Origin of the sequence: Sphaerochaeta sp. (assembly GCA_022482495.1) — a bacterium.
Lineage (GTDB): Bacteria > Spirochaetota > Spirochaetia > Sphaerochaetales > Sphaerochaetaceae > RUG023.
The window spans coordinates 1-57671 of sequence record JAKVPA010000006.1 but is presented as its reverse complement, the minus strand read 5'-3'; the positions used below and the strand labels follow the sequence as shown (position 1 = coordinate 57671).

General features: G+C 55.2%; 52 protein-coding genes and 2 pseudogenes (1 of these 54 running past the window's edge). 24 read left to right on the top strand and 30 right to left on the bottom strand.

Going from position 1 to position 57671, the window contains the following annotated elements; all coding sequences use genetic code 11:
• The 5 genes and pseudogenes from LKE28_07880 to LKE28_07860 all read left to right on the top strand — a co-directional run.
• A pseudogene (locus tag LKE28_07880) lies at positions 1-17 on the top strand (DUF362 domain-containing protein) (it extends 625 nt beyond the left edge of the window).
• Positions 18-174: 157 nt separating this feature from the next.
• Positions 175-483, top strand: a complete 309-nt coding sequence (locus tag LKE28_07875; protein MCH3908145.1) for a 4Fe-4S binding protein — start codon at positions 175-177, stop codon at positions 481-483.
• Between the two features lie 2 nt (positions 484-485).
• Positions 486-965, top strand: coding sequence for a small multi-drug export protein (locus LKE28_07870; protein MCH3908144.1), 480 nt, complete (start codon positions 486-488; stop codon positions 963-965).
• 1 nt (position 966) lies between these two features.
• Entirely contained in the window at positions 967-2958 is a 1992-nt protein-coding gene (locus LKE28_07865; protein ID MCH3908143.1) for a UvrD-helicase domain-containing protein, read from the top strand.
• Positions 2959-3046: 88 nt separating this feature from the next.
• Entirely contained in the window at positions 3047-5164 is a 2118-nt protein-coding gene (locus tag LKE28_07860) for a glutamine synthetase III (GenBank protein MCH3908142.1), read from the top strand.
• Here LKE28_07860 and LKE28_07855 read toward each other — a convergent pair.
• The 6 genes and pseudogenes from LKE28_07855 to LKE28_07830 all read right to left on the bottom strand — a co-directional run bounded on the left by LKE28_07855 (position 5154) and on the right by LKE28_07830 (position 12117).
• Entirely contained in the window at positions 5154-6569 is a 1416-nt protein-coding gene (locus tag LKE28_07855; protein ID MCH3908141.1) for an alpha-amylase family glycosyl hydrolase, read from the bottom strand. The two genes, LKE28_07860 and LKE28_07855, sit on opposite strands and share 11 nt — an antisense overlap.
• 212 nt (positions 6570-6781) lie before the next feature.
• Complete coding sequence (locus LKE28_07850; GenBank protein ID MCH3908140.1) at positions 6782-7783, bottom strand: hypothetical protein; 1002 nt, start codon at positions 7781-7783, stop codon at positions 6782-6784.
• A 344-nt stretch (positions 7784-8127) separates the two neighbouring features.
• A complete protein-coding gene (locus tag LKE28_07845) occupies positions 8128-8364 on the bottom strand; it encodes a hypothetical protein (protein ID MCH3908139.1) in 237 nt (78 codons plus the stop codon).
• Between the two features lie 11 nt (positions 8365-8375).
• Positions 8376-9111 (bottom strand): annotated as a pseudogene (locus LKE28_07840) (ParA family protein).
• A 994-nt stretch (positions 9112-10105) separates the two neighbouring features.
• Positions 10106-11425 (bottom strand): GH1 family beta-glucosidase, encoded by a 1320-nt coding sequence (locus LKE28_07835; GenBank protein MCH3908138.1) that lies wholly within the window; start codon positions 11423-11425, stop codon positions 10106-10108.
• A gap of 32 nt (positions 11426-11457) precedes the next feature.
• On the bottom strand, positions 11458-12117 hold the full coding sequence (locus LKE28_07830) for an HAD-IA family hydrolase (GenBank protein ID MCH3908137.1): 660 nt from the start codon (positions 12115-12117) through the stop codon (positions 11458-11460).
• Positions 12118-12189: 72 nt separating this feature from the next.
• On the opposite strand from LKE28_07830, the gene asnA reads away from it, so the two are divergent.
• Positions 12190-13224, top strand: a complete 1035-nt coding sequence (gene asnA / locus LKE28_07825; GenBank protein MCH3908136.1) for an aspartate--ammonia ligase — start codon at positions 12190-12192, stop codon at positions 13222-13224.
• Positions 13224-13973 carry an exodeoxyribonuclease III gene (locus LKE28_07820; protein MCH3908135.1) on the top strand — a complete coding sequence of 250 codons (750 nt, stop codon included), beginning with the start codon at positions 13224-13226 and terminating at the stop codon, positions 13971-13973. Before asnA ends, LKE28_07820 begins: the two co-directional genes overlap by 1 nt.
• Positions 13974-14983: 1010 nt before the next feature.
• On the opposite strand, the gene typA is transcribed toward LKE28_07820, so the two are convergent.
• The gene (gene typA / locus LKE28_07815; GenBank protein ID MCH3908134.1) at positions 14984-16831 is read right to left on the bottom strand and encodes a translational GTPase TypA; all 1848 of its coding nucleotides are present in this window, start codon (positions 16829-16831) and stop codon (positions 14984-14986) included.
• A gap of 97 nt (positions 16832-16928) precedes the next feature.
• Here typA and LKE28_07810 point away from each other — a divergent pair, with 97 nt between their 5' ends.
• Positions 16929-18290, top strand: coding sequence for an HD-GYP domain-containing protein (locus LKE28_07810; GenBank protein ID MCH3908133.1), 1362 nt, complete (start codon positions 16929-16931; stop codon positions 18288-18290).
• Here the strand turns inward: LKE28_07810 and LKE28_07805 are convergent.
• From LKE28_07805 to recO, 8 genes are all read right to left on the bottom strand, one after another.
• On the bottom strand, positions 18269-18892 hold the full coding sequence (locus tag LKE28_07805; GenBank protein MCH3908132.1) for an NAD(P)H-dependent oxidoreductase: 624 nt from the start codon (positions 18890-18892) through the stop codon (positions 18269-18271). The genes LKE28_07810 and LKE28_07805 overlap by 22 nt on opposite strands.
• Before the next feature lie 112 nt (positions 18893-19004).
• Positions 19005-19211 carry a hypothetical protein gene (locus tag LKE28_07800; protein MCH3908131.1) on the bottom strand — a complete coding sequence of 69 codons (207 nt, stop codon included), beginning with the start codon at positions 19209-19211 and terminating at the stop codon, positions 19005-19007.
• A 232-nt stretch (positions 19212-19443) separates the two neighbouring features.
• Entirely contained in the window at positions 19444-19902 is a 459-nt protein-coding gene (locus tag LKE28_07795; GenBank protein ID MCH3908130.1) for an Lrp/AsnC family transcriptional regulator, read from the bottom strand.
• Between the two features lie 101 nt (positions 19903-20003).
• On the bottom strand, positions 20004-21092 hold the full coding sequence (gene serC, locus LKE28_07790; GenBank protein ID MCH3908129.1) for a 3-phosphoserine/phosphohydroxythreonine transaminase: 1089 nt from the start codon (positions 21090-21092) through the stop codon (positions 20004-20006).
• The gene (locus LKE28_07785) at positions 21092-21979 is read right to left on the bottom strand and encodes an NAD(P)-binding domain-containing protein (protein MCH3908128.1); all 888 of its coding nucleotides are present in this window, start codon (positions 21977-21979) and stop codon (positions 21092-21094) included. The genes serC and LKE28_07785 overlap by 1 nt, the downstream gene beginning before the upstream one ends.
• Positions 21980-22173: 194 nt before the next feature.
• Positions 22174-22383, bottom strand: a complete 210-nt coding sequence (rpsU, locus tag LKE28_07780) for a 30S ribosomal protein S21 (GenBank protein MCH3908127.1) — start codon at positions 22381-22383, stop codon at positions 22174-22176.
• Positions 22384-22459: 76 nt separating this feature from the next.
• Positions 22460-24613 (bottom strand): single-stranded-DNA-specific exonuclease RecJ, encoded by a 2154-nt coding sequence (recJ, locus tag LKE28_07775; GenBank protein MCH3908126.1) that lies wholly within the window; start codon positions 24611-24613, stop codon positions 22460-22462.
• Between the two features lie 26 nt (positions 24614-24639).
• Entirely contained in the window at positions 24640-25386 is a 747-nt protein-coding gene (gene recO / locus LKE28_07770; GenBank protein MCH3908125.1) for a DNA repair protein RecO, read from the bottom strand.
• A gap of 47 nt (positions 25387-25433) precedes the next feature.
• Between recO and LKE28_07765 the strand changes: the two genes are divergently transcribed.
• A complete protein-coding gene (locus tag LKE28_07765) occupies positions 25434-26714 on the top strand; it encodes a DUF4105 domain-containing protein (GenBank protein MCH3908124.1) in 1281 nt (426 codons plus the stop codon).
• Here LKE28_07765 and LKE28_07760 read toward each other — a convergent pair.
• The gene (locus LKE28_07760) at positions 26662-27228 is read right to left on the bottom strand and encodes a hypothetical protein (protein ID MCH3908123.1); all 567 of its coding nucleotides are present in this window, start codon (positions 27226-27228) and stop codon (positions 26662-26664) included. The genes LKE28_07765 and LKE28_07760 overlap by 53 nt on opposite strands.
• The gene (gene arcC / locus LKE28_07755; GenBank protein ID MCH3908122.1) at positions 27218-28162 is read right to left on the bottom strand and encodes a carbamate kinase; all 945 of its coding nucleotides are present in this window, start codon (positions 28160-28162) and stop codon (positions 27218-27220) included. The genes LKE28_07760 and arcC overlap by 11 nt, the downstream gene beginning before the upstream one ends.
• 147 nt (positions 28163-28309) lie before the next feature.
• Here arcC and LKE28_07750 point away from each other — a divergent pair, with 147 nt between their 5' ends.
• The 5 genes from LKE28_07750 (at position 28310) to LKE28_07730 (ending at position 34081) form a co-directional block, all read left to right on the top strand.
• Positions 28310-28954: a queuosine precursor transporter gene (locus LKE28_07750; GenBank protein ID MCH3908121.1), complete on the top strand. Its 645-nt coding sequence runs from the start codon at positions 28310-28312 to the stop codon at positions 28952-28954.
• Between the two features lie 27 nt (positions 28955-28981).
• The gene (lon, locus tag LKE28_07745; GenBank protein MCH3908120.1) at positions 28982-31447 is read left to right on the top strand and encodes an endopeptidase La; all 2466 of its coding nucleotides are present in this window, start codon (positions 28982-28984) and stop codon (positions 31445-31447) included.
• Positions 31440-32654 carry a U32 family peptidase gene (locus tag LKE28_07740; protein MCH3908119.1) on the top strand — a complete coding sequence of 405 codons (1215 nt, stop codon included), beginning with the start codon at positions 31440-31442 and terminating at the stop codon, positions 32652-32654. The genes lon and LKE28_07740 overlap by 8 nt, the downstream gene beginning before the upstream one ends.
• Complete coding sequence (locus tag LKE28_07735) at positions 32654-33787, top strand: glycosyltransferase (protein MCH3908118.1); 1134 nt, start codon at positions 32654-32656, stop codon at positions 33785-33787. The genes LKE28_07740 and LKE28_07735 overlap by 1 nt, the downstream gene beginning before the upstream one ends.
• 114 nt (positions 33788-33901) lie before the next feature.
• Positions 33902-34081 carry a hypothetical protein gene (locus LKE28_07730; GenBank protein MCH3908117.1) on the top strand — a complete coding sequence of 60 codons (180 nt, stop codon included), beginning with the start codon at positions 33902-33904 and terminating at the stop codon, positions 34079-34081.
• Positions 34082-34131: 50 nt separating this feature from the next.
• Here the strand turns inward: LKE28_07730 and LKE28_07725 are convergent, their stop codons facing one another.
• The 7 genes from LKE28_07725 to cysS form a co-directional block, all read right to left on the bottom strand.
• The gene (locus LKE28_07725) at positions 34132-34905 is read right to left on the bottom strand and encodes a DUF72 domain-containing protein (protein MCH3908116.1); all 774 of its coding nucleotides are present in this window, start codon (positions 34903-34905) and stop codon (positions 34132-34134) included.
• Between the two features lie 13 nt (positions 34906-34918).
• Entirely contained in the window at positions 34919-37576 is a 2658-nt protein-coding gene (locus LKE28_07720) for a valine--tRNA ligase (protein ID MCH3908115.1), read from the bottom strand.
• A 55-nt stretch (positions 37577-37631) separates the two neighbouring features.
• Positions 37632-38504, bottom strand: a complete 873-nt coding sequence (gene mtnA, locus LKE28_07715) for an S-methyl-5-thioribose-1-phosphate isomerase (GenBank protein MCH3908114.1) — start codon at positions 38502-38504, stop codon at positions 37632-37634.
• Positions 38423-38695 (bottom strand): hypothetical protein, encoded by a 273-nt coding sequence (locus tag LKE28_07710; GenBank protein MCH3908113.1) that lies wholly within the window; start codon positions 38693-38695, stop codon positions 38423-38425. The genes mtnA and LKE28_07710 overlap by 82 nt, the downstream gene beginning before the upstream one ends.
• A gap of 82 nt (positions 38696-38777) precedes the next feature.
• Positions 38778-39311, bottom strand: coding sequence for a zf-HC2 domain-containing protein (locus LKE28_07705; protein ID MCH3908112.1), 534 nt, complete (start codon positions 39309-39311; stop codon positions 38778-38780).
• 4 nt (positions 39312-39315) lie between these two features.
• Positions 39316-39777, bottom strand: coding sequence for an RNA polymerase sigma factor (locus LKE28_07700; GenBank protein ID MCH3908111.1), 462 nt, complete (start codon positions 39775-39777; stop codon positions 39316-39318).
• Positions 39778-39865: 88 nt separating this feature from the next.
• A complete protein-coding gene (cysS, locus tag LKE28_07695; protein ID MCH3908110.1) occupies positions 39866-41290 on the bottom strand; it encodes a cysteine--tRNA ligase in 1425 nt (474 codons plus the stop codon).
• Between the two features lie 53 nt (positions 41291-41343).
• Between cysS and murB the strand changes: the two genes are divergently transcribed.
• Positions 41344-42261 (top strand): UDP-N-acetylmuramate dehydrogenase, encoded by a 918-nt coding sequence (murB, locus tag LKE28_07690; protein MCH3908109.1) that lies wholly within the window; start codon positions 41344-41346, stop codon positions 42259-42261.
• Here the strand turns inward: murB and LKE28_07685 are convergent.
• Positions 42239-43312 (bottom strand): hypothetical protein, encoded by a 1074-nt coding sequence (locus tag LKE28_07685; protein ID MCH3908108.1) that lies wholly within the window; start codon positions 43310-43312, stop codon positions 42239-42241. The two genes, murB and LKE28_07685, sit on opposite strands and share 23 nt — an antisense overlap.
• A 174-nt stretch (positions 43313-43486) precedes the next feature.
• Between LKE28_07685 and LKE28_07680 the strand changes: the two genes are divergently transcribed.
• Entirely contained in the window at positions 43487-44851 is a 1365-nt protein-coding gene (locus LKE28_07680; protein ID MCH3908107.1) for an acetate kinase, read from the top strand.
• Between the two features lie 72 nt (positions 44852-44923).
• Positions 44924-46156, top strand: coding sequence for an EF2563 family selenium-dependent molybdenum hydroxylase system protein (locus tag LKE28_07675; protein ID MCH3908106.1), 1233 nt, complete (start codon positions 44924-44926; stop codon positions 46154-46156).
• On the opposite strand, the gene LKE28_07670 is transcribed toward LKE28_07675, so the two are convergent.
• A complete protein-coding gene (locus tag LKE28_07670) occupies positions 46144-47217 on the bottom strand; it encodes a peptidoglycan bridge formation glycyltransferase FemA/FemB family protein (GenBank protein ID MCH3908105.1) in 1074 nt (357 codons plus the stop codon). The genes LKE28_07675 and LKE28_07670 overlap by 13 nt on opposite strands.
• A gap of 116 nt (positions 47218-47333) precedes the next feature.
• On the opposite strand from LKE28_07670, the gene LKE28_07665 reads away from it, so the two are divergent.
• From LKE28_07665 to LKE28_07640, 6 genes are read left to right on the top strand one after another with little or no spacing between them, the layout of a single operon-like run.
• On the top strand, positions 47334-47711 hold the full coding sequence (locus tag LKE28_07665) for a desulfoferrodoxin (protein ID MCH3908104.1): 378 nt from the start codon (positions 47334-47336) through the stop codon (positions 47709-47711).
• Positions 47668-48216, top strand: a complete 549-nt coding sequence (locus LKE28_07660) for a cysteine hydrolase (GenBank protein MCH3908103.1) — start codon at positions 47668-47670, stop codon at positions 48214-48216. Before LKE28_07665 ends, LKE28_07660 begins: the two co-directional genes overlap by 44 nt.
• Positions 48217-48249: 33 nt before the next feature.
• Positions 48250-49761 carry a RecQ family ATP-dependent DNA helicase gene (locus LKE28_07655; GenBank protein ID MCH3908102.1) on the top strand — a complete coding sequence of 504 codons (1512 nt, stop codon included), beginning with the start codon at positions 48250-48252 and terminating at the stop codon, positions 49759-49761.
• Positions 49646-50446 carry a hypothetical protein gene (locus LKE28_07650; GenBank protein ID MCH3908101.1) on the top strand — a complete coding sequence of 267 codons (801 nt, stop codon included), beginning with the start codon at positions 49646-49648 and terminating at the stop codon, positions 50444-50446. The genes LKE28_07655 and LKE28_07650 overlap by 116 nt, the downstream gene beginning before the upstream one ends.
• Positions 50430-51704: a galactokinase gene (locus LKE28_07645; protein ID MCH3908100.1), complete on the top strand. Its 1275-nt coding sequence runs from the start codon at positions 50430-50432 to the stop codon at positions 51702-51704. The genes LKE28_07650 and LKE28_07645 overlap by 17 nt, the downstream gene beginning before the upstream one ends.
• A gap of 1 nt (position 51705) precedes the next feature.
• Positions 51706-52365: a class II aldolase/adducin family protein gene (locus tag LKE28_07640; protein MCH3908099.1), complete on the top strand. Its 660-nt coding sequence runs from the start codon at positions 51706-51708 to the stop codon at positions 52363-52365.
• Here the strand turns inward: LKE28_07640 and thrC are convergent, their stop codons facing one another.
• From thrC to rpmB, 3 genes are read right to left on the bottom strand one after another with little or no spacing between them, the layout of a single operon-like run.
• Positions 52366-53631 (bottom strand): threonine synthase, encoded by a 1266-nt coding sequence (gene thrC, locus LKE28_07635; GenBank protein ID MCH3908098.1) that lies wholly within the window; start codon positions 53629-53631, stop codon positions 52366-52368.
• 10 nt (positions 53632-53641) lie between these two features.
• Entirely contained in the window at positions 53642-56068 is a 2427-nt protein-coding gene (thrA, locus tag LKE28_07630; GenBank protein ID MCH3908097.1) for a bifunctional aspartate kinase/homoserine dehydrogenase I, read from the bottom strand.
• A gap of 33 nt (positions 56069-56101) precedes the next feature.
• Positions 56102-56332, bottom strand: a complete 231-nt coding sequence (rpmB, locus tag LKE28_07625) for a 50S ribosomal protein L28 (GenBank protein MCH3908096.1) — start codon at positions 56330-56332, stop codon at positions 56102-56104.
• A 185-nt stretch (positions 56333-56517) separates the two neighbouring features.
• Between rpmB and LKE28_07620 the strand changes: the two genes are divergently transcribed.
• The gene (locus LKE28_07620) at positions 56518-56958 is read left to right on the top strand and encodes a hypothetical protein (GenBank protein MCH3908095.1); all 441 of its coding nucleotides are present in this window, start codon (positions 56518-56520) and stop codon (positions 56956-56958) included.
• Here the strand turns inward: LKE28_07620 and LKE28_07615 are convergent.
• Positions 56909-57544 (bottom strand): endonuclease III, encoded by a 636-nt coding sequence (locus LKE28_07615; protein MCH3908094.1) that lies wholly within the window; start codon positions 57542-57544, stop codon positions 56909-56911. The genes LKE28_07620 and LKE28_07615 overlap by 50 nt on opposite strands.
• Positions 57545-57671 lie beyond the last annotated feature (127 nt).

Here is a 57671-nt window from a genome sequence, read left to right as displayed (position 1 = left end):
AAGGTCCGGCCAACGGAAATCCCCGGCATGTCGGGCTTCTGTTGGGCTCTTCGGATGTCATCGCCCTGGATTGGGCGGAAGCGACGATCATGGGCTATGACCCCCTTACCATCCCGATCATCGCCTCGGGTCTGGAACATCATCTGGGGGAAAAGCCCACCTACCCCGCGCTGGATGCAAAGGATCTGGTCATCACGGATTTTGAATGTGTCCCTCAACAGGACGGAAGCCATCTGTTCCGTAATCTGCTCATTCCGTTCCTCACCCGACCGTTCCACCGCCACGCCATTCGTGTGGAACGCCCCGGCCCCACAATTCGGTTCCCCCAATTGTATTCTCTGCAAGAAATGCATCCGTATCTGTCCCGCACACGCCTTGACAACCGACGGCAAACGGATTGTAATCGACACGCGAGTCTGCGTCCGTTGTTACTGTTGCCACGAGGTGTGCCCGGCGAACGCGATCACCATCAAGGAATCATAAGGATGGATACGCGAACATTGTTCTGGAGCGTCTTGTTGTCTTTTATCCCGATCAGCGAACTGCGCGGCGGGATACCCTATGGATATTTCAACGGGATCGATTGGTACGTCATCACCCCGGTATGCGTGCTGGCCAACGCGTTGGTCACGCTCCTGGCATGGTGGTTCCTGGAAACCGTCAACAACACCCTGTGCAAGATTCCCGCCTACCATCGTTGGTTCGATCGGTTCTTGGTCAAAGCCCAGCTGAAAGTCGCGCCCAAGGTGACGAAATACGGATACCTGGGATTGCTGTTCTTCGTCGCCATTCCTCTTCCGATTACCGGCGCGTGGACGGGTACCGTCGCCGCGTGGGTCTTGGGACTGGAAAAGCGCAAAGCGCAGAAATACATCGCGTTGGGCGTCTGCATCGCCGGCGCCGTCGTCATCGCCATCTGTCTGGGTGGCCGGAGCGTCGGCTCCATCTTCATCAAGCGCGTCTGACATGCGAACCTTTGATCTCTCCACAGAACTGAACGGCGAGCAGTGCAAGGCCGCATCCCAGATCGATGGCCCGCTCCTCGTCATTGCAGGAGCCGGCAGCGGCAAAACCCGGATGCTCACCTATCGGATCGCAAACCTCCTGCAGCACGGCATCCCGGAATCCGCCATTCTGGCGTTGACCTTCACCAACAAGGCCGCGCGGGAGATGGGGGAACGGGTGCGATCGCTTACGGAAAGCCCGCTCCAGCACCTGACCACCACCACGTTCCACAGCTTCGGCATGGGCGTACTGAAACAGTACATCCAGTTTTTGGGATACAAGAACAATTTCACCATCTACGACACCAGTGACAAGCTCGCGTTGATCCGCGAGATGATCGTCGAGGCGGATGATGATCCGGACACGTACGATCTGTACGACCTTTCCCATCTGTTCTCCGACATCAAGACCAAGCGGACTGCCCCCGCCCAAGGGAAAACCGGGGCGTTGTACCAGGAGTACGGCAAACTGCTCAAAGCGTACAACGCCGTGGACTTCGATGATTTGATCACCCTGCCGTTGGTTCTGTTCGAGCGTCGTCCGGACGTTCTGAAAGCCCTCAGGGAACGATTCCGCTACATTCTTGTGGATGAGTTCCAGGACACTTCCCTCTGCCAGTACCGGATGGTTTCCGCCCTGGCCAAAGAGAGCAGGAACCTCTGCGTCGTGGGGGATGACGACCAGAGCATCTACAGCTGGAGAGGCGCCAACTACCAGAACCTTCTGTTGTTCGAGCAGGAATTTCCCGAACGGAAAGAGATCAAGCTGGAGGAGAACTACCGCTCCAGCGGCATCATCCTGGAAGCCGCCAATGATTTGATCGTCCACAACAAGGATCGCAAGGACAAGAAACTCTGGACAGACAACGAACGAGGCTCGACCATTCGGATCGTCCATCCATTGGATGGGGACTTCGAGGCTCAGGAGATCTGTGACACCATCCGGGACGAAATGGCGAAGGACCCCCGTCTGACCTACGATGATTTCGCCATTCTGGTGCGGACCAACCGGCTGCTCTCCCCCATCGGGGACAAACTGGAGACGGAGAACATCCCGGTCAACGTGACCGGCGGGCCCAACCTGCTGGACCGCAAGGAAGTGCGGGACGTCCTCTCCTACCTGAAATGCGCCGCAAATCCGGAAGATGACATCAACCTGCTGAGGATCATCAACACGCCGCCACGGGGCATTGGACGGGTGACGCTCGAAAAAATCCGTACCGTCGCCGACACGTTTGATTGCCCGTTGATCGACGCCATCCGTCGATGCGCCGTCACGGAAGACGTTTCCATCTCCCCGTCGGTGAAAAAAACGCTTTCCCGCTTCACCGAACTCTTGGACGCCTATACGGGAACGTTCGCTGAACCACGCGGCAAAGGGGAGGCGCTCCGGATGCTGGTCGATGAGATCGGGTACAAGGAATATCTGATGGACCAGCATCCGGAAAACGAAAAGCTGGTCTCCTACCAGATGAACGGCATTTTGATCTTCATCAAAAAGCTGACCCGTTTCGAACAGCAACACCCGGGAGCCCCCATCGGCATGTTCCTGTCTCAAATTTCCCTGGATAGCGGCGATGATGACGAACAGACGATGGGAAAGGTTTCGTTGATGACGATGCACGCCGCCAAGGGGCTTGAGTTCCATACCGTGTTTCTCGCCGCCGTGGAAGAGCCGTACGTTCCCAGCGGAAAAGCGCTGGAGGAGGATCCCCGGAACATCGACGAGGAACGCCGCCTGTTCTATGTAGCCATCACCCGGGCGAAACGCAACCTGATCATCTCCTCCTGCCAGAAGCGGGACAAGAACGGCAAGGAAGTGGATTGCGTACCCTCCCGGTTTCTTCAGGAAATCCCCCAGAGCCTGTTTGATGAGGAAGATCCTGACCGGCAGCTCTCTGGTGATGAATTTGACGAAAAACTGAAGAAAATGCTTGCAATGTTCGGGGGATGAGCCCCACCCTCCTCGCTTGCAAAGTGTCGGTCAACAGGGTATGTTCTCCTCATACCCAGGTTCATCATGTGCGAAAAGGAGAAGCCTCATGTTCGAAGTCGATTACGCGAAGACAGCCGTATCCGATCTGTACGGCTGTGATTGTTTCACCGAGCCGGAGATGGCCCGTTTCCTTTCGGAAACAACGATCAGGCAACTGAAGGAAGTCCAACGGGGACGCGGGGAACTCACTCCGGAGCTGGCCGACCATGTGGCCGGCGCGATGAAGGAATGGGCCCTGAAGAAAGGCGCCACCCACTACTGCCATTGGTTCCAGCCGTTGACGGGTCTCACGGCGGAGAAGCATGACAGTTTCATCACCCCGACCCGCTCGGGCAAAGTGCTCCTGGAATTTTCCGGAAAAGAGTTGATCCGAGGGGAAAGCGACGCTTCATCGTTCCCCAACGGCGGGCTTCGCACCACCTTTGAGGCGAGAGGATACACCGCCTGGGACACTTCCTCACCGGCGTTCATCAAGGAAACCGGAGGGCAACGGATCCTGTACATCCCGACGGCGTTCTTTTCGTACAACGGTGAAGCATTGGACAAGAAGGTACCGCTCCTCCGTTCCACCGCGGCGCTGGAGAAACAGACACTCAGGGTATTGGGCCTGTTGGGAAAACCAGCCAAACGGGTGACGGTCAACATCGGCCCTGAACAGGAATACTTTCTGGTGAACAAGGATTCCTATGACCAACGTCCCGACCTGAGGCTGACCGGACGGACGGTGCTTGGCTCATTCGCCGCGAAAGGCCAGGAACTGGACGACCATTATTACGGGCAGATCAACGACAAAGTGGGCAATTTCATGGCGGAACTGGACCACGTCCTTTGGAAACTTGGCATTTCCAGCAAGACACAGCACATGGAAGCCGCTCCCAACCAGTTTGAGATCGCCGTGGTGTACGACGCCGCCAACATCGCAACCGATCACAACCAAGTGTTGATGGAAGTGCTGCAAAGCGTGGCGCTCCGCCACGGAATGGTGGCGTTGCTTCATGAAAAACCGTTTTCCGGCGTCAATGGATCGGGCAAGCATGACAATTGGTCCCTGTCCACCGACGATGGGACCAACCTGCTCTCTCCCGGTTCCAAATCGGAAGAGAACATCCTGTTCCTGCTGATGATCACCTCCTTTCTCAAGGCGGTGGACGAATATGCCCCGTTGATCCGCGCTGGCGCGGCCACGGCGGGCAATGATTTCCGTCTGGGCGGTTTGGAAGCGCCGCCTGCGGTGATCAGCGTGTTCCTCGGCCAGCAACTGACCGATATTCTGGAGGGAATCGCCGAAGGCAAACCCTGCAAACAGCAGGATGGACAGTGCGTCAAGCTGGGTATCCCGATGATTCCTCAATTTCCCAAGGATCTCACCGACCGGAACCGCACCAGTCCGATGGCGTTCACCGGCAACAAGTTTGAATTCCGGATGGTCGGTTCCTCCCAGTCGATGAGCAGTCCGAACATCTTCATCAACACCGCCATGGCTGACGTGCTCCAGGAGGTTGCCGATCGTCTGGAGAAGGCTGAAGACAAACTGGCGGAAAGCCATGCCATCATCAGGGACTTCTACCGCGCCCACAAGCGAATCATCTTCAATGGCAACGGATATGGACCGGAATGGGCCAAGGAAGCGGCCAGAAGAGGATTGCCGGAACGCAAAGACACGGTCAGCGCGCTTCCGGAAATGGTCAGCGAAACCTCCATCGCGCTGTTTGAACGGCAAAAGGTATTCACCCGAGAAGAGGTCGTCTCCCGCGAGGAACTGTATCTGGACACGTTCAGCAAACAGGTGAACATTGAAGCATCCGTCATGCTGGAAATGATACGGAAATCAATCATCCCGGCCGTCACCAAGGATATCCGCCAGAGCGCCGTCAGTCTGTCAGCGCAGAAAGCACAGGGTTTGGATGTGACCGCGCAGATGGCGCTGCTGAAACAGAAGAACGAACTGTTGGAACGGGCCATCACCCAAGGTGAGCGGTTGCACATCGGTATCGCGAAAGCCCAAGTGCGGAAGGATGATCCCCTCGCCCAGGCTACAGCGTTCCGTGACGAGGTACGCCCCCGTATGGAAGCGCTTCGTGGTACGGTGGACGCGTTGGAGAACATCACGGACAAACAGCTTTGGCCGTATCCCGGATACGATGATCTCCTGTTCAGGCTTTGAGAATTACGCCTTGGTACGGACCGAGGACCAGCTTTCCCCTCACCCAGGTCGGCATTGATGAGGTGGAAAGCATTATGGTATGGGCGTCGGTACGCACCTCGCTGTGGCGGGAGCGGAAGTTCAGCAGAATGATCCGTTTTTCCTCACCGAGCTGACGGCAGTAGGCAAGAACGCCATGCCGGCCGCTGTCCAGAAAGTGGATCGTGCCAGCCTGCAGCACGGAATCCTCGTTGCGAAGCGCAATCAGACGCCTGTACAACGAAAACAAGGAATCCGCATCCGTTTCCCCATGGGCGACGGACGATGCGGCATTCCCCCAGGGAAGCCATGGCGTTCCCGTGGTGAAGCCATGTCCTTCCTGATCCGTCCAAACCATTGGCCGCCAGGAAACGGTGGGAACCTTTCCTTCCTTTGTTTCCTTGGCTTTGGAGCAAAGTCCGATCTCCTGGCCGTAATACAACAACGGCATCCCTTTCTGGGTAAGCAGGAACATCGCAGCGATGCGCGCCCTGCCATCCTTCCCTTTCCATCGGTCAACGATCCTGCCGTCCTTTCCTGACTCCATTCGCCACGCGGGCCAGCCGTTCTCACCGACGGCCTGGTACCACCGCTGTGCGCACCATCTCCACGCAGAAGCTCGGAACGGAAGACGCATCAAGGCATCATCAAACGTGATGTCCAGCTGGTCTCCCACGTAGGAAGCGGCGATTTCCGGTTCTCCCGCCTTCTCCTGCAGGATGTCGCCTGCCATCAAGCGATTGTCACATTCCCCCACCATGGCATGCAACCGTCTGAGTTCCCGATGGGATTCCGGTCGGTTACGGTCAAAGACGTGCAATTGCCGTTCATACGACCGTGGATGCAACAACATCGACAGAGAGGGGTTGTCACGGAATGTCTCGTCCTTGATGATGGTGTTCACATCATGGAACTCCAGACCATCAACACCCTTCTCCAGCCAGAATCGACACTGGTCGTACATGGCTTTGACCACATGCTCGTCTCTCCAGTTGAGATCCGGCAGATTTTCCCCGTACGTGTGGACAAATGCCGCGTTGCGGGAAGAATCCCATGTCAACGCGCCATCTGATTTGATCGTCACCCAGTTGCACGTGGTGTCCGTCCAGAGATAGAAATCCTGGTATGGATTGGAAGATCCGCCCTTCCTGCTTTCCAGAAACCACGCATGGCGCGCGCTTGTATGCCCGATCGGCATTTCCAGCACTACGTTGATAGAAAGACGATGTGCTTCGGCGATCAAGGCATCAACATCACTCATCGAACCGAGCACAGGATCTACGGCACGATAATCCATCACTTCTTCGCCCAAGAAATCATTTGCAAAGAAAATGGAAGCAATCCACAAGCATCCTACACCGAGTTTCTTCAGGTAGGGAAGCCGCATGATGATGCCAGGTATGTCGCCAATTCCGTTACCGTTCGTATCCTGAAAACTTCTCGGAAAGATTTCATAGGATACGCATCGTTGCCACCATCGTTCTTGATCCATCATCAGTACTATACCTCAGATGAGACGGAAAGGTAATGGTGAAAGCGTACCAGTTGATACAGAATATTTATTCTACAATGGGTACTTGCAAACGAGTGGTGAAAAACTCAATCTGAATGCTTGATTTCAAGAAAATCATCACGAAATCGGAGTATTTGGGCGTGGGTCAATCCCAAATCGAGCAGAACCTTGACCTTTTCCAGCTTTTCCGACGGTGGATTCATCACGAAAGAGAACAGGTCGATGAACCCGCCGATGTATTCCCTCTTGAAACTCGAGTGCGCCATGAAGAACCTTTTCAGGAGAAAGTGTATCCTGTTCACCCGTTCCGGAGGATTGTCCCGGTCATCCAGTTTCTTGATCTCCCTCGCATCGTAGGACATGCTGGTGAGACCAAGGCCGGAAACAAGCGTCTTGTGGGCGTTTTCCTTGTCGTGGATGAGCACGGAACCATTCTCGATATGGTCCTTGAAAGCCGACCACGTCTTTCCCTGTGACGGCTTCCCTTTGCCCTCCAGGACGCAGAACACATGCTCGTTGTCGCAGGCGACGCCGATGCATATCTGGTTGACGGAAAGGCCCCGGAGCTTCTTCCCGTCTTTCCAGACGGTTTCCTCTGACCTTACGGGATAGAAGGTCTCGTCCAGAACCACATCACCCTTCAGCTTGATGCCCTTCTGGTACTCCCCGACGAGGAGGAACACCTTCTCGAGCCAGTATTTCGATGTGGTGAAAGCATTCTTGTTGTTCCAGGAGTCGGCGGTAAGGCTGACGAACGAGAACAGGTTGTAGAGGAACTCAATCCATTCGCTGATGGGAATCTTGTGCGAGTCGAAGATCGTCCCCGTCAGCACCGTGAACCTGCGGCCGCAGGAACGGCAACGATAGACTTGGACACCGCTTGCGTTGTGACCGAAACGGATGAAATCCTTGGACCCGCAGTAACTGCAGCGTTCCGGCTTCCGGCTGTTCAACAGCGACGATTCCATGTCCTCACCCAACGTCTGGTGATGAATCCGGTAGTGTTCCTGATGATGGTCCCTGATGTATTCCTCTGTGGGAGTCAGGTCCGTCATCCCGTCCCAGGGAGTCGCCTTCCTGGACTTCATGTGATTATGCTTCTTCAAGGTGGTGGCCTCTATTGAGCGTTTCCTTGGCAAAACGTATTGGGCCACCACGCTCGCTACATCTTGCCTTGGAAACTCTCGCATCACATTATACGGGTTTCTCACCGATTGTCACCACTCGTTTGCAATCACCCATTTTTATTCTATTTTTTACAATATTGTTCTTATATTTTATTTAAAGCTTTCTTATATTGTTATTATATGTTTATTAATTGTTCTTACATCTCTTTAGACAATTAAAAATAGGAAAGAGATAATCTCTTCCCTATTTTTATATTACTTTAATATAATTTTAATATTTTACTTAATGGGAAATAATATTCTTTTCATGCTTCATCAGCATGCTTTTTATAGAATTCCTTTAATGCGAAACGAATACCTGCCGCCCATCCTAACCCCATATCGGAGAACATTTCTTCCAATTCCGATTTGAAGGATGGTTCTATGGAGAAGGTGGTGAGGATTTTGTTCTCCTTTCGGGAAAACAATTGTTTCGCTTTTTGCCCACTGATACTTTCTGTCGCTGCAGCTTCTTCCGCTTCAATGTTTCGTTTCAACGCCATATGCTCTCCCCCTATCTCCAAATTGCTGAATCCAACGCTTTGATCGCTTCCACCGTCTTTGGCTTCAAACCTTTTCCATGGGACTTGAAGAGTTGCGGTGGCATCGATGCTTCCTGCGCCTTTCGGAACAGTGGATCGACTGGAATTTTGTATACCGTATACGTGCCTTTGCAGGCAGCGTCATAAATATCTCTATGTTGACGGATTCGTTCGTCAAATGAGTTGATGACGATCCGTGAATGCTTGACGTTTGAACGAAGATTCTTTTTGAAACGGTTCAGTTCATTGATGAATATTTCCAAACCATCCAGACTGAACACTTCCGGAGTCATTGGTGTGATGACCTCATCTACCGCGATCAAAGCAGAACGCTCGAGCCTTCCTAATCCAGGGGAGAGATCCAGAATGATATGTTCATATGTTTTCTGTAATTCCGTAATCAAATCCTGAAGAACATATGGTTCCTCGGCTAATTTCGTTTCCGAATAGTTCTTCAACGAACCCCCAATTCCAAATGTGGGCAGAATAAACAAATGCGGAATGATTGCAAGAGGTACGATAGCCTCTTGGGCAAAACATTTGCCTTGTATTACATCCGCAAGTTCATATTTGGGCGCATCCTTCAAAAACCAAGAAGATGCGTTTCCCTTGGGGGTCGACATCAATCAACAGCGTCTCAAACCCATCCAGAGCTGACTGGCAGGCTAATGTTCCAGAGATGGTTGTTTTCCCTACTCCACCTTTTTGGAGGTGAAACGCGATTGATTTGCTCATTTCAAAACACCTATTGCTTTATAGTATAACTCCAGAGACCATTTCACTACAAGTATTATTTTCAAATTGAGTGTTTTCGTCTTAGTCTACGTTGATTACATATCGTTGTTATGTTGTATTACATGTATATGTAATAGTTTTACTATCTATATTATTTGTTACTATATTATTTCAATATTGATTCAATATTGATTCAATATTCCTTTGTATTCTTCACGAAGAGAAACCATCATACTTCACCTTTCTGTATTTCTCACTTTTGGTGTATTGTACGGGAACACCAACATCCTGACTCATTATGTTGGTATATATATTGTTTCAATATCTTTCTAATATTGTACCTATTTTTAATTAATTTGTTACAATTCCTTATTACAATTAATTTGATATTGTTTACATATTGTATTCATAATTAAATACTTATTTTCTTCTGTTATTTTATATACCAATGATTCACAGCACGATCCAAATGAAAACACGTTCCCCAATTTGCATGAACCATCACCCCAACCAAAGCAGCAACATTACTCAACCCTGGTGGAAATATGTATTACATAATATCATGTAATAATGTATACACTTTTATCATTAAAAAATTACAATGACAAGATATGCCGACCATCACTTTGCTTCACTCCCTACGCTTCATATCTTTTGCTTCTTTTGTTCCCGTTGTTTTCGCTCTCCGAACACGAATAAGATTCATTTCCTGAATGTGAGGTCTTGGCACTCCAATACCCCATGCCTTGGTGAGATACACCAAGGCTCATCAGAGTGAACACGTTTCATCGTTCCACGCTACGCGCAGCGCTGTTCAATGTCCCATGTGTTCTTCGCATGGAAATACATTGAAACCGAAGTAAAAAGCAATGGGATCCATATTTATAATTATATAATACTTATATCACAAATATAAATTATATACAAAACCGAAACAGGTTACAGTATCAATAAAATATGAGTATTACTACCATTCTATAGGATTATGCATGCAATCCCGTAGCAAATATCCGCTGTCTTTTACGATCCGTTTCTGTGTCGGATAATCTACGTAGACGATTCCAAAGCGTTGGGAATACCCATACGACCATTCAAAATTGTCCATGAATGACCATACGAAATATCCTTGCAATGGAATGTGCTCCTCGATGGCGAGGTGACACATTTCCAGATGTCGTTTCAGATAATCACACCGCTTCACGTCATGCACCCTGCCATCCTCAGACGGCCCTGTCGCGTAGGAGGCTCCATTTTCCGTGATGTACAGAGGTACTCCTGGAGCCTTTTTCGCAAAATACCGGAGGATATGAAGCAAACCATACGGGGTGACCGGCCATCCAATGTCCGTGACTTCCTGCCAGCTGGGAGCGACGGTGAACAAATACGGCGCGTTCTCGTCATACGAGATGACATGTTCGCTGTAGTAATTGATGCCAAGGAAATCAACCGGCTGGCTGATCACCTCCATATCCCCGTCCTGTACCGGAAAATGCATGCCGAAATGATCGCTGAGCACCTTGGGATAGGTTCCTGTGGTCAATGGATCCAAGAACAGGTCGGTCTGTGTCACCATCTCCATCCACGCGGCGATTCCATCCTGTTCGGAAGAGGTCGCGGGACGGGTGACCGCGGGGTTCAGCGTGATGCCGATCGGACTCTTCAGTCCGGTCTCCCGATACGCTTTCACCGCCAGGCCATGCGCCAGGAGCAAGATGTGCGCAGCGGTGGGATACCCGTGGACTTTCTTGCCAGGAGCATGCACGCCGATCTCATATCCAAGATACGCTGCGCACCATGGCTCGTTCAATGTAATCCAGCCATCAACCAGGTCCCCGAACGACTGGAAGCACACCTGGGCGTACCGCTGGAACGCGTACGCCGTCTCCCTGTTCAGCCAGCCACCGTTGTCCTCCAGGCTCTGGGGAAGATCCCAGTGATACAACGTCACATACGCCTTCATATGGTGCTGGTGGATGCATTCCAATTCCTTCCGGTAATGCTCGATCCCCGCCTGGTTCACCTTGCCATACGAGATGATCCGCGGCCAGGAAAGGGAGAACCGGTACGCCTTGAACCCCAGGGAGGCCATCAAGGCGATGTCCTCCGGATACCGCTCATAGCCCTGGCACGCGACATCCCCGGTATCCCCGTTGAGGATCGTCCCAGGTTGTTTGCAGAAGGTGTCCCAGATGCTTGGTTCCTTCCCCTCACCATCGGGATATCCCTCAATCTGATAGCTTGCCGTCGCGCATCCCCACAAAAAATCCTCAGGCATTGGAAACGTCATATGTTCCTCCATTTGTTTGGATACATTACCATTCAACTCTTTTCATTATATAATGTTGTATGTTCTGTTACCGGTTCATTTTCCAGTACGCCCAGCTTGATAAGCAAAGCTTCCAAAGCAGGTGGATCCGTGTATCGCCACGTGAGGATCCCGAGCCGTGCGGCCGCGTCACAGTTCCGCTGGCTGTCGTCGGTGAACAACGTTTCTTCCGGACGGCTTCCTTCCCTGCGAAGTATTTCCTGGAAGAACCGGAGGTCCGGTTTTACCAGACGCAACCTGCAGGAAGTGTACCGCGTGTCAAATATCCGATAATCCCCGCGTTCCGTATGGATCTTCAGGTGGGCTGGTTCCGTATTGCTGGCAAGCACCACACGCACCCCTCGCGCCTTCGCCCTGATGATCAAACCACGGACCGCCTGGTCAATGACCGGATGGAAAAACATCCCCCACAGGGACCGTCCTTTGAGATCAGGAATGGGAATGCCACTGATACGGGAAAACTCTTTCCAATACGTCGCCTCGTCGATCTCCCGGCAACTCATGCGGTCAAGCAACGAGCCGCTGAGGACCGGGGCGATCGCGTCAAACGATGGATGGCTGTCCCCCAAGAACGAGAGGATTTCCCGTTCCATTTCCTTGTCTTGGTGAAGGGTCAGGACACCCCCCATATCAACCATCCATTCGCGGATCATGACGCCCATGGTATCACACTTCTCAATCAATGGCAAAATGACTACACTTGTTTCACAGCGAGGTTGTTTGGCATGAAGACGTTTTTCCCCAAGGATTACCAACCGGTGCTCGATCCGAAACAGACGGAACGGGCGATCAAATTCGTCAAGGACACGTTCGAGCGTGAACTGTCCGGAGAGCTGAGGCTCTCACGGGTCACCAGCCCGCTGTTCGTCCCCAGCAATTCCGGCATCAATGACGATCTGAACGGTGTGGAGCGTCCGGTACGGTTCGCTGTGGGGAACATGGGGGACAAACAGATGGAGATCGTCCAGAGCCTCGCGAAATGGAAACGCATGGAACTGGCTGATCTTCATTTCCAGCCAAACACGGGAATCTACACCGACATGAACGCCATCCGGCCGGATGACGACATCGACGCGATCCACTCGATTTACGTGGACCAATGGGATTGGGAACGGGTGATGGATGGTTCCCAAAGAAATATCACATTTCTCAAGGAAATTGTCAGAAGAATTTATCAAGCGATCAAGCGTACGGAATTCTTGGTAAGTGAAAATTATCCCGTCTGTTTCCCCACGCTTCCGGAAGAGATCACGTTCATCCATACGGAAGACGCGCTGAAGGAATATCCCAACCTCACGCCGCAGCAACGGGAACACAAGCTTGCACAGGAATATGGTGCCATTTTCTTGATGGGAATCGGAGCGAAACTCTCTGATGGCAAGGAACACGGAGGACGCGCTCCGGATTATGATGATTGGTCAACCCCCACGGATGACGGGTACGTCGGGTTGAACGGTGATATCATCGTCTGGGATACGGTACGTCGTGATTCTCTGGAGCTCTCTTCCATGGGAATCCGTGTTGACCAACAAGCACTGCTTCGCCAACTCGCTTTGAAAGGCTGTGAGGAACGCCAGCATCTCTATTGGCACAAACGACTTCTTCGTGGAGATTTCCCACAAACCATCGGGGGCGGAATCGGACAGAGCAGAGTTTGCATGCTGCTTCTGCACAAAGCGCATATCGGGGAAGTACAGGCTTCCGTATGGCCGGATGCATTGTACGCCGCGGCAGATCAACAAGGTGTGAGGTTGTATTGATGAAACTGTACAGTTGGAATGTCAACGGCCTCAGGGCCGTACGGAAGAAAGGATTTGACGCATATCTCGCCCAAAGCGGCGCCGACGTGTTCTGCATCCAGGAAACAAAACTCCAGGTCGATCAATTGGACATGCTGGACGCATCCTATCATCCGTATTTCCATGACGCGGAGAAAAAAGGCTATTCCGGCACCGCGATTCTCTCCCGAAGCGTCCCGTTGTCCGTCAGCTATGGTATTGGCCATCCACTGGACAATGAAGGAAGGACCGTCACCTGCGAGTATCCGGATTTCTACGTGGTATGCTGCTATACGCCCAACAGCCAACGGGAACTTACCCGTTTGTCCCTGCGCATGGAGTGGGACGCTGCGTTCCGCGGATATGTCTCTCAACTTGACCAACAAAAACCTGTCTTGATCTGTGGGGACCTGAACGTCGCCCACCAGCCGATCGACATCAGGAATCCCAAGAGCAATGAAGGAAACGCGGGATACACCAACGAGGAACGGGAGAGTTTTTCCCGGTTGCTGGACGCGGGGTTCGTCGATTCATTCCGATACCTCCATCCCGATGCCGTCGACCAGTATTCCTGGTGGTCGTTCCGTCCTGGTGTACGCCAGCACAATATCGGTTGGAGGATCGACTACTGGTTGGTCAGCGATCGATACAAAGAACATATCAAGGAAAGCAGCATCGCTATGGATGTCATGGGTTCTGACCATGCACCTGTAATTCTCGTATTAGATTGATATTCCTAATAAGTTGGTTTGATTTACTTTCAGTATGAATATTATATTGGTTTTGTACCTATCATATTTTGATTTTATCATACCTCATACAACTTAGAGGTAATTCCCAATCTGAACCTGTCTGGTTGATCCGTGTATTCGACATCACTTCCCATTGATTCCGATATGAAAGCTTTCTGCCCGCAACAGAGGCAATTCCTTGTTTGCAATAGTCCATTCAGCGATGCGATTCGGAATCAGGCCTTCATCTGTTTCAACGAAAGGAAGTCCTACGCTTCGCTTGTGAGGATTATCGGAGAAGTTTTTGGATCTTTCGTAATCCGATCATACAAACTTCAGAACCTTTTCAGGGTACGGAACCGATGATCTGTCAGACCGCAGAATTGGTGATTCAGGTGATACTTCTGTTCCTGCCGTTTGGACACAATTCATCATTCCCTCGGCAAGTTATTTCTCCTTACGTAAGCATCTCATGTGAAACGATCTTGCAATGGCAATGAACGATGATGACGTTTTTTGGGTACGTAACGCTTCCTATGGCTATCTCCATCCCCTCCCCATATTTTCACCCCAGCGTGGGAGTTTGACGTTTCATTTCAGCCATTCGATTATCTTCGGCAGTCTACGGAAAAGATCTGATACCTTGGTGAAGACTGCATGCGGATACATCCCAGAATGTCTTCCACTCTTTTTGTTCCTTTCCACGAGATACTCATTCCTGTTGCGTTTTACCGGACCTCATCGAATCTGTTCCCCCCTGTGGGTAGAGGAACCATGAGGTATTTTCTGTTTTCGAAATTGATTCCCGTCCTTTTTCTGGCATTTGAGATATCAAACGAAATACCTGTTTGTCTACTCTTATAATATACCTTTATAGGTATTATATAAAGAACGTATCAACACAATTACAAAGATAACAGCGTAGACAACAGGAAAACAGAGCGTTGTTGGGGATAAAAAAGCTCCCGATGGTCAGGCACCGGGAGCGAATAAGCGAGATGGAAACGGAATCAGCTTTTTCCGTTGAGCAGGAATGATGGGATTTCCCCACGGTTCTCAAAAATCTTGCGTTGCTGGCAGTTGAGAATCTTCTTGCACATCCGTATGGACAGCGGCGTCACTTCAACCAACTCATCATCCTTGATGAACTGGATCGCCTGCTCCAACGTAGGACGTTGGATCGGGGTCAACGTGACGGCGTCATCATGCCCGGAGGCACGAAGGTTGGTCAGATGCTTTGTCCGTGTTGGATTAAGGTTCAAGTCAAGGTCACGGTTCCGCTCCCCGACCACTTCCCCTTCATACACGGGATCTCCCGGCAGAATGAACCATCTGCCACGATCCTCCAGCTCCCACATGCCGTACGGCACGGCAACTCCATCACGATCACAGACAAGGCTTCCATTGACCCGTTCCGGGAAATCCCCGCGGTACGGTCCATAGCCTTTGAAATAGCTGTACATGATCCCCAGTCCATGGGTATCCGTAAGGAACTCGTCATGATAGCCGATCAACCCACGGGTCGGAACGTCAAAGGTGATCTTCACCCTTCCTTTCCCGTTATAGGTGATGTCGCTCATCAACGCTTTCCGTTTGGACAGTTTGTCCATGACGATACCGGAGAACTCTTCCGGGCAGTCGATGGTCAGCGTCTCGATCGGCTCGGTCTTTTCTCCTTTCTCATTCTGATGGAACAGGACTTTCGGACGTCCGACACAGAGTTCGTATCCCTGCCTGCGCATCTGTTCCACGATGATGGCCAGCTGGAACTCACCCCGTCCTTTGACGGTGTAGGTTTCATCCTGGTTGTGTTCCACACGGATGGAAACGTTGCGGAGGGCTTCCCTGCGGAGATACTCGCCGATCTTCGCCACGGTGACGTTCTTTCCTTCCTTGCCTGCCAACGGACTGATGTTCTTGCAGAACAACATCGAAACCGTCGGTTCATCCACCTTGATGCGTGGCAACGCCTTCGGATAACTGGCGTTGCAGATCGTGTCTCCGATGTTGACGTTGTCAATGCCGGAAAGCACGATGATGTCTCCCGGTTCAACGTCCGTCGTCTCGTGGAATGTCGGTCCGTCATACGCCTGAAGCCGAGTGACACGCAATGGTTCCCGCGCTCCGCTCTCCACCATGCAGACCAAGGGATCATTGGTATTCGCGCTGCCGTTGATCACTTTGCCAATGGCAAGTCTCCCCAAAAAGTCATTGTAGGAGAGATCGGACACCAACATCTGGAACGGTTCCTGGTCGTCATAGGATGGCGCGGGAATATAGGAAAGGATGGAATCGAACAGCAACTTCATGTTGTCTTCCAGTTTATCCGGTTCCAGCCCGCATTTCCCCGCTTTTCCGATGGCATAGAACACCGGAGCGTCCAGCAGTTTCTCATCGTTGGAGAGCTCCAAGAGCAGGTCGTATACGGCATCCAGCGTCTGTTTCGGCTGCGCGTCCGGACGATCGACCTTATTGATGACGATGATCGGAGGCAGGTGCTTTTCCAGCGCCTTCTCCAGGACGAATCTCGTCTGGGGGAGCGGGCCTTCCGCGGCGTCGACCAACAGGACGACACCATCCACCATGGATAATCCTCGCTCCACCTCCCCGCCGAAATCGGCATGTCCCGGAGTGTCGATGATGTTGATCTTCACCCCTTTGTAATGGATGGCGCAGTTTTTCGCGTTGATGGTGATGCCACGCTCCCGCTCAATATCGCCACTGTCCATGATCCGTTCCTCTCCGGTTTTGGAGATGATGCCGCTCTGGCGGAACAGCGCGTCAACCAACGTGGTTTTGCCGTGGTCGACGTGGGCGATGATGGCGATGTTTCGAATCTTTTCATTTTGTTTGATCATAGGTAATTCCAACCGAGCCATGGTAGCACAGTTGGGGGATTTGGGGAATGGGTACAGGAAAATTGCCGTGACGCATCAATCATGATATGATCAAACCATGCTGACGTTTGTGGGAGACAATCTCCTTTCCACATTGATCGGGCTGCTCGCGACGACCGTGTTCTTCCTGTACAGCAACAATCGTTGTTTTGGCATCAAGGCACCCCAACGGGGGTTTTCCTATTATACGGGGCTCCTTTTCATTTCTCCTTTCATGTACATGCTGGGGTGCGACTTCCTTTTGGTCCTCCTCTCACGCGTCATCCGTTTCTCCGCCATTTCCCCCTCAAAACTTTCCCAAGTGGTCCAGGGTTTGGTGCTTCGGCTGGTGGTGTTCGCCACTCCGATGTACGGGGCGGTCTCTTTGTACGCACGCCTTGTCCGTCAACCCAAGGCACATTGTTTTTTCGTCTATGGCATGCTGTGGGTCATTTATTTCGACGCCCAGTTGGTTTCCACCCGACCGGAAGTGTTTGTTCCTGTGTTCTTCCTCTTTGCGTTGATCTGGTATTTTCTGTTTCGCGACGACATCATCACCCTCAGCGACCATACCAATGATGCTCTGTCGTTCCGTCGGATGGATCTGGCACTCGGCACGGCAATCGGTACGAACGTGGTGCTGAACTGGACGTTGTATCTCCCAGATGATGCCCTGGGGAATGCCGTCGTCCCCCATTGGTTCATCCGGCTCTGGCTTGCCATCATCGGCGTTTCCATGTTCGCCATGATGCTCTTTTTCTTCCGAAGCATGTTTGAAGGAGAAAAGAAACGACGGGAACTCATAGGTACAAACACACGCAACCTCACCCTGGCGAAGTTGGCCACGGATGCGCAGGAGCAAGTGATCTTCTCTCTTGCCCAGATGGTTGAGTCGAAAAGCGGACAGACAGGACAGCATGTACGACGCGTCTCCGAGTATGTACGGGTTCTGGCGCGTACGATGGGATTCCGGAAAGGTGACGTGGAGACGCTCCGCGTGGCTTCCATGATGCATGACATCGGCAAGCTGATGATCCCCTCAGAGATTCTGGACAAGCCAGGCCCTCTTTCTCCGGAAGAATACCGCATCATCCAGCAACATGTGGCGTTCGGGGACCAGTTGCTCTCTGGCGTCCACGGATCCATTCTTGCCTCTGCAAGAACCATCGCTCGGGAACATCATGAGCGTTGGGATGGGACGGGATACCTCCAAGGCAGGAAAGGTAGGGAGGTCGCCCTTTCCGCGCGGATCACCAGCGTGGCGGATGTGTTCGATGCCGTGACGGCCAAACGGAGCTACCATCCGGCACGCCCGTTTGAGACAGGCAGAGAGGTCATTCTCAAGGGATCAGGAACACAGTTTGATCCTGCCGTCGTACAGGTGTTTCTCCAGGCATATCCTTCGTTGGTCGCTGTCGCTCAACGATTCCCGGACCCTTGATACCGCTCCTTCCACCAAGCGGCGTCCACCGGATTCCAATCGTTGTGACGCATCATCAACCCCATCACAAAAAACAGGAAACGGCCCGGTATGTTCTGACGGGCGTGACCCGCCGTTTGGTTGATCCTCCGGGCAAGACGTTCCGTCCGACGCTGGATGCCCAATTTCCGCTTGGATGATATGGCATCCCACTTCTCCGCCTGGATGAGGAAGGGAAGCAAATGGATCTCCCCGACCGACCACCACCGGAACTGACGGGCGATTTCCTTTGCCGCGGCCTTTGCCCCTCCACCCGCAGCGGTGGTGACCGCCACCCCGATCTTCCGCCGCATGTCGGCGGGGCGATGGCTCATCCACCGGTAGACGAAATGGTCACACAACTCTTTCATCTGACCGGTCATGCCGAAACAGTACGTCGGGGAGGCGAAGACCACGACATCGGCTTGCTCGATCGCCTGGATGATCGGTTGGACGAACGCCTGGTTTGGGCAAAGACGCTCATCGTTCGTAATGCAGGAGAGGCATCCCACACACGCCCGGATGCCGGTCAAAGTGAATTCCTGGATTTCAGTGGGATCAAAGACAAGATGAGAGAGAAGCAACTGAGTCAGGCTCCAGGTGTTTCCGTGATGATTCTGTCCGTATACGACGGTGACGCGTATCAGGATTCCTCCGTTTGGAACGATATGGCATCACCACAAGGGATGCGCTTGTCTACACTCGTGACGGACCGGAGATGGAAACCGTCTGGGAACAGAAAGCCGTACGGGCAACCACCGAGGCAAGCTCGGCACGCTTGCCCTTGGTACCGAAATAGACGGCGACAAGCACCAGCACCATCGCCACCGCGATGAGCAGGTACCGGGTGGGTTTCCGGTCAAACCAATTCTTTTCGTCGCGGTTTTCCGTGTTTTCCGTCATATCCGTTTCCGTCCTTCGTCTATCAGCCAAAACAACGGGCGGAGCAAAAAGGTTACGTTTCCTGGCACGACAAGGCAAAAACCGGCAGCGAACAACATCTCCAGTTCCTTTTGAGACGCACTTTTTCCTATACGTTTCTTATATCGTTTATTATAAAAAAAATATAGGAATGATAGTGTTAATTATCACTCCTATTCTAAACTTGTATGGTTATTATTTTTTCGTGGAATTCTTACAGGATATACGGTATCCAGTAATTGTGGGACTGGTACACCACGAACGTCTCCACATCAGCGATCTCCGTGATATTGTCCAGTTCCTTTTTGAAGAAATCCAACAGGGACAGACCTTCCTCTTCGGAAAGCAATACCTGGACGATCAAATCATACCGCCCGGTGACGACAACCACGTTCATCACACCGCGCAGTTTGAAAAACTCCTTCGCCTTCCTTTCCAGATCCAGCGTGGAAAGCTTCACCCCCATGAAAACGACCTGGGAGCCGGGAAGCGCTTCGGGATTCACCAGACTGGTGATCTGCATCGTCTGGTCTGCGACCAGCTTCGAAACCCGGGTGCGTACGGTGTTTTCCGTTATTCCCAGCTCTTCGCTGATTGAGGAAAAGGCTTTCCTTCCATCGGAAGAAAGTTGCTGGATGATCGCCTTGTTGGTATCGTCCATTTTTGTTTTCATGAGCATTCCGCCCACCGCTCTGAGGCGGGCTTTCCTCCTTCACATGTTCTCTCCATCCAGGCTGACAGGTGCGGCGGAAATCCGCCGCACATTTCCCTCTATCAGCCGTTCCGTCGTTCAAAATCCTTCATGAACTCGCAAAGCGCGACGACGTCTTCCTTCGGGCAGGCGTTGTACAGGCTTGCCCTGAGGCCTCCCACGCTTCGATGGCCCTTCAGTCCAAGCATGCCGGCCGCTTTGGATTCCTCGACGAATTTCGCCTCCAGTTCTTCACTGGGAAGACGGAAGACGACGTTCATCCGGCTGCGGACCTTCTTGTCCACCGGGCATCTCCAGAACGGACTGGAATCGATGACCTGGTACACCATCGAGCTCTTCTCAATGGCGCGCTTCTCCATCGCTTCCACGCCGCCGTTCTTCTTGATCCAATCCATCACCAGACTCACCGCCCAGATGGAGAATACCGGTGGCGTGTTGTACAACCCCTTGTCCTTGGCGTGGAGTTTGTAATCCATGTACGCCGTCATGTTGGGGTTCTGCCGCTCCAGCAGTGACTTCTTCATGATGATCAACGTGGCGCCGGCCGGTCCGAGATTCTTCTGGACACCACCGTAGATCATGGAGAAACGCTCCACAGGAACTGGGCGGGAGAAGAAATCGCTGGACATGTCGGCGATCATCGGAACATCCTCCTGATACTCAGGGAACGACTGCCACTCGATGCCTCCGATCGTTTCGTTGGAGCAGAGGTACAGATAACTGGAAGCCGGAGAAGAAGGACGCACCGTCTTGGGATCGGGGAGCGTCGTGTATTTCCCTTCGGTACCATCAAAATACAGGTTGACCTTTCCCAGCTTCTGGGCGTCGGCAACCGCTTTATTGGACCAGGTGCCACTCTTCAGGTAATCAGCCACCGTACCCGGTTTGAGGAAGTTCATCGGAATCATGGTGAACTGCAGCGTCGCGCCGCCTCCCAGGAAGTACACGTCGTAATCCTCAGGAATGTGGTACACGTCGCGGATCGTCGCCAGACACTGGTCGTACATCTCCTCGAACATGCCACCCCGGTGGCTGGCTTCCAGCATGGAAAGGCCTTTGCCCTGGTAATCGACCAGCTGGTCCCTCAGTTGTTCCAATACTTCAACCGGCAACACGGACGGGCCGGCGAAAAAGATTTTCTTGCGTGCCATCAGATTTTTCCCTCCTTCTGAAATTGTTCAAGCAAATCACACGTCTCATTTCCGATCCTCAGCAGGTTCTCCTCGCTGTTCGCTCCCACATGCGGAGTGAACGTCACATGCTCTTCCTTCAACAGCGGGTCATCCGCCGCGGGAGGATCACTCGGCCAGACATCGGTGCAGTACCATGCAACCTGCCCGCTGTGCAGCATCTCGATCATGTCCGCCTCGTTGACCACCAGCGCCCTGCAGGTGTTGATCACCACCGGCTTCTTCTCGCAATGGTCCAGCAATGTCTTGTTGATCATCCCACGGGTCTCATCGGTGAGTGGTATGTGCAGCGAAATATAGTCAGCATCCTTCACCGCGACCTCGGGGCTCGCGACGATGGTCGCATACGGGCTTGTCTTGTTTTTGTTCCTGTCATAGGCGACGACGTTCATCCCGAACGCCTTGGCCCGCAGGGCGACCTCACTGCCGATGTGTCCGATTCCGAACAGGCAGAGCGTCTTCCCGTACAGCTCCGTCCGTTTTTCCTTCTTCAGCCACTGCCCTTCCTTCAGTCCGTTGTGGTAACGCAGAAGATGGTTGGGTACGGAAAGCATCAGGGAGAACGTCAATTCGGCGACGGCGATCGCTGAGGACTTCGGGGTGTTGTGCACGATGATCCCTTTGCTTTCGGCATACGCCTTGTCGATGTTGTCGATCCCGACCCCTCCCCGGATGATCAGCTTGAGCTTCGGAGCCTTGTCGATGAATTCACGGGTACATTTCGTTTTGCTCCGCACCAACACGACCTCGGCTTCCCCGAGACGCGCCATGTCGCTGGTCACTTCCCCGAAACGCTCCAATTTCCTGGGCATTGAAGCGTCGAACGCGTCACACAACAGAATCAGCATGGTTACCTTCCTTTGGAATTTGATTGGTAAGGGGAATTTCCCCACCCATGGAAAGTATAGGACTTTATTGCTGATTTTGTCAATTTTTATTTGTAAAATTTATGAAAACAGAAGTTTTCTAAAAGGTTAAGGAGAAAATCCAATGAAGAGGATGAGAAGAAAAAAACACCAGCCGTTGCAGGCTGGTGGTGGTTTCAATAACTCTTGGAAGAGTGCATTTTGCGCACTTTCTTCAACTGTTTGCGGGCGTTAGCCTTGTTCTTCCGGTTGAGGATGGTGGAGGGCTTTTCGTAGTACTCCCGCTTTTTCCACTCGCGGATGATGCCTTCTTTCTCAACCATGCGCTTGAACCGCTTGATCGACTTTTCCAAAGGCTCCTGTTCGTCTACTTTCACGAATGCCATATTTCTCTCACCCCCTTTCCCGATCACTGGGTCTGAATTCGAACAGCGAAAGCATGCATCAAAACGGCGACGACTGTCAAGAGAGCGCGGCGGCGATGGATGATCCTTCGCTCCGTTTCATGTCCAGTACGGTCAACTGCAGCGAGGACTGCTGGCGGAAGTAGTTGCGCGAAATGCGGAACGCCACGTCCACCGTATCCCCTTTGTCGAACTCCTTGCCTACTTTCGCGGAGGCGAACCAATAGACCGCAGGCCATTTGTACTGCCCGTAACGAAGCGTCACCTTCACATGTTGGTCCTCTCCATGGGAATTCTTCATGTACATCAGGTCTTCCACGTGGGCGCCGTCGATGGAGAAGACGATCTGGGGGTTCTGTTCCCCATACGGCTCGAAGAACTCCACTTCCTTGATGATTTCCGGAGTGAGGTAATTGGCGGGCAGCGAACAATCGATGGACAGGTTCTCCTCTTCTTCCGGCTGGCAGTCCATCTGGTCAACCACGTCTTCCATACGCTTGCGCAGCACGGGAAGATTCTCCTTCACCATGGAGAAACCTCCTGCGCAGGCGTGTCCGCCGAAATCGCTGAACAGGTCGGCGAAATTGGAGAGGAAATCACGGCTGTTGAATCCTTCCGGAGAACGGATCGAGGCGCTGACGCGGTCGCCGACATCGGCGATGACCAGCGACGGAACCCCATACTTTTTGAGCAGGCGGCTGGCCATCAGGCCGGTGATGCCACGGGCCATCTTGGGATCCTCGATGACGACGATCTTCGAACCGCTTTTCTCCATGCTCTCGTTGGCCAGCGGCGTGAGCCGCTCCCACGCGTCCTCCCCCAGTTTCTGGCGCTGCTTGTTCAGGTTCTCCAGTTGCATGGCGTAGGTCTCCGCGGTCGCGACGTCCGGGGCGAGCAGCATGTCTACGGCGACCTTGGGCTGTCCCATCCGGCCTGCGGAATTGAGGACCGGAGCCAACTGCCAGGAAATGTTCTGGCTGGTCAGCTCTCTTCCGTTGAGGTTCTGCATCGTCATCAGCGGCACCAGGGAGGGCCGGCAGGAAGTCTGCAGCATCTTGATGCCACGACGGACAAGAATACGGTTCTCATCGATCATCGGCATCAGGTCGGCCACCGTCCCGATGGCCACAAGATCAAGGATCTTCTCATAGTCTTTGTCCAGCGACGGGCATCGTTTGCGCACGTATGAGGCGAACAGGCTGTACAACGTCTCCATCTCGTCCCGACCATGGTCGGTGTACCGGCTGGTGCGGCTGATCGTCGAAAGGGTGAACAGGCTCTTGCCTTTGATCATGGGAAGCGCCTTCTCCATTTCCCCTCGCATATCCACCAGGGAAATCTCCACTTTCTTTCCAAACGCTTCCCGAAGCTGGTTGGTTTCCATTTGGCTGTCCAGCACCAGCACCGGAACGTTTCCCGTAAGGAACTGGATCGCCTTGCTGGAAGCAAGGTCGACCACCCCGGGGTTGATCTCTTCCCTCACCCGGTCGATCTCCATCAGATTCTCCAGGCGCACCGCCTGGATCAGGACGGTCCCGTTCCCGGGTTGGGCATGCAGCAAAATGCAGTTCTCATGGTAGAACGGCGTCTGTGCGAAACGCAGGGCCCAGATCACCTTGGACACCACCCCGCAGGCGGCCAGGTGCTCGAACGGGTATCCTGAGCCCTGTACCTTGGGGTCGATGATCGCCATGGCGGCAGGCAGTTTGTCGTCGGAAAGGTGGTGGTCCAGCACCAGCGTGTCGATGCCACATTCCGAGGCGTGGGCGATCTCATCAAAATTGGAGATGCCGCAGTCCACCGTGATGATCAGGGTGACCCCGTCCTCCATCGCCTGGTCCACCCCGGCGATGGTCATGCCGTACGGTTCGTCCCCTTCCGGCAATTTATAGGAGACATCCGCCCCCATCGACGAGAGTTCGGAGACAAGCAACGCCGTACTGGTGATGCCGTCCACGTCCCGGTCCCCGAAGACCCGGATCTTCTCCTTCTCGTCAAGCGCCGACTGGATACGATCCACCACCGTTTCCATATCATCAAACAGGAACGGATTGTGGAGGAACGAAAGATCATTTTCCAAAAAGAACTTCACATCATTACGGCCGGAAATCCCCCGTCTGGCCAGAATCGCCGCGCTGAGCAGGGACACGTTGTACCGCTCATGCAGATTCCTGACCTCCTTGGGAGAGACCGGACTCTTTTTCCATTGCATATGTCCAACCTTGCTATCAATAATCCCTACGTCATTGTCTGGAGGACCGGGCCATCCAGCGTCTTCAGTTCGCCCGCCACCAGGACGGCGTACCGCAACATGTACCGTTTGATCCGCTCCCGCGTCCCAGGGTTGAGGTCCACATGCACCGCCGAGCCAAAGGGCATCGGTGCGGTGACGGACAAATACCGGCGGGCGCCGGGAGGAAGCAGCATGTCGTCCTTCACTGTAGCACATTTCAGGCAACAAGGGGCAGTAAGCTGCCAGGAAAACCCGAGGATTTCGTCTTGTCCGTACGGAGAGTCGCAGACCGGACACCGGTCCAGGTCCGGCCGGAGCCCAAGGATGCCGATCATCGCCCAGATGAACTGGATCACGCATTGGACCTTGTTGACGACAGGATCCTCCAGCGCTCCAAGCGCCTGGGAGAGCAACTGGTACGTCGCCCCCCAGTCGCCTCCGTTGGTCTTCAGGATGAATTCGGAGAAGAACAACGCCGTGTATGTCGTTGACAAGTCCTGGCGAAGCGTCTCATGCATGGAACGGATGGCAATATCCGTCAACGTATAGGAATGCTTGACTGGGTTGACGTACAGATAGAATGTCCCCTCGGTGGAGACTTCCGCCTTTACCGCTTTGTTCGCTTTTCTCGCTCCGTAATTGCGCACGTCGATCACCCCGAGATCCTCAGAGAGGATCCGGAGCGTCCGGTCCACCGTGCCGGAACGGACGCTGGAAAGAACAATCCCCTGGGTGATGACATTTCGTTCCATGTTTGCAAGTATAGAACATTCGTCCCTGGGGTGCTATGCTGAGGCGGATGAAACCTCTCCGTCTGCTGGTGCTTCTGTCCATCCTCTCCTTCCCCCTCTCGGCGCTGAGCCTTACCGGCTCTTCCCCCGTCCAGCCATTCGACAGCCAAAAAGAACTTGCCCGGCACGATTTCACTACTCCCTTGACCGGAGAGCTTGAGGATTGGGCGGAGAAAACAGAGATATCCATCATCATCATGGGCCCGGAGAAACCGTTGTATTCCTGGTTCGGACATGCCGCCATCGTGGTATGGCAGCCAGGCGGCCACGGCGTCATGTACGATTACGGGGTGTTCGACACCCAGCAGAAGGGCTTCTACTGGAACTTCATCCGAGGCCGGATGCTGTACAACATCTGGGCGACGGACGCCGACTGGCGGTTGGAACTGGAAATGGAAGGAGGACGGAGCGTCGTCGAGTACCGGCTTGACCTTCCCCCACAGGCGAAGTACCAGATCATGGAATTCCTTAAGCGGAACGCGTTGGAAGAGAACAACACCTACCTGTACCACTTCTACAAGGACAACTGCGCCACCCGGCTGAGGGACATCATCGACGCCGCGACCGGCGGGGATTTCCAACGATGGGCGAAAACGCAGCCGGTGGAAGGGACCTACCGTTCCTGGGCGGAGCGATACCTGGGCCATTCGTTCTTCACCAGCTGGATGCTGAACTATCTCCAAGGGCCGGAAGTCGACCAACCCATCTCATTGTGGGAACAGATGTTCCTGCCAGATCGTCTTGGCGACGCCATCCAAGAATACGCCCCTCTTGGCGCTCAGCGCATCGTCCATCAGGAGCAGGACCGGAGTGTGATCCCCTTCACGCCAAGCCATACCCCGGTATCCAACGACATCTGGTCATTCCTGTTCGGTCTGTTGCTCGCGGCCATCACCTGGCTGTTCTGGCGGAATGGATGGAAGGGTTTGGGGAAAGCCTGGAATTTCCTGCTGTTGCTGGTCTTGGGGGTGTGCGGGACGATCCTCTGCTATGCCGTCTGCTTTTCCGACCTCGACGTCACGTGGTTCAACGAATCACTGTTGGTCGTCAATCCGCTTCTGTTTCTTCCCGCGTTCTGGGTGTTCCACCATCCCAGGCGGTCGGGTGCGTTCCTCCGGGTGATGGCCATCATCACGTTGGGGTTGCTGATCCTCAAAGGCTTGTTCCCTGATTGGCTTTCCCAGGATTCCCTGAAAACCCTGCTTCTCTGCCTTCCTGTCTACACAACCGGATTTTTCAAGGACGGTTCGCCAGCGCGGCGTTCACGGAAAGAAGCTCCAGCGGAGTAAGATTCCGCTGGGCGGCAATACGGGGGGCGAACCCCCGGCCGGTGATGGTGCGGTTGTAGGCTTCCGCCTTACCCTGATAGTCCGCCACCAGTGTATCCAATTCCGTTTCAATTTCCCCAAGTTTCTCAAAATACGGTTGGAATTCCCGGTAATGGTCAGTTCCGAACAATGCTTTCTGCATTTGGGTCAGCGCGGCATCCAGCTGGTTGTAGGCCTTGCTGACCACCAGGGGAGTCCTGGGATCGGAACGATACAATGAGATCGCGGCCAACGCATCGCCGGTCCGCGCCGTGTCATCCACCACACGGCAGAGGTTTTCCGCCCAGGTGAACCGTTCGTCCATTTCCGACCCCAGTTGATCCCACGCGGCGCTTGCTTCCCTGTGGGTTTTCTCCACAGCGTTCTTCCTCATCTCATATTCCGCCCAGGTGAGGGCGGACAGGAGCGCGACGATGACGACGATCGTCACCACCACGCTCTTGCGGTCCTTGAACTTCCAGCCGTCAGGGGACAATCCACGTTCCTTTGGTGCCTTCCACCGCTTCCGCCATGTGCTCCGGATCGGTGATGATGCCTGCATTTCCCGTCTGGGAGACAAAGCTGGTCATCGCCTGGATCTTGGGAAGCATGGAACCGGGAGCGAACTGCCCTTCCCTGGTGTAGGCTTCCGCCTCTTTGAGCGTCATTCGCGCCACAGACCGCTGGGTGGGCTTTCCATAGTCCAGACACACGGCAGGGACGGCCGTGGAGATGATGAACAGGTCGGCGCCCAACTGACGGGCCATCAATGAGGCGGCAAGATCCTTGTCAATGACCGCTTCCCGTCCGCAGAGCAGGCCTGCTTCATCCCGTACGACGGGGATTCCACCGCCACCTGCGGCGATGACGATCACGCCATCCTTCAGCAACGTACGGATCGTCTCGATCTCAATGATCGACAACGGCTTGGGAGAGGGAACCACCCTGCGGTACCCCCTTCCGGCGTCCTCCATCACCGTCCATCCGTCATGCTGGACGTGATAGTCGGCATCCTGTTTGGACAGAAAGCTTCCGATAGGCTTCGAGGGGGTTCGGAATGATGGGTCCGCATCAGAGACTTCCACTTGGGTAACCACCGTGGCTACCGGCGGCTGCATGCCCACTTTGTGGAATTCGTTGTCCAATGCCATCTGCAGGTTGTACCCGATGGCCCCTTGGGTGTCCGCCACACAGGAATCCAAGGGAACGATATGAAGAATGGAGCGGGAATACTCGGCGCGCAGCAGGATGTACCCCACCTGCGGGCCGTTTCCGTGGGCGATGACGACACGGTTTCCCTGTTCGACCAGACGGACGATGTGGCTCGCCGTCTTCCTTGCCGCCTCGTACTGCGCCGAAACGGTAACGTGGTTTGGGTCTTCGATGAGGGAGTTCCCCCCAATGGCGATGACGATCAGTTTCCCATCCATACCTTCCTTCCTTCTACGTGAGATGATCGTACCCGTATCATAGCACGTGTGCAACAAATTGCAACAAAATTCCCGCACCAGACACACAGATTTTTAGGGAAAACCGCACTTCCCTCCCAAGGCGATTTGCGGTAGGCTGTAGGCACTATGAATACCAGTAAGAAAGAATGGTTCCTGTTGTCGCTGTACGTCTCATTCATGGTGATGGCCAACACCCTGGGAGGGAAGATCACCACGCTGGCCGGTGTCAGGGTCTCCGTGGGGATATTCTTCATGCCGGTGATGTTTTTGATCACCGACATCGAGGGGGAGGTATATGGAAAGGAACGGGCCACCCTGTTCGTCCGGTTCGCAGAACTGATGCTGGTCTTCCTGTTCCTGTTCATGGCTTTGTGCATCAAGCTGCCCCCCAACAAGACCTGGGGGATGCAGGAGGCGTACCAATCGGTGTTCGGTTCCTCACTCCGCATGACCTTGGCCAGCCTGATCTCCTTCGTCATCAGCCAAAACCTGGACGTACGGCTGTTCTTCCGCATCCGTTCCTGGAGCCATGGGAAGAAGCTGTGGGTCCGTAACAACGTGGCGACGATCATCAGCCAGTTCGTCGACACCACCGTCTTCATGTTCCTGGCGTTCTGGCGGTACAACGAACGGTACACCGCCGCGTTCGTCTTTTCCCTGGTGCTTCCCTACTGGGCGTTCAAGGTGGTCTTCGCCTTGGCCGACACTCCGTTCTGCTACTGGGGTGTGCGGTGGCTTCGCAAAGGCGCTTCACTTTCCCCGGAAAGTTAAGTACTTTACAGGGCGTAAGAGGAAAACATGCCAGAACAAGAACTGATGCCCGTGGAGCAGATGCTCCCCAATAATTTGTTTATCCTGCCGGTAGTCGGCAATCCAGTGTTTCCGGGGTTGTTCACCCCCCTGATGCTTTCCGACCCCCAGGATATTGATATCATCAACCAGGCCACCAAACACGGCGGCTTCCTTGGGCTGTTGCTGACCCGTTCACCAGAAGCGAAGGAAGGCCAGCTCACCCCGACAGATATGTACGAGGTGGGGACGGTCGCCAAGATCGTCAAACGGATCAAACTGCCCGAAGGCGGCGAATCGGTGTTCATCAGCACGCTGAAACGCTTCAAGGTGACGGAGTACTACCCCTCCGGTCCCTACCTTGTCGCCAGCGTGACGTACCTTGAGGACATTGAGGACGAGCCGGAAGAGCTCCGCGCGTGGACCAGGCTCCTGGTCAGCGAAATGAAACAGCTGACCAAGAACAATCGTCTGTTCAGCGAAGAGATGCGGCTGAACATGGTCAACATCGACCATCCGGGAAAACTGGCCGATTTCATCGCCAGCATCCTGAACGTCGACCGGAAGAAACAGCAGGACGTGCTGGAGACGGTCGTCGTGCGCCGCCGTATCGAAAAAGTCCTGGTGTTCATCAAGGATGAGCAGGACATCGCCGACGTACAGGAAAAAATCCAGGCGAGAGTCAACCAGAAGATCGAGAAGAACCAGCGGGAGTACTTCCTGCGGGAGGAACTGAAGTCCATCCAGCAGGAGCTGGGGCTGACGACCAATCCGAAAACCGATCTGCTCAATCGTCTGAAGAAGAAATTCGCATCCCTCTCGTTGACGGATGAGGCGAAGGAAACGGTTGAGCGGGAGATGAAACGGCTGGAAGGCATGGAGCCGAACAGCCCGGAATACTCCATCAGCCAGACCTATCTGGAGACCATCGCGGATCTTCCGTGGAACGAACCGAAACCGGAGAACTTCTCCATCGAGAGCGCGCGGAAGGTGTTGCAGCGTGACCATTACGGCATGAAGGATGTCAAGGACCGAATCCTTGAGTTCCTCGCCGTACGGAAAAAGAAAGGCGACACCAAAGGCGCCATCATCTGTCTGGTCGGGCCTCCGGGCGTCGGCAAGACGAGTGTCGGCATCTCCATCGCCCACGCGTTGAAGAAGCAGTATTTCCGCTTCTCCGTCGGTGGCATGAACGATGAGGCGGAGATCAAAGGACACCGCAGGACGTACATCGGCGCCATGCCGGGCAAGATCATCCAGGGGATGAAGATCACCAAGGTGAAGAACCCTGTCTTCCTGATCGATGAGATCGACAAGATGGGTGTCTCCTACCAGGGGGATCCCGCGTCCGCGCTGCTGGAAGTGCTTGATCCGGAGCAGAACACCACGTTCCGCGACAACTATCTGGATCTTGCCTTCGATGTGTCGGAGGTGCTGTTCATCTGTACCTGCAACACGCTGGAGACGGTTCCCGCCCCGCTTCTTGACCGTATGGAGATCATCGAGATGAGCGGATACACCAGCGACGAGAAGCTGGCCATCGGCAAGAAGTACCTGATCCCCAAATCGCTGAAGAAAAGCGGTTTGACGGACAAAGAGGTGAAATACTCCAAGGAGACCTTGCTGAAGATCGCCGAGGAGTACTGCAGGGAGGCCGGTGTCCGTCACTTCGAGAAATCGCTGGACAAGATCAACCGGAAGATCGCGTTGAAGATCGAGGAGAACAAGGACGAGAAGCTGCCCATCGTGGTGGATTCGAAGAGCTTGGTGGATTTCCTCGGGCAACCGTTGTTCACCCAGGATGAGATTCTCAGGGCGGACAAGGTGGGTACGGCGCTCGGCCTTGCCTGGACCAGCATGGGTGGCGACACCTTGTTGATCGAGGCGCAGAACACCCCGGGCAAAGGGGATCTGAAACTGACCGGACAGCTGGGCAACGTGATGCAGGAGTCGGTGAACATCGCCTATACGTGGATCAAGGCGCACGCCAAGGAACACAAGATCGATGAGTCGTGGTTCGCCAACAACAACATCCACCTGCACGTGCCGGAAGGCGCCACACCGAAGGATGGACCGTCCGCCGGCGTGACGATGACCGTAGCGCTGTATTCGTTGATCACCGGTCAGACGGAAGCGCCGGATCTGGCGATGACCGGAGAGCTGACGCTGAAAGGCAAAGTGATGCCGATCGGTGGTCTGAAGGAGAAGATCCTTGCGGCAAAGCGCAACCAGGTGAAGACGATCCTCTACCCGAAGTTCAACCAGAGAGATCTGGACAAACTGGACGACGAGGTGAAGAAAGGGGTGACGTTCCATCCGGTGTCCACCATCGAGGAAGTGCTCGCCTACGCTTTCCCCAATGACGCGAAGCGCCCGGCGATGCAGAAGATCGGCCCGAACGAAAGCGAACGGGACGAGATCAAGGATCTGGCGGTCGCTGTCGGAAAGGCGGTGGCAGAGGCGATCCGTGGCTGAGTTGCTCTCCCCGGCGGGCAACCTTGAAAAACTCAAGGTTGCCTTCGCCTACGGAGCGGATGCCGCGTACATGGGTTTGGACCGCTTTTCCCTCCGTGCCAACGCGGACAATTTCTCCGATGGTGACCTGGAGGCCGTCAAGGCTTTGAAGGCCACCACCGGAAAGCGGTTGTACTGCGCGTTGAACATCCTGTTTCACGAAGGGCAGATGGAGGATCTGAAAGCCGCCCTGCCCCGACTGAAGGCGTGGCCGTTCGACGCGTTCATCATCAGCGACCTGGGGTGCGTGAATGTGCTCCGCAAAGCGTTCGGGGATGGGGTGGAACTCCATTTGTCCACCCAGGCTTCCTGCACCAACAGCGAAAGCGCCAAGCTGTACCATTCATTGGGGTTCCGCCGGGTGATCCTCGGCAGGGAAACCCCGCTTTCCGACATCAGGAAAATCAAGGACGCCGTACCGGACCTCCAGCTGGAAGTGTTCGTCCATGGGGCGATGTGCATGGCCTACTCCGGCAGATGCCTGCTTTCCTCAGCGCTTGCCGGTCGGTCCTCAAACCAGGGGGATTGCACCCATACCTGTCGGTGGAACTACGCGTTGACGGAAGAAAAACGCCCAGGGGAATACTACCCCATCGAGGAGCATGACGGGTATTCCACCATCCTCTCCTCCAAAGATCTTTGCATGATCGACCATCTGGATGAGTTGCTGGATGCCGGGGTCGATTCGATGAAGATCGAGGGTCGGATGAAATCCGGCTATTATGTCGGACTGGTGACGCGCGCCTACCGCAAGGCGTTGGATAAGGATCCGGATTGGCGGGAATATCGGAAAGGGTTGTTCGAGTTCAGCCACCGCGAGTACTGCACCGGGTTTTTCTACGGTTCCGGTCCGCTTTCGGCCATCACCGAGGAAGGATACCAGCGGGATTGGGTGTTCCTGGGATATCTCAAAGAAGAGATCAAGCCAAGCGTCTGGAGCCTGGATCTGCGCAACCAGATCAAAAAGGGGCAGACCATCCAGTATGTCAGCCCCGAGTCACCCAACATTCCCGATGATTCATACACGTTACTCGACAGTTCATTCCATTTTGTTGACCAGATCGATCATGGTAAGGTACAATACCTCCAGACAGACAAACCGGTACGCGCGGGTTCTATCCTGAGAAGACGCGCTGTGTCCCACGAAGAACAGTTGGGGAGTAACTGATGTTTTACTACGCGATTCTCATGACCATCATGGCGGTGTACGCCTGGGCGATTTCCCTGATGAATGTCATCACCATGACGGTGATGAACCATCGTTCGCACAAACAGTCCAGGACTCCCAGAGTCTCCGTACTGATCCCCGCGCGCAATGAACACGACCACATCGAGGATTGCGTGCGTTCCTTCATGAAGCAGGACTACCCTGATTATGAAGTCCTGGTGTTGGATGACAACAGCACGGATGACACCGCCGCGATTGTCCAGCGTCTGGAAAAGGAAGATTCCCGGGTCAGGTTGTTCCATGGAGAGCCACTCCCTGCAGGCTGGAAAGGCAAGAACCACGCCATCCAGCAGTTGTTGACCCACGCCCAGGGGGAATACCTGCTGCTTACCGATGCCGACACGATCCACAACCCCAATTCCATCCGTCTGGGCGTTGACCTGGCCATCACCTACCACGCGAAATTCGTCAGCGGTTATCCCAAAGAGATCAGCTCCAAGCCTCTTGTCGGCTGCATCATCGCCACCATGGCGTTGAACACCATGCTGTTCACCCCGATTCCCATCCAATACGTAATCCAGAAACGGGGCTACGCCATGGCCATCGGCCAGTATGTGATGGTGGAACGAAACGCCATGATGGATATCGGCGGCATGGAACAAATCAAGAATGAAATCTGCGACGATGTATCACTTGCACGGCTGTTCGTCGCCACCGGAAACAAGTCGCTGTTCTGCGATCTGAAAAGCGCTGTTTCGTGCCGGATGTATGACACCGTCAAAGGAGCGTTCCACGGTATCGAGCGGAGCGTCATCGGTGCCATCGTCCCGTCAGCGAAGATGTTCTACCTGATCATGATCGCCGTCATCGGGGTCGGAGCCATCTGCGTCGCTCCGTTTGTCGGCATTGCCGCGTGGGTGATCACCGGCTCCTCCCATGCGCTGTTCCTGATGATCTCCAGTCTTTCCTTCTGGGCCGCCTTCACGTTGGTCACCGCGTTCCATGGGTTCAAGTTTCCCATCCCGTTGATGGGTCCGTTCTGTTTCACCAACATCATCCTGATGTTCTTCCATGGATACTATCGCAGAGCCACAGGAAAAGGCTTCATATGGAAAGGGCGAAAAATCGACTGACCCCGCCTTTTTTCGCTAGAAACCTCAAAATTTCGCTTCAAATGCAGGTTTTTTGCTTGCGGATGAAAAAAACAATGCTACAATACTAACAGAACGTTACCATTGGAGGTAGAGATGACAATTCATGAACAGCTTACGCAACAGTACGAGGCGTACCTTGCGGAAAATGCGAAGTTCACAGAGAAAGGCGTAAAAGTTTCTGCGGCAAGGGCGCGCAAGGCCCTGGCGGAAATCGCGAAGCTCTGCAAAGAGCGCAGAAAAGAAATCCAGGACGCGAAGGAAGTTGAGAAGTAACGTTTCGCACCGGGAAGAGAGGAAGGCAACCAGATCGGTTGCCTTTTTCTTTATGCGGGGCCCAACAGCCGCATCATCGTCTCGGCATTGATCGTTGCTTTCCCTTGGGGATGATTGTTGAAAAACAGATGTACTTTCTTCACCTTCCCCCCGATCTCCTGGATGGGAGGAAGCATGGCGGAGAGTTCCGTATCGGAATAGAGGTAATCATACCGTTCACTCCCTGATCCCGCATACCAGGTGGATGCATTACGGCCATGGAAGCGTACGTATCCAACGCCTCCGGTCGCCACAGGGACCAACTGGGGCAAGCCGTCCAATGGGGGGAGATCACTGACGCAGAGGCCTACGTCGCGTTGATTCAGTCCATCATAGACACGCGGCCGCATCCATGCCACATCACGGAATTCCACCACAGCGGGAAAACCGGGAAACTGGGAGAGCAAATTCGCGAGATACACCCGGTTGTCCGGGGTGTAGTGGAACCGTTGGGGAAACTGGAACAGGAGCGCGGATAATTGTCCGGACTGGGCAAGCGGCTCAACCGCCGACCGAAACAACGCGGCATCCCCTTTCCAGTCCCCCACTTGGTGGGTGAATGTCTGGGGCGCCTTCAACGAAAAGAGCAACGAACCGCCGCTCTTATCCCTCAGTGAGGCGCAGAACGAGGAAGTCGGCATCCGGTAAAACGTGCTGTCGACCTCAACGGTGGGGAACTTCGTGGCGTAGTACGCCAGGAAGTCCTCGCTCTTCAGGCGCTCAGGATAGAACACCCCACGCCATTGGGAGTAGGCATACCCGCAGGTACCGACCAGATATCCCATAGGCCGGATCGGTTCAGGCCAGGCTGTTCAGCAGTTTGAGGTGTTCGTCCGCTTTGGCGATCTTTTCCTCAAACTCCGCCTTTTTGCCCTGCTCCTTGTCGATGGCTTCCTGTTTGGCATGTTCCATGAACTGCGGGTTGGAAAGCTTCTTCATCGTCTGGGCGAGCAACTGCTGGTTCTTCTCCCGTTCCGCGGCAAGTTTCTCGATCTCCTTGGGGACGTCGATGGCCTGGCGGACAAACAGATACGAAGCGTAACCGGTTCCGGCGACGGGGAACGTCCCGGACACATCCACCGATCCATCCGTATCAATGACCAACTCGCTGGCATTGACAAACGTTGCGATCAAGGCTTCTTCCTCACGGAAGAAATCGGTAGCGGCGAACCCGGCATCCGGCTTGATCACCACACGCACTTTCTTGTCCACCGGAATGGACAGCTCATTGCGCGCGGCACGGATGGCGGCGACCGCCTCCTGGCCACGGCTGACCAGAAGCGCTTCCTCAGGATGATTACGGTTCTCATCGCAGACGGGATAGCGCTGGGTGATCAGATGCCCGGTGGAACCGGGAAGCTTGTCATAGATTTCCTCCGTGACGAAACTGACGAACGGATGCATCAGCTTGAGGGATTCGGAGAGCAGATCCAACAGGAGCGTGACGGTCCGGTTCTTTTCCTGGGGATCTGCGCTGTACAAACCCTGCTTGCTGTACTCCACGTACCAGTCGCAGAAATCATTCCAGAAGAAATCGTAGCACCCTTGGGCCGCGTCATTGAACCGATACGCGGCGACAGCCTCGGTGACGTTCTTCACCGCCTGGTTGAGTTTGTGGTAGATCCACTTGTCCATGGTGCGGAGCTGGATGGTCTTCACATCAAGCATTTCCGTCCCATCAAGGTTCATCAGCAGGAAACGGGACGCGTTCCAGATCTTGTTGGCGAACCGGGAGCCCAGATTGAAGCTTTCCATATCAATCTTGATGTCCTGTCCCTGGGTCGCCATATAGGCCAAGGTGAACTTCATCGCGTCCGCGCCGAAGCGGTTGACCACTTCGATGGGATCGATGCCGTTGCCCAGGCTCTTGGACATCTTCCGGCCCTGCTTGTCACGCACCAGGCCGGTGACGTAGATGTCATGGAAGGGTACCTGCCCCATGAACTCAAGACTTGCCATGATCATCCGGGATATCCAGAAGAAGATGATGTCGTAGGCGGAGACCAGTGTATCCGTCGGGAAGAACTTCTCCAGATCCGGTGTTTTGTCCGGCCATCCCAGCGTTGAGAACGGCCAGAGCCAGGATGAGAACCAGGTGTCCAGCACTTCGTTGTCCTGCTCGATCTGGTGGGAATGGCACTTCGGGCATTCCGTCGGATCGGTGCGGGAGACGATCATCTCACCGCAATCCTTGCAGTACCAGACCGGGATGCGGTGTCCCCACCACAACTGACGGGAAATGCACCAGTCATGAATATTCTCAAGCCAGTGGCTGTAGGTGTTTTCCCACCGTTTGGGATAGAAGTTGATCTCCCCGCGCTTCCAGGCGTCCAACGCCTTCTGCGCCATGCCGTCCATCTTGACGAACCACTGCTTGGACAGGTACGGCTCCACCACCGTATGGCAACGATAGCAGGTGCCGACATCGTGCTGATGGGGTGTTTCCTTGATCAAAAGTCCAAGCTCCTTCAGGTCCTGCACGACCAGTTTGCGGGCTTCCACCGCCGGAATGTTGCGATACTTCTCCGGGCAGTTGTCGTTCAGCGTGCCGTCCGGATTGAGGACGTTGATCGCATCCAGACCGTGGCGCTTGCCACACTGGTAGTCGTTGGGGTCGTGGGCCGGGGTGATCTTCACCATACCGGTTCCGAAACTCATGTCGACGAACGCGTCGGCGATGATGGGAATCTCACGGTCCGTCAGCGGCAGGCGGAGTTTCTTCCCCACCACAGCCTTGTACCGCTCGTCATCCGGATGCACCGCAACGGCGGTATCACCGAACATCGTCTCCGGACGGGTCGTCGCCACGGTGATGAACCCAGAGCCATCGGCATAAGGATACTTGATGTCCCACATGCTGCCCTGCATCGACTGGTATTCCACCTCGTCGTCAGCCAACGCCGTCTGGCAGTGCGGGCAGTAGTTGATCAAATACTCGCCTTTGTAGATCAGGCCACGCTCATACAATGTGACGAACGCCTCACGCACGGCGCGGGACAGCCCCTCGTCCATGGTAAACCGCTCGCGACTCCAGTCACAGCTGCAACCAATCACCTCCAGCTGGTGGGTGATGATGTCATGGTGCTTTTCCTTGACGGCCCAGGTCCGCTTGAGAAACTCCTCACGGCCGATATCCTGACGCCGAAGGCCTTCCTTGGCCAACATCCGTTCGACGATGTTCTGCGTGGCGATGCCGGCATGGTCCGTTCCCGGCACCCACAGGGTGCTGCGGCCGGTCATCCGGTAGTAACGGATCAGAATGTCCTGGAGTGAGTTGTTCAGCCCATGCCCCATGTGGAGGATTCCGGTGACGTTGGGAGGAGGCATGACGATGGTGTACGGCTTACCGACACTCTCGTCGCTGGGACGGAACAAACCGTCCTGTTTCCAATCCTGATAAATCCTCGACTCAAATTCTTTTGGGTCATAGGCTTTCGCCAATTCAATCGACTTCACTCCAATGCCTCCCCGTGAATGCACTCATCCTATCAAAATCGGGCGGCATCTGCAACTACGGCCGGGAACACAGCCGGGCAAGCGAGGTGGAGAACGGAGCTCTGGCGATTCCTTTTTCCGTGACGAATGCCGTGACCAGGTCATGGTCCGTCACATCAAAACTGGGGTTGTACACTTTGATCCCTTCCGGCGCCATCCGGTGCTGGTACCACATCGTGGTGACCTCCTCCGCCGGCCGTTGCTCAATGGGAATCTTCGTTCCATCCGGTGTGGCCAGGTCAATCGTCGACGTGGGGGCGCAGCAGTAGAACGGGATGCCATAGCGTTTGGCGGCCAACGCCACCATGGAGGTGCCGATCTTGTTGGCGAAATCCCCGTTGGCCGCCACACGGTCACAGCCGACGAACACCGCGTTGATCTTCCCTTCCCGCATGGCACTGGCCGACATGTTGTCGCATTCCAGCGTCACGTCAAGACCGGCGGCGTGAAGTTCAAACGCCGTCAGCCGCGCGCCCTGAAGCAGAGGCCGGGTCTCATCGGCGTAGATGTGCAGGTGCATTCCCCGTTCCGCGCCCAGATACATCGGCGCGGTGGCCGTCCCGTATTTCACCGTGGCCAAGCGGCCGGCGTTGCAGTGGGTCAACAGGCCGTCGCCGTCCTTGATCAACGTCAGACCGTACTCACCGATGGCGTGACAGACGGCGATATCCTCTTGCCTGATGCGCACGCATTCCTGATGGAGGATTTCCTTGATCACCCCCACCGGCTTTTCCTTGTTCGCGAGGCAGACGCGATGCATCCGCTCCAACGCCCAGGAAAGGTTGACCGCCGTCGGCCGGGCGCTTTTCAGATATTCCTTTTCTTTGACGAACAAACGGTAAAAACCTTCAAAATCGTTCCCCTGAATAGTCCTTTGGTGACCACCCACAACCCGATGGCCGCTGCAACTCCGATGGCAGGCGCCCCGCGGACTTGCAGCAGATAAATGGCGTTCCAAATATCCTTGGCGTTGGAAAGCGAGAGGAACGTGACCTCTCCCGGAAGTTTGGTTTGATCGCAGATCAGAAGCGTGCCGGACGCTTCATCCAGCGTGACGGTTTCAAAATTGGTGATGTCCATGCTCCCCATCATAGTCCCGGGAGGATGGAAGATGCAACAAAAAAGACGGCTTCCGCCGCCTACACCAGAACGATCATCTCCCTTACTGCTGGATCGGCTGCACCGCCTTGACTTCCAGCTTCACCGCATATCCTTTGGAATCCAGATACTGGACGATCTGCTCCAATGAATAATCATCCAGCGTTTTCTGCTTTACGTCAGAAACCTGACGGACGTTGGCGCTGTCCACCGGCGCGGCGACGCCGGGGAGAATCTCTTCCGTCTGTTTGCTGTTTGTCCCGAACAGCACGAACGCGCCAATGAACACGATGACGAACGCCGCGGCGCTGGTCAAAAGCGCCGGCACAAGACGTACCTGTACCCGACGGGCGAACAAACGGATCTTTTTGTTGCCAAACCGGTTTTTCTCAAAATAGGAAAGCACCTTTTCCTGGCGCCCCTGGATTTCCTCTTCCGTCAACGACGCGCTCTGCATCGTATGGTCAAGGGCCTTCAGTTGTTCGAGTCTCCCCCTGCAGGCGTTGCAATACCCAAGGTGTTGCTCCACCTGCGTTCTCCATGGCTCCTGCAGTTCCCCATCCAAATAGGTGTTCAACAATTCGTCATCCACGCACATGCTCTCACTCCTGTTTGGGTCTCAAGGCTTCCTCCAGCAGTTTCCGTGCCCGGTACACCCTGACCTTCACATTACTCTCGGAAATATGCAACGTGGCCGCAATCCCCTTGTAATCCATATCAGTGTATTCCTTCATCACGATGACCAGCCGGAACTTTTCCGGCAACCCCGCGATGGCTTCCTGGACCTCTCTGCGGGTCTCCTTCTCCACCAACGCCTGGGCTCCGTCCTTGGAACTGGAAGTATCGGGGAACTTCTTCAGTTTCTCCACCATTCCCAGCTCCCTGGCCTTCCGTTTCACCTGGTTGATCGCCAGGTTCTTCGCGACGCGGATCAGCCAATACTTGGCTTCCTCTTCGCTGGGGAAGGACATCGCCTTGTCGAAATACCTGATGAACGCTTCCTGACAGATTTCCTCGGCGAGATCCTGGTTGTTGGTGATGTGGTACACCACCTTGAGCAACATGGGGAAAACGCGCGTATACACCTGTATGAAATCCGATTCATCGTTGCTTTTAATTTCCATACTATCTAACAATCACCCGTCCCAATGGTTACAACCGCTTGCGAACAAGCACCGGTCCCTGACTGGTGTCCTTGACTTCATACCCCATTTCGTCCAGCTGGGCACGGATGGCGTCCGCCTTTCCCCAGTCCTTTGCTTTCTTTGCCTCGGTACGGGCGGCGAGCAAGGCAAGCGCGTCCTTGTCCTCAACCGGCGCGTCCTCTTGACGCTTCGTCACCTTGTCCAGCTCCAAGCCGAACACCTTGTTGAAATCCATCGCCAAACTGTACCGCTCGTCCACAGAGAGCGTGTCGTTCTTCAACACACCCCACAGGTCCGCCAAGGCGCGCGGACTGTTCAGATCATTGGTGATGTGGTCGGCGAACTCTTTCTGCGCAGCTTTTCCCGCTTCGCTCTGGATGGGAACAAGCTTCGCCCCGGAGGAGAGCAGGTCGCTGATGCGCGAAACGATCCCCAGCCGGGCTTCCCTGGCGCTGTCCAGCGACGGGAAACTGAACTTCAGCTGGGAGCGGTAATGGCCACCCAGGCAGAAATACCGGTAATCCATCGGATCGTACCCTTTGTCCTCAAGCACGCTCAACGTAAGGAACTCACCGTTTGACTTGCTCATCTTGCCGCGGTCATCCAGCAGGAACTCGCCATGCATCCAGTAATCGACCCATTTCTTTCCCGTCGCTGCCTCGCTCTGGGCGATCTCATTGGTGTGGTGCACCGGGATGGCGTCAATGCCGCCGCAGTGGATGTCAAAATGCTCGCCCAAATACTTCATGCTCATCGCCGAGCACTCGATGTGCCAGCCGGGGAAGCCACGGCCCCACGGGGAATCCCACATCATCGCCTGTTCCCCAAACTTGCTCTTGGTGAACCAGAGCACGAAATCCTTGGGATTCTTCTTGTTTCCGTCGACGAACACATCCTCACGGGACGCGTCCTGCAGTTCATCCAGCTTCAGCCTTGCCAGCTTGCCGTAATCGGGGATGGAGGAGATGTCAAAGTAGACATTGCCTCCGGAAACGTAGGTATGTCCGCCCTTCTCCAGCCGTTGGATCAAGGCGATCATGTCCTTGATATGGTCCGTCGCCTTGCAGACGACATCAGGACGGATGATGCTCAGCGCGTCGTAATCCTTGAAAAACGCCTTGGTATAGAAATCAGCGATCTCCCAGACCGTCTTGCCCGTCTTGTGGGCCATCTTCTCGATCTTGTCCTCGCCTTCATCGCCGTCACCGGTCAAGTGTCCGACATCGGTGATGTTCATCACGTGCCGCACCTGGTAACCGGCGTATTCCAAGGTACGCTTCAGCAGGTCCTCGAACAGGAACGTGCGCAAATTTCCGATATGGGCATAGTTGTACACCGTAGGACCACAGGTATACATCCCCACTGAACCTGGGTTGATCGGCTGAAACAGCTCAATGCTGCGACTCATCGTATTATACACATGCACATCCATGGGGGACTCCTTCGATTGCCCAAGCTTCCGCAAGGGAATACAATATGGGCATCATGGCTACCAATGTACCTTCTCAGAATGAAAAAATCAACCTTGAGCGGATGGTGACGGAACATCTGGACCTGACGCGGTATTCCACTATGCACCTGCACACGACGGCCCGCTATGGCGCGTTTCCCACCACGCTGGAGGAGCTCCGCGCCCTGCTTTCCTGGGCTTCCACCGAGCGTCTTCCTGTCACGGTAATCGGAGGCGGGTCCAATTCCCTGTTCAGCGACCGTGGTATTGACGGACTTGTGATCATCACCACCGGCATGAACCACTTCCACATCAACGGGGAGATGTTCTGCGTACGGTGCGGAATGAATTTGGAGAGCGCCATTGACCACGCTTCCGAGGCGGGCCTGGCAGGTCTGGAAATGCTGGGAGGCATCCCCGGTACGGTGGGAGGCGCCATCTGGGGGAACTCCGGGGTGTCCACCATCCGGGTTTCCTCCTGCCTGTACTACGTCGATTATCTGACGATGGATGGCAAACTGCATCGGATGCAGGTGCACAATGACGATTTCTCCTACCGATACAGCCCGTTCATGGAGATGCCCCAGACCATTCTGTTCGAAGCCGCGTTCCGGCTCACGCCCACCCGACAAACCGCCCAACTGAGGATCATCAAAGAAGGGACGAAAGCCCGACGCAGGGAACAGCACCAGTTCGATTGGCCCAGCGTCGGCTGCATCTTCAAGAACCCGCCTGACGTTTCCGCGGGCGCGCTGCTTGACCAGGCGGGAATGAAAGGGAAACGGATCGGAGGCGCGATGGTCAGCCCGTACCACGCCAACTTCATCGTCAATCCCGAAGGGAACGCAACAGGCCAGGACATCTGGGAACTGGCACGGCAAGGACGGGAAGCGGTGGAAAAGAACACCGGCATCCATCTGGAATTCGAAGTCAATTTTCTCGGCCAGTGGTAAACCTGACGGTAAGCTCAGGACGATACCCCCATCGTTTCTTGATGGTTATCCTCCAGAGTCCACGGGAGGCGGAAAGGTTCCATTCCACCCCATCGTCAGACCACGCGGCGGACAGAGAGCCAAGGGAAACGGAACACGTCCACCCGGAGAGTTCCCGCTTGGGTCGGAGCCCGATCTCCAGGCCGAGGCGGGTCGAAAACCGCCCGTTTCGGATGGTCACACGTGGCTGCAAAGAAGCCGAAAGGTTGGAAGCGCTGGTATAGCGGGCGACCGCGTCACTGGACAGACGGACAGACCACGGGTTTTGTTCCCACGTGCCGCTGACGGCGCTCTCCGCCCTCCACGCCCGGGATTGCCCGGCAAATAATGGCACCGGCCCCCAACGCTTGCCGATCCGGGCATCCAGGCGGACCTGTTTTCCCGTTCCGCCCAGCGAGAACGCGTACGCGACCGGCCACTCCTCCTCCCCTAGACGGAAGGAAACGGACAACGGCCCCGCAGAAAGTTCATGAACAAGGCGTACATATCGATGGGACCGGTATCCCCTGGCCATGGTCAGTTTGCTTTCCCCGACCACGGATGAAACCGAGAGGGCAAGCCCCGCGCCCAACGGTTCATCGTCAAGGGAAGGAATGGGGATCAAATCATCAGGGCCGGAGAAGGTTCGGTCCGGCCGATACCACCCGAACATCTCGGTCCCCAAACGGCCTTTCCGACCTCCCAAAGACAGATACAATAGGGAAGAACGGTCAAACAACGGCGTGAACAACGTCCCTTCCCAACCTTGTGAGGAAAGAAACCTCCACCCACGGGAAGTGCCGGTGATGGGGTTTTGGACATCCCTTCCATACCATACGCTGTACTGAGGAGCTACAAAGGAAAGTTCCAATGATGTGAAGGAAACCTGTTCGGGCGTGACGAACACCCCCAGATGACTTCCTTGGCGTGTGGATTCAATCCGGAGCGTCCGTGACCAGGGAGATGCCTCCAGCACCAACGCGCCGAGCGTTGGAACAGCCCAGAACCAAAGGATCACCAGCAATTTCCCCATACGACGGAATACCACCAAACGTTGCGGATTGGTGGATGGAAACCAAAACAAGGAGTGGCGTCGCGGTTCTTTTTTCCATATCTTCCCCCGGTTCCTTTGTTGATTTTAGGAGCAAACCGTGGTTAAATGAAAGCATCCTTCGGAAAATCAAAAACCCTTTGAGGAGTATTACAAATGGTAATTTTGTGCTTGAATTGTGGCAGTTCGTCTGCCAAATACCAAGTCTATGACTGGGACAACAAGGATGTCCTTGCCGTCGGCGTGGTCGAACGTATCGGATTGGATTATTCGACGATCGAGCAGAACGCGACCGGCAAACCTGTCTACCAGGCAAAATTCGTTTCCCCGACCCATAAGGAAGCGATTGAAATGATCATGAAGATGTTGTTGGACCCGACCTATGGGGTCATCAAAAGTCTGGACGAGATCGGAGCCGTCGGGCACCGCGTCCTGCATGGTGGCGAACTGTTCAAGAAATCCACGTTGGTCGATGACGCCGTCATCGAGAAGCTGAAGAGCGTGATCCCTCTCGGACCGCTGCACATGCCGGCCAACATCATGGGTATCGAGGCGGCGCGCAAAGCGATGCCCAACGTTCCCCAGGCGATCGTCATTGATACGGCTTGGCACCAGACCATGCCGCCGGAGTCGTTCATGTACGCCGTTCCGTACGACTGGTACACCAAATACAACGTGCGCCGCTACGGCTTCCATGGTACCAGCCACCTGTACTGCGCGAAGCGCGCCGCCGCGCTGTTGGGCAAGCAGAACAAAGACACCAATGTGATCATCTGCCACATCGGCAACGGAGCGTCCGTCTGCGCGGTGAAGGATGGCGTCTGCTATGATACCTCGATGGGGCTCACCCCGCTGGAAGGCCTGGTGATGGGAACCCGTTCCGGCGACCTTGATCCGGCAATCCTTCCGTACATCATGGAACGGACCGGCATGAGCGCCAAGGATATGGATACGGCGCTGAACAAGAAGAGCGGTTTGTTGGGCATCTGTGGCATGAGTGACCGTCGTGACGTGTTCACCGCCGCGGAGAACGGTGATGAGAAAGCGCAGCTTGCCATCAAGATGGAGTGCCATCGGCTGAAGAAGTACATCGGCGCCTATTTCGCCGAACTGGACGGAAACGTGGACGCCTTGGTGTTCACCGCCGGCGTCGGAGAGAACGCGTCCCACATCCGTCGCGGAGCCTGTGAAGGGCTGGAGAAGCTGGGCTTCAAGATTGACGAGGCGAAGAACGACGTGTGTCATTGCAAGAACGGAGAGTTCTGCATCAGCACGGACGACTCCCCCATCAAAATTTACGTCATTCCCACTGACGAGGAACTGGTGATCACCGAAGACGCCTACGCGTTGATGAAAGGCACCTACGACGTCCACACCAAATTCCACTACAGCTTTGAGGATCCGAATTACGTCAACAAGGGCCGGGCACGGAATCTTCCGGCCAACCTGAAGGCGCATCCCGAACTCAAACCGCTTCTGGTCTATCCTCCCCAAATGAAGGAAGAACTGAAGATCAAATAACGGCAAGCGGCCTTCGGGCCGCTTTTCTTTTCGTCGCTTGTCCTCACTTCCTGCCCGTGGTACGATAGGAACATGGATACGTTGCGTCTGTACCTTGTCGGCGATCACCCTCTTCTGCGGGAAATCGCGTCACTCGCCTTGTCTTGCGGCATGTCGGTCACCGCGGTGATCGCCCCGGGAACGCAGAATCCTTGGCCTTCATCCGTCACGGTGAGGAAGAAGACGGACATCCCGTCGTCCCTTTGTGATCCAGCCGCCCCTTTGGGCGCGTGTTGGGTGTTTTGGGACAATCCATGGGACATTACCACGTGGAACAGCTGGCTCATACGTACCCGTCCATCCTATGTCGGCGTCATCACCCCACCCGTTCCCCTTTGCAGTCTGCCCTGCCGGGTCTGTTGCCCGGCTGGTCTTTCCCTCGGAGCGGAAACAGATGCGTCTCGGACCGTGGCGATCCTCGCTGAAATACAGAAACAGATTCATCACACCTCAGGTCGTTCCCAAAGCCCGCTCTCGCCTCTGGTGATCGTCCGTGGCGCGGGAGACTTGGCCAGTGGCGTGATCATCCGTTTGGTACATGCCGGCTATCCTGTTCTTGCGTTGGAAGTGGCGCGCCCCACCGTCATCCGGCGTACCGTCAGTTTCGCCGAGGCAATGTTCCAGGGAGAGGTGACGATCGAAGGCATCACGGCGCGACGGATCCCGACATTGGATGATGTGACGGAAACCATCATCCGGGGGGAAGTGCCTGTTCTGGAAGACCCGGAAGGGAATGCCATTCGGCTCCTCCAGCCACAGGTGGTGGTGGATGCCATTCTTGCCAAACGCAACCTGGGGACGAAGATCTCCGACGCGCCGTTGGTCATCGCATTGGGGCCGGGGTTCACCGCGGGGGTGGACTGCCACGCCGTGGTCGAGACGATGCGTGGTCACAGTCTGGGACGCATCATCACCAGCGGAGGGGCGATTCCCAACACCGGAGTTCCCGGCATGGTGGGAGGGTTTGCCGAAGAGCGTGTAATCCACAGCCCGGCGGAAGGCATCTTCCAGGCAGTACCGGGTATGGAGATCGGAACATTGGTCTCCAAAGGGCAACCCATCGCCATGGTGGGCGATACGTTCGTGACCGCCACGCTGGACGGGATGGTCCGCGGACTCTTGCACAGCGGGTTGCACGTCCCCAAAGGATTCAAGATCGCAGACATTGATCCGCGCGACGCAAAGGCTGACTTCCATACGGCAAGCGACAAAGCCAAAGCCATCGCCGGCAGCGTGCTGGAACTGGTGGACCATCACCGCTGGTGATAGCCCTTGTCCACCATTTCATAGGCGGCCAGTTCGCGTACCGCTTCTTCGTCATAGGGGTACTCCCAGCACCCCAGCCGATGGATCATCTGGCCGCCGAACCCCCGTTTGAACCGGTACAGCCCATGCATCGGATGCTCGGGATTGTCATCCGGAGCCACGCCGAACAGGTCATAGGAACGGCAGCCAAAGTTCCGAGCAAGCTTCATCGCTTCCCACTGGAGCGCGTAGGTGCTCATGCTTTCCCGGTGGGTATCGGAACTCGCGCCGAACAGATAGGTCGCCCGCCTGTCGCTGTAGGTGAGAAACATCGCTGACAGCGGATTTCCATCCAGACTGGCCACCAGCAAGGTAAAACCGGCGTCATCATCCTTGGGACCGAAGAACGAGCGGAAGAACGAGATGTCATGCAGCGTGATGCCGTTTCTGTGGGCCGTCTCCTGGTACAACCGGTAGAAAACCGTCAAATCGTCCAATCCACCCTTCCGCACCTCAACGCCATGGCGCTCCGCCAGACGGATGTTGTACCGTGTCTTGGGATGCATTCGGGAAAGAATTTCGTCTTCCGAGCCACTCAGGTCGACCACCATCGTATCCGAGGGTAATTGGTCGGCGACGGACTTTCGTATTCGTTTGCCCGCCGTGTCCCAGTTCATGCGGATCTCCCACAGGCGTGGGTCCACCACATCACCATCCCATGGCCGTTGCCAGGGAAGATCATAACGGACAAGCAGGGTGTGGGGATCCAGTTTGTCCCGGAGCGCTTCGGAAAGTTCTTCCAAAAACGGTCCCATCGCCTGTTCGTTTGGCGTGATCAACGGGCCGTACGGCGCGTAGGCGATGGAAGACTCTCGGTTGACCGGAATGGTCAACAGCAGAATATCGTCCAATACATAAGCGGAGGAGTCCCCGCCTTCAATGGCGTCACGCCGCACCTTGATGTCAAAGGAGCGGGTTCCGAATCCTTGGTTCTGTTTGATTTGTGACCAGAAAAAACTCTGATGGACCAATGGGGTGTCATAGAGGAAAACGTCCGGTTTTTCCTCCACCTGCACGTACATGGCAAACCTCTCAAGCCGTTGTGGCACATTCACCATACCACGGAAAGTGGTTCGGGACAACCGAATCCTCTTTTCAAGAAAGGAAAGAATGAGTAGTTTAGGAAATGAGGTGTTACATGGCCAAAAAAGTACGTTTCTATCGTTGCCCGGTCTGCCACTCCGTCGTGGAGTTGATCGATGACGAGGGACAAAGCCTTACCTGCTGCGGACAGCAGATGGAATTGCTGCAACCACGGACGGAAGGGCCGGAAAGCGAGTTCCACCTGCCGGTCATCAAACGGCAGGATGGGGTGCTGTACATCAATGTCGGTCAGAAGATGCATCCGCAATCCCCTGACCATCATATCGCGTTCATCGTCCTGGTGACGAAACGCACGGTACGCAGAAGCGACATCAGCGCCAACGAGGCGCCGGCGACGCTGTTCAACGAAAAAGACCACGGAGATGTATATGTCTACTGTACCTGTGACGGACTGTGGAAAACCAGTTTCTAAACTACTGCTTGTCATCGACATGCAGAACGATTTCGTAACCGGCAGCCTGGGCAGCGCCGAAGCCAGGGCGATCATCCCGGCAATGGTCAAGCGGCTCTCCACTGCGGATTGCCCCGTCTGGTTCACCATGGATACCCATGGGAAGGACTATATGGACGATCCTGAGGCGCGGCACCTGCCCGTCCCCCACTGTGAAAAAGGAACAAACGGCTGGAAGATCATCCCGGAACTGGAATCCTTCGCCGCAAAGGCGCCACGCATTGAAAAACCGACGTTCGGCTCGGAGGAGCTTGCCAAACGGATTCAGGCGATGCCCGACCTCAAGGAAATCGAGATGATGGGCGTGTGCACCGACATCTGCGTGGTGAGCAACGCGTTGCTGCTCAGGGCGGTGCGGCCTGATCTGTACATTACCGTCGACAAAAACCTGTGCGCGGGAAGTTCACCGGCCAATCACCAGGCGGCTCTTGCCGTGATGCAAAGCTGTCACATCGACGTCGTCTGAAGCATTCTTGCGCCATTGGTGGTACGTGGGGGCATGGACCTTTCCGCCCTTGTCACCACCATCGCCCGGAATCAGTTTGGGATTCCTTCGCTTCGGCCGTACCAGCGTCTTGTCGTAGTCGATCTGTTGGAACGGATCCTCACGCCCCAATATCACCAGGGCGCATTGGTCATTCTTCCCACGGGATTCGGAAAAACCCTTTGTTTTTCCATTCCGGCGGTGGTGATGCCGGACCACATGCTGGTCATCTACCCGTTGCTTTCCCTGATGCACGACCAAATCCGCAGGTTTGCGGCGGATGGCATCCGTCACGTCGTCATTCGAGGCGGACAGACCAAAGCCCAGCGGGACTCAGTCTGGAACACATTGGATGAGGGAAAACCGACCGTCATCGTCACCAACGCGGAATGCGTCCAGCAACCAGGAATCCGCCGGCGTCTGTCCCGCTACCGTTTCAGCATGGCGGTCATCGACGAAGCCCATACCGTCTCCCAGTGGGGGACACGTTTTCGTCCCAGTTACGCCGATCTTGGTATCTTCCTGAAATTCCTTGACGTACGCCTTGTGGCGGCGTTCACCGCTACCGCGAGCGAGAGGATCGTAACGGACCTGAAGCAACTGCTGTTTTGCGGCTCCACTCCCCATGTGATCAGGGCAAGCGCCGACCGTGACAATATCAGCTATCACGTGGAACGCACCCTCTCCAAATCCCATACCATCCACCGTATCCTCTCCGTTCCTTTGTGGCGGCCAGCCGTGGTGTTCTGCCCTACCCGCGCGCTCTGTGAACAGTACGCGGCCCGCTTTTCCTCGCGTGAACGGAGCATCCCGGTACGGTACTACCACGCAGGCCTTGGAAGGGAAGGCCGCCAAGCATTGGAGAGATGGTTCGCAACCCGGGACGACGCCGTCCTTTTCTCCACCTGCGCGTTCGGCATGGGGGTGGACAAGAAAAACATCCGTACAGTGATCCATCTCTCTCCTCCCCACGACGTGGAAAGCTACCTGCAGGAAAGCGGGCGCGCAGGCAGGGACGGCCAACCGGCCAAGGCGTTCGTTCTGCTTGACCACACCGATTACCCTTCTCCTTTGGCCATGGTGTTCTCCCAGAAAGAGCGGTGCATCCGTTCCGCTCTTCTTTCCCTCATGGGCGAAGAGATTGATTCCTGCGGAGGATGTGATGTGTGCGACCATCGGCTGTTTCCCCTGCGCGATGGAGAACGTGAAATTCTCAGTGCGGTACGATCTACGCCTTTCTGGTTTACCCAAAGAAAACTGGCCGAAACGCTCACCCGCCCCGAGGCTGTCCTGTCCCAGTGGTCGGAACACGAGGCGTTCCAAGCGATCCATACACTCCTGACGGAAGGCAGGCTTTTCCGCCTGCGGGGACGTCTTGCCCCACGGTGGCGCGGCGCGGTATGGTGGCATCATGAGCGAGATCAGATACAATCCCCTGGACGAAAGCCCGGTGCGCTACCAGGATGGTTCTCCCATCCCTCGGATCCTCCAGGGAACAGCAAATCCCCTGCTGGCGCCGTTCAGTGATGACGATCCTCCATCCACCCGGACGGAGGGTCCGTACGGAATGCTCCATATCGTTCACAAGGCCATGGTGTACACCAAGATTCCAGCTCCCCAGGGATGGGACCAGACGGTGTGCGACCATCTGGCGCTTCTCGGGGATGGAACCGCCTGCTTCGTCCCGGGGTCGGAACTGGTATTGGTGGATGATGAGGGGACCAAGGATACGCTCTCAAGGGAACTTCAGGGAGAAGCGAACTATTTTGCTCTTCACACCACCCCGCTGTTGCTCGATTACGGCAGGTGGGAACGGGGAATGGGAACCAGAGTGGTCGTACAGAATGAAACCGCGACCGCTGTCGTACCGTACTGGGCATCCACCCCGTACGAAATGCTGGTCATTCCTACCCGTCGGACCTTCAGCGCGTTGGATGAGATGAGGCAGCAGGAAGAGGAACAGTTCATCGCCCTCTGCCGTCTCGCCGCCTCCCGGCTGGACGCGCTTGCCGGAGGACCGTCCCTTCGTCTGGAATGCCTGCACCAACACCATACAAATGGGCACATGGTGCATATGCATCTCATTCCCACCATCGAAAACCAGATGCATTTTCCCTTCGAGTATGGCATACTGTCGATGCACAGTTGCGTCATCTCGCCGGAAGCGGCGGCACGGGCGCTTCGGGAGGGAAGATATGGCGAATCTCAATGAGGTGAAGGAAGGTGCGCTCCATACAGCGTACCCCGCGTTGTACGGCAATGCGTATGACGCCAAGGAAATGGACCAGCGGATGATCCATCTGCTGTTGGAGCATGACCGTCTGTTCGGCGAGAAGAACGCTTCACTGTTCTCCACCGCCGGAAGGAGCGAACTGGGAGGAAACCACACCGACCACAACCTGGGCCAAGTTCTTGCCGCGACGATCAACCTGGATACCATTGGGGCGGCCAGCAAAAGTGATGACGGGAAAGTGGTTGTTGCCAGCGAAGGATTCCCCGTCGTCAAGGTGGACATCTCCGACCTCTCCGTCCATACGGATGAAAAGAACACCACCAACTCGCTGGTCCGTGGCATCGCCAAGGCGTTCCATGACCGGGGCGTCGCCATCGGGGGCTGGAAAGCCAATACGACGACCCGGGTGCTGAAAGGCTCCGGACTTTCCTCGTCGGCGGCCATCGAAGTGCTCTGCGCCACAATCTTCAACCATTTCTTCGCCCATGACGCCCTCTCCCCGTTGGAACTGGCCCAGATCGGTCAGTACGCCGAGAATGAGTACTTCGGAAAACCCTCCGGCTTGCTGGATCAGATCGGATGCGCCCATGGCGGCATCGTCGGCATTGATTTCAAGGACAAGAACCATCCGGTCATCACCCCGGTGAACATCAACTTCCAGGATTACGGCTATGATTTGATCGTCGTCGACACCCGCGGGGACCACGCCAATCTTACCGGCGAATACGCCGCCGTCCCAACGGAAATGCGTGCCGTAGCCGCCTGTTTTGGAAAACAGCAACTCAGGGAAGTCCCCTACGAGGATTTCCTTTCCCATATCGCAGAAGTGCGGGAAAAGGTGGACAATGACCGTGCCGTCCTTCGTGCCTACCATTTCTTCAATGACACCCAGCGGGTTTCCGATATGCTGGCAGCGCTTTCCCGCAAGGACATCCAGACCTATTTCCGTCTGGTCAACGAAAGCGGGGAGAGTTCGTTCTGTTTCCTGCAGAATGCCTATCCCATCAGCGACTGGAAGCATCAGGGCGTCCCGCTCGCCTTGGCGTTGTCCAAGGCCATCTTGGGCGGCAAAGGAGCCTGTCGTGTCCATGGAGGTGGCTTTGGCGGCACCATCCAGGCATACGTGCCGCACGATCTGCTCTCCACCTACTCCCAGCGCATGGAAGCGGTGTTCGGGAAAGGGTCCGTCACCGTGCTGGGAATCCGCAGCAGGAGCACCTGCGCAATCATTGACTGATATGTTTGACGAAAAAACCGCATTTATTCTGGAACGAAGGGAAGTGGCGCGTTTCATGGCGCGTCTGTACGAACGGGGGCTGACCACCGCCGGAGGGGGCAACATCAGCATGCGGCTTCCCGGCGGGCTGTTCTGCATCACCCCGACCTCGCTGGACAAAAGCAGGCTCCGCGCCGTGGAGATCGCCATCGTTACGCTGGAAGGGGAAAACCTGACACCAGACAACAAATTGAGCATCGAGACGGAAATGCACCGGAGGATCCTGTTGCAACGACCGGATATCAACGCCGTAGTGCACGCCCACCCGGTGTACGCCACCTCGTTCACCGCGTTGGACGGCAATGACGCCTCCTGCCCGATCGACACCCACATCACCGCCGAGGGCTATTACCTTCTTCGGAATCCGCTGGTCGTTCCCTACGCCAAGCAAGGCACGGTGGAGTTGGCGAAGAAGGTAGCCGAAGCAAGCGGCAAAGCGGATGTCCTTCTGTTGCAAAACCATGGCATCGTCACCGTGGCGGACACGTTGCTCCTGGCATTTGAGAAAATGGATGTCTTGGAGCGAGCGGCCCAGATGACGACCATCACCCGAGGCATGGAAGCAAAGGGGTTCACCTATCGTCCACTGACCGATGCCCAGCGCAACGAACTGGAATCCTGATCACACAAACAGTTCGTGGTAATCCGTCCCGATGTCCGTGTACTGGGTCGGTTTGTCCAACAGCCGTTGCAAGGCAGGGGGAACCGGAACAGGAGTGCCGATCAACGGTTCAACAATAGTGTTGAATTTGGCCGGGTGCGCCGTGGAAACGATGATCGTCGGATCGCTTGCGAACTTCGTCCTCCGCACATACTCCGCCGTCGCGGTGTGCGGACAGAGGATGTAGCCGCATTCCTGATACGTCGCCGTAATCGTTTCCTTGATCTCTTCATCACTGACGCTGGTTGCCGAAACCATCCGTTGGAACTGGTCGAAATCCGGGTAGAGGGACAGAAGCCGTTCCATGTTGCTCGGGGCCCCGACATCCATGGCGTTGGCAAGTGTCTGGACACTGGGATGCGGCTTGTAGATTCCGGTCTCAAGATAATCAACCATCGTTCTGTTGGCGTTGACCGCCAAGGAAATCCTCTGGATCGGAGCGCCCATCATGTGGGCCCAGTAGGCGCCGGTGCAGTTGCCGACGTTTCCGCTGGGCACGATGAAGATGGGTCGTTTCCCATAGGAAGCCTGGAACAGATACGCCGCGTAGGCGTAGTAGACGCTCTGGGGAAGCAGACGCCCCAGGTTGATGCTGTTGGCGCTGGAAAGCCCCCAGGAGGACAGGCTCTTGTCCATGAACGCCTGTTTGACCATCTTCTGACAGTCATCAAACGAGCCGTCCACCTCATAACTCTGGATGTTTCCGCCCCAACAGGTAAGCTGTTGCTTCTGCCGCTGGCTGACTCTCCCCTTGGGGAACAGCACCTTGACGGTGATGCCTTTCCTTCCGTAGAACGCCGCCGCGACGGCACCACCGGTATCCCCGCTGGTCGCCACCAGAATGGTCAGCTTCCGTCCATGTTTCTCCAAAAGCCGTTCCATCGAACAGGCAAGGAAACGGGCTCCGAAATCCTTGAACGCGCAGGTCGGTCCGTGGAACAGTTCCAGGACACACCGTTCATTGGCAAGCGGATGCAGAACGATGGGGAAATCGAACGCGTCCACGCAGATATCCGCCAGATCTCCTTGGAGGGCATCCCCTTGGAAAAATGGCGCAAGCATCTCATAGGCGAATTCCGGATAGCTGGAAATCTCCCCGACAGGGAGCGCCCGAAGCGTCGGGAACGACTCGGGCACATACAGGCCACCATCCTCCGCCAATCCCTGCAGGATCGCCTTGCTGGCGGTTACCGGTTTCGCTTGTTTTCGTGTGGAAATGAACTGCATGGTTGCCTCCTCAGATACGCGCGCCCAAATAGGCGCCGAGCCGGAGCAGATCGGAGAAGACGCCACCGGCGGTGACATCCCTCCCCGCTCCCGGTCCTTTGATGACCAACGGTTGCTCAAGATACCGGTCGGTGGAGAACAGGATCACGTTATCCGTACCGGTGGCCTGGGAGAACGGATGATCAAAGGGGTATTCCCTCAGGGAAGCCTGACACTGCCCTTGTTCATCAACGAACCCCACATACCGGAGCCGCATGCCCTTCTTCGCCGCCGCTTCGTACCGCTTCTTCATCGGCTCATCCAACAAGGAAAGATTCTTCATGAACACTTCCAGCGACATCCCGCGCATTTCCTTGGGGACAAGACTCTCGATGGGGATGTCCGTCACTTCGGTATGGAATCCCAGTTCCCTGGCAAGGATGACTGTCTTCCTGCCGACATCCATCCCGGACAGATCATCCCGGGGATCCGGCTCGGTGTATCCCAACTCCTTCGCCTTGCGCACCAGGTCTGAAAACGGTGTGGTGCCGTCATAGTTGTTGAACAACCATGCCAACGTGCCGCTGACAATTCCCTCGATGCGGTGTACCCGGTCGCCGGTCTGCACCAGATCCTTCAGCGTGCAGATCACAGGGAGCGCAGCCCCTACGGTGGTTTCATACAGGAATCTGCTTCCCGTCTTCACGCAGGTTTGGAAAATCTTGGCGTAATACGGATACGGGGCCGTCCCCGCCTTCTTGTTCGGCGTGATGACGTGGATGCCATGGGAAAGAAAGTTGACATACTCTTCGGCGATGGACGCGCTGGTTGTGCAGTCCACGATGGCGCTGTGCGGGAAGTACGTCACGCCGACATGGGTGACGAATTTATTCATGTCAAACGGTTCGGTGGCTTTGGCCAGTTCATCTCTCCAATGGTCAAGGTCAACCCCTTCGTCATTCAGCAGCATCCGCTTGGAATTGGCGATGGCGCGGATACGGATGTCCAGGCCGAACTGTTGGTTGAGCCGTTCCTTCTGCTGGGCGATCTGGTCAAGCAACGTTCCGCCGATGTTCCCTGGACCGATCAAGCCCACCGAAATAGCCTGCATGGACAGGAAGAATCCGGCGTGCAGGGCGCGGAGCGCGCGGGTGGAATCGTCGCTTTTAATGACGACGCTGATGTTGCTTTCACTGGATCCCTGGGCGATGGCGCGAATGTTGACCTTGGCCTTGGCAAGGGAGGAGAAGAACTTTCCGGCAATACCGATCTGGCTCTTCATCTCCTGGCCGACGGCGGCAAGGATGGCGCAATCCGATTCGCTTTCCACCTGGTGGATCTGTCCGCCCTCCAATTCCTTGGAGAACACCGTTCGGGCGGTACGGCAGGCAAGCTCCGCCTCACTGTCCATCACGGCAAAACAGATGGAATACTCACTGGACGCCTGGGTGATCAAAATGACGGAGATTCCCACTTCGCCCAGAGCGGTGAACAGCCGGCTGGCGATCAAGCGGACGCCGCTCATGCCGGCTCCTTCCACGTTGATCAACGCGATGTGGTGGATGATAGAGAAGCCTCGCACTCCTACCGGTGATTCTCCGCCATCCTGCCGGGTACTGACCACCGTCCCGGGGTTTTCTTCCTCGTACCAGGAGCGCAGGCATACGTCAATCCCTGCCTGCATGGCGGGCAGCAATGCGTGGGGATGGATGATGGGAGCGCCGAAGAACGACAGTTCCGTCGCTTCCACATAGGACAGATGGGTAATCACCTTGGCGGAAGGCACCTCATTGATGTCCGCGGTCCGGAGCAATCCTTTGGTGTTCCAGAATGTCACCCCGCTTGCTTCGAAAAGTGGGGCAAGCTGGGCTGTTTTCTCCTCAACGTCTTCCTGTGAGAGAATCCCATAGACGAACAACGCGCGCGTTTTCGTCACCGGATGGGCGACGACCTGGTCATAAGAAGCGATATCCGCGTCTCCACAGCCGGAAAGCACAAAATAATGGCAGATGATGTCCGCCATCCAGGAAGAGAGCAACTTGTCGACAAAGTTGACCGATCCGCTGGATACGTATCCGGTCAGCCAGATGGCCTTTAAAAGATCCTCGATATCAGAAAAGCCTTGCTTGATGCGTTGGGAAACCATCACGGCGCCGTCCCGATCCAGCAAGCTGTCTACCAAAGAGGACCATTCCTCACTGCGTTTTTCCAACGAGGACCAGAGTCGTTCATCATGGTTTTTGGCGCTTTCCAGAAGCGACCCCATCTCATAGTCCAGGGATCGCATTACAGACAACACGAACACGCAGTGTTGTTCCTTCCCTTCACGCACAATGCGGCACAGGCGGCCGCATCCCTCTTTGGACACCAACGCGGAACTTTCCACACTGTGAAGCCGGATATCCTTCACGATTCCCTCCAGGTTTTCGTTCTTGCCATGATACAAAAAAGAGCCCACGTGGGGCTCTTACAGCGTCGGGAAAAGGCAGGATCAGACGCGCTTTTCCACCAAGCCGCTGCGCAGGCAGCGGGTGCATACTTTCAGTGTCTTCGGCTTGCCGTCGACAAGGGCTTTCACCGTCACGAGATTGGGACGGAATTCACGCTTGCTGCAAACGCCGATGTGCTGACCGACACCACCCTTCTTCTTAGCCTGTCCCTTGTGGGTTACGATCTGTCCGAACTGAGTGCCTTTTCCACAAATATCACATCTCCGTGCCATAGTTATATCCACCTTATCCGAAACGTTTTCAACGAGGAGACACCATCGGCAGTTGCTTGAGCATGGAGCAATGAGCCACAGGTGACCCGTAACTTATGGAACCATAGCAGATAACAGGGGGTCGTGTAAAGACCGAAGCGCTAAAAATCTTCCCTCCCGAACCCTTTTGGAGTATGGTGAATGTCATGATGGAGAGATGGTGGGCGCTTCGGGTGCCCGAGGAATGCGCAAAACAGGTGAATCGCCTCCGGACCTGGCTGTTCCGGCACAGTGGAGAACCGACGACACGGGCGCTCCCCCCTGTGGTTCTGCTGGGAACGACGGGAAAAGAGGAACCCCCTTCCCTTGTTCCGGCTCCCCAGACGGGAATCATCGCGCCTTCTTCCGTCTTCACCCATGGCATGCTGGTCCTTCCCGTCACCGGGTTGGAAACAATGTATGGCGCTTTGGACATTGCCGATCCAATCTCCGGCATCTATCTCTGCTCGAAACAGGTGGACACAGAGAAGATTACGCTTCCGGCCATCACCGATTTCCGTCTGATGCGGCTGGAGATTTCCTGGGAGCCATGGAGGGTCACGTGGACGGTACGTTCCGAACGGCGTCTTTGGAAGGGCAAAGCGTAGCCAACGGACAGGTATCACAGGATGGCCGCTTGGCGTGGCATACCGTCCGTCCAAACAGGTTTGCCGTCATGGAGAAACGATACCATTTCTCCGGCTCCAGAACCGAACGGATTTCCCGTTCAACGATGGTGGGATCGGTGGAGTCCACCAAGCCCAAGCGTCGCACCACCCGGGCGAAATGGGTGTCCACGATGACCGCGGGCTGGCCCATAATGTCACCAAGATAACAATTCGCCGTCTTGCGCCCCACCCCGGGAAGCGCACAAAGCCCGGAAATATCCCTAGGGATGTCCTCGCCATCCAGCGCGTTGGCCAGGGCGATCAAATGCTTTGCCTTGGCACGGAAGAATCCCAGACGATGAATGACGCGTTCCACATCAGCGGGATCGGCGACGGCCAGGGAATGTCGGTCCGGAAACAACGTAAACAATTGTTTTGAGACTTCGTTGACCGCTTCATCGGTGGTCTGGGCGGACAACACCACCTGGCAGAGGAACCGGAAGGGATCCGTTTCCTTGAGAAAACGGATTTCCTTGGGACTGGTACGATCCAGAATGTCGTAGATGGTATGGATGACATCACGCATGCAACCATCGTATTACCTTGACGTCCGAAGCGCAAGCAAGGTATGATACTCCCGTTTCTCGGGGCGTTGCCTAGCGGCTATGGCGCTTGCTTTGGGTGCAAGATATCGAAGGTTCGAGTCCTTTCGC

Bases quoted from the DNA above. Each gene is read 5' to 3' on its own strand.
- LKE28_07875 (MCH3908145.1), top strand. From the start codon at position 175: ATGCAAAGGATCTGGTCATCACGGATTTTGAATGTGTCCCTCAACAGG.
- LKE28_07870 (MCH3908144.1), top strand. From the start codon at position 486: ATGGATACGCGAACATTGTTCTGGAGCGTCTTGTTGTCTTTTATCCCG.
- LKE28_07865 (MCH3908143.1), top strand. From the start codon at position 967: ATGCGAACCTTTGATCTCTCCACAGAACTGAACGGCGAGCAGTGCAAG.
- LKE28_07860 (MCH3908142.1), top strand. From the start codon at position 3,047: ATGTTCGAAGTCGATTACGCGAAGACAGCCGTATCCGATCTGTACGGC.
- LKE28_07855 (MCH3908141.1), bottom strand. From the start codon at position 6,569: ATGCGGCTTCCCTACCTGAAGAAACTCGGTGTAGGATGCTTGTGGATT.
- LKE28_07850 (MCH3908140.1), bottom strand. From the start codon at position 7,783: ATGAAGTCCAGGAAGGCGACTCCCTGGGACGGGATGACGGACCTGACT.
- LKE28_07845 (MCH3908139.1), bottom strand. From the start codon at position 8,364: ATGGCGTTGAAACGAAACATTGAAGCGGAAGAAGCTGCAGCGACAGAA.
- LKE28_07835 (MCH3908138.1), bottom strand. From the start codon at position 11,425: ATGACGTTTCCAATGCCTGAGGATTTTTTGTGGGGATGCGCGACGGCA.
- LKE28_07830 (MCH3908137.1), bottom strand. From the start codon at position 12,117: ATGATCCGCGAATGGATGGTTGATATGGGGGGTGTCCTGACCCTTCAC.
- asnA (MCH3908136.1), top strand. From the start codon at position 12,190: ATGAAGACGTTTTTCCCCAAGGATTACCAACCGGTGCTCGATCCGAAA.
- LKE28_07820 (MCH3908135.1), top strand. From the start codon at position 13,224: ATGAAACTGTACAGTTGGAATGTCAACGGCCTCAGGGCCGTACGGAAG.
- typA (MCH3908134.1), bottom strand. From the start codon at position 16,831: ATGATCAAACAAAATGAAAAGATTCGAAACATCGCCATCATCGCCCAC.
- LKE28_07810 (MCH3908133.1), top strand. From the start codon at position 16,929: ATGCTGACGTTTGTGGGAGACAATCTCCTTTCCACATTGATCGGGCTG.
- LKE28_07800 (MCH3908131.1), bottom strand. From the start codon at position 19,211: ATGACGGAAAACACGGAAAACCGCGACGAAAAGAATTGGTTTGACCGG.
- LKE28_07795 (MCH3908130.1), bottom strand. From the start codon at position 19,902: ATGAAAACAAAAATGGACGATACCAACAAGGCGATCATCCAGCAACTT.
- serC (MCH3908129.1), bottom strand. From the start codon at position 21,092: ATGGCACGCAAGAAAATCTTTTTCGCCGGCCCGTCCGTGTTGCCGGTT.
- LKE28_07785 (MCH3908128.1), bottom strand. From the start codon at position 21,979: ATGCTGATTCTGTTGTGTGACGCGTTCGACGCTTCAATGCCCAGGAAA.
- rpsU (MCH3908127.1), bottom strand. From the start codon at position 22,383: ATGGCATTCGTGAAAGTAGACGAACAGGAGCCTTTGGAAAAGTCGATC.
- recJ (MCH3908126.1), bottom strand. From the start codon at position 24,613: ATGCAATGGAAAAAGAGTCCGGTCTCTCCCAAGGAGGTCAGGAATCTG.
- recO (MCH3908125.1), bottom strand. From the start codon at position 25,386: ATGGAACGAAATGTCATCACCCAGGGGATTGTTCTTTCCAGCGTCCGT.
- LKE28_07765 (MCH3908124.1), top strand. From the start codon at position 25,434: ATGAAACCTCTCCGTCTGCTGGTGCTTCTGTCCATCCTCTCCTTCCCC.
- arcC (MCH3908122.1), bottom strand. From the start codon at position 28,162: ATGGATGGGAAACTGATCGTCATCGCCATTGGGGGGAACTCCCTCATC.
- LKE28_07750 (MCH3908121.1), top strand. From the start codon at position 28,310: ATGAATACCAGTAAGAAAGAATGGTTCCTGTTGTCGCTGTACGTCTCA.
- lon (MCH3908120.1), top strand. From the start codon at position 28,982: ATGCCAGAACAAGAACTGATGCCCGTGGAGCAGATGCTCCCCAATAAT.
- LKE28_07735 (MCH3908118.1), top strand. From the start codon at position 32,654: ATGTTTTACTACGCGATTCTCATGACCATCATGGCGGTGTACGCCTGG.
- LKE28_07730 (MCH3908117.1), top strand. From the start codon at position 33,902: ATGACAATTCATGAACAGCTTACGCAACAGTACGAGGCGTACCTTGCG.
- LKE28_07725 (MCH3908116.1), bottom strand. From the start codon at position 34,905: ATGGGATATCTGGTCGGTACCTGCGGGTATGCCTACTCCCAATGGCGT.
- LKE28_07710 (MCH3908113.1), bottom strand. From the start codon at position 38,695: ATGGACATCACCAATTTTGAAACCGTCACGCTGGATGAAGCGTCCGGC.
- LKE28_07705 (MCH3908112.1), bottom strand. From the start codon at position 39,311: ATGTGCGTGGATGACGAATTGTTGAACACCTATTTGGATGGGGAACTG.
- LKE28_07700 (MCH3908111.1), bottom strand. From the start codon at position 39,777: ATGTTGCTCAAGGTGGTGTACCACATCACCAACAACCAGGATCTCGCC.
- cysS (MCH3908110.1), bottom strand. From the start codon at position 41,290: ATGGATGTGCATGTGTATAATACGATGAGTCGCAGCATTGAGCTGTTT.
- murB (MCH3908109.1), top strand. From the start codon at position 41,344: ATGGCTACCAATGTACCTTCTCAGAATGAAAAAATCAACCTTGAGCGG.
- LKE28_07685 (MCH3908108.1), bottom strand. From the start codon at position 43,312: ATGGGGAAATTGCTGGTGATCCTTTGGTTCTGGGCTGTTCCAACGCTC.
- LKE28_07680 (MCH3908107.1), top strand. From the start codon at position 43,487: ATGGTAATTTTGTGCTTGAATTGTGGCAGTTCGTCTGCCAAATACCAA.
- LKE28_07675 (MCH3908106.1), top strand. From the start codon at position 44,924: ATGGATACGTTGCGTCTGTACCTTGTCGGCGATCACCCTCTTCTGCGG.
- LKE28_07670 (MCH3908105.1), bottom strand. From the start codon at position 47,217: ATGTACGTGCAGGTGGAGGAAAAACCGGACGTTTTCCTCTATGACACC.
- LKE28_07665 (MCH3908104.1), top strand. From the start codon at position 47,334: ATGGCCAAAAAAGTACGTTTCTATCGTTGCCCGGTCTGCCACTCCGTC.
- LKE28_07660 (MCH3908103.1), top strand. From the start codon at position 47,668: ATGTCTACTGTACCTGTGACGGACTGTGGAAAACCAGTTTCTAAACTA.
- LKE28_07655 (MCH3908102.1), top strand. From the start codon at position 48,250: ATGGACCTTTCCGCCCTTGTCACCACCATCGCCCGGAATCAGTTTGGG.
- LKE28_07650 (MCH3908101.1), top strand. From the start codon at position 49,646: ATGAGCGAGATCAGATACAATCCCCTGGACGAAAGCCCGGTGCGCTAC.
- LKE28_07645 (MCH3908100.1), top strand. From the start codon at position 50,430: ATGGCGAATCTCAATGAGGTGAAGGAAGGTGCGCTCCATACAGCGTAC.
- LKE28_07640 (MCH3908099.1), top strand. From the start codon at position 51,706: ATGTTTGACGAAAAAACCGCATTTATTCTGGAACGAAGGGAAGTGGCG.
- thrC (MCH3908098.1), bottom strand. From the start codon at position 53,631: ATGCAGTTCATTTCCACACGAAAACAAGCGAAACCGGTAACCGCCAGC.
- rpmB (MCH3908096.1), bottom strand. From the start codon at position 56,332: ATGGCACGGAGATGTGATATTTGTGGAAAAGGCACTCAGTTCGGACAG.
- LKE28_07620 (MCH3908095.1), top strand. From the start codon at position 56,518: ATGATGGAGAGATGGTGGGCGCTTCGGGTGCCCGAGGAATGCGCAAAA.
- LKE28_07615 (MCH3908094.1), bottom strand. From the start codon at position 57,544: ATGCGTGATGTCATCCATACCATCTACGACATTCTGGATCGTACCAGT.